Below are 56711 nucleotides of genomic sequence, written 5' to 3' on the forward strand. Positions count from 1 at the left end.
GCAGCCGTTTCAGGCGTCTCGCGCGCAAGGTCATCAGCGTTGGCACGGATTGCCTGAGCCAAATTCGCGGACATCAAGGCGAAACGGCCCTCGCCGTAGACTAGAGCGTCCTGTGACGTTGTCTCGAGCCACCGGGCGAAATCGATAATGATTTCTTCCCTTTCGGAAACGCTCGCGTTTTTCATGATCTCGATATTCTTTTCCATGCGGTCTCGACTCCATACAGACGTGGAAAGCGGCCAAGCTCATCAAGCCTCGGCCGCCGCTCAGCTAGGAGAGCGAGAAATCAAATTCAAGAGGTCAATGAAGCTTGAACTCACCGTCGACGCGGCTCCATTCATTCGGACCTATGAGCCGTTGGTGGCTGTAGCGCACGGAGTGGAGAGGCCCGTCGAGCTTCGCCTGCCAGAAGTCTAGGAACTTGCGCATTTCCGGAAAATCAGGGGCGAGATCATAGTCCTGCCAAACGTAGCTTTGCAGGACGGACTCGAAATCCGGAATGCGGTAGAGGATATGCGCGGTGGTCAGCCCATAGCCATTGAGTTGACGCTCCAAGTCCGATGAGAACTGCATGCTTCATCTCCGTTTCGTGACGCAGCCATGGTGGCGGAAAAAGCCGGCGCCATCAACACACTTCCTATTATGGGGACTATTTTCTCTCTCCTTTACAGTATGTTAGCAGCCATTTCCCACGAGTGCTGATTTTTGTGAATAACCCTCTTGAAATCGAAAAACCTCGAAAATAAATCTTCGCCCGCGAACGCTTAAAGAGGTTCGCATCCGCCGGACCGGTCACCCGGTCCGGTAGGAAAATTGCGTCATCTTTTTTGTCCAATGGAGGAAAACATGTCGTTCCGACCGCTTCATGATCGCATTCTCGTCCGCCGCGTCGAATCCCAGGAGAAGACCAAAGGCGGCATCATCATTCCCGATACCGCGAAAGAAAAGCCATCAGAGGGCGAAGTCATCGCCGTCGGCACTGGCACGCGTAACGAGGCTGGCCAGAACCAGGCACTCGACGTCAAAGCTGGCGACCGTATTCTGTTCGGTAAATGGTCCGGCACCGAGATCAAGATCAACGGCGAAGACCTGTTGATCATGAAGGAAAGTGACGTACTAGGCATTATCGGCGCTCAGGCTGCGCAGAAGATCGCCGCCTGAGGCGCTCTCCTTACAAATCAACCCATCAGTCAAAATAGCTGCCTATTGAGGAGTTAGACAAATGGCTGCCAAAGAAGTCAAATTCAACACCGATGCCCGTGAGCGCATGCTGCGTGGGGTCGACGTGCTTGCCAATGCAGTAAAGGTCACGCTTGGCCCGAAGGGCCGTAACGTCGTCATCGACAAGTCCTTCGGCGCGCCGCGCATTACCAAGGACGGCGTTTCGGTCGCCAAGGAAATCGAACTGGAAGACAAGTTCGAGAACATGGGCGCCCAGATGCTGCGCGAAGTCGCTTCGAAGACCAACGACTTGGCTGGCGACGGCACCACGACTGCGACCGTTCTCGCCCAGGCGATCGTCAAGGAAGGCGCCAAGGCGGTTGCTTCCGGCATGAACCCGATGGACCTCAAGCGCGGCATCGATCTTGCCGTTGACGCTGTCGTCAAGGAACTGAAGACCAACGCTCGCAAGATCACCAGCAACTCGGAGATCGCACAGGTTGGCACCATCTCTGCGAACGGCGATGAAGAGATCGGCCGTTACCTCGCCGAGGCGATGGAGAAAGTCGGCAACGAAGGCGTCATCACCGTCGAGGAAGCCAAGACGGCAGAGACGGAGCTCGAAGTCGTCGAAGGCATGCAGTTCGACCGTGGTTACCTTAGCCCCTACTTCGTTACCAACCAAGACAAGATGCGGGTCGAGCTCGAAGAGCCGTATATCCTCATCCATGAGAAGAAGCTCTCCAATCTCCAGGCGCTGCTGCCGGTGCTGGAAGCTGCGGTCAAGACTGGCAAGCCACTGCTCATCATCGCCGAGGACGTCGAAGGCGAAGCCCTTGCAACGCTTGTCGTCAACAAGCTGCGCGGCGGCCTGAAGATCGCCGCCGTCAAGGCGCCTGGCTTCGGCGACCGTCGCAAGGCCATGCTGGAAGATATTGCTATCTTGACGGGCGGCACTGTCATCTCTGAAGACGTGGGCATCAAGCTTGAAAACGTCACGCTTGAAATGCTCGGTCGCGCCAAGAAGGTGGCGATCGAGAAAGAAAACACCACGATTATCGATGGCGTTGGCTCCAAGGCTGAGATCGACGGACGTGTGGCCCAGATCCGCGCCCAGATCGAAGAAACCACCTCCGATTATGACCGTGAAAAACTGCAGGAACGACTTGCCAAGCTCGCGGGCGGCGTTGCCGTCATCCGCGTCGGCGGCTCGACCGAAGTCGAGGTGAAGGAGAAGAAGGACCGCGTGGACGACGCACTCCATGCTACCCGCGCAGCCGTCGAGGAAGGCGTCCTTCCGGGTGGTGGCGTCGCCCTGCTTCGCGCCGTCAAGGCACTAGACATTCTTCAGACGGCGAACCAGGATCAGAAGGTCGGCATCGAGATCGTCCGGCGCGCCATCGAAGCCCCGGTTCGCCAGATCGCCGAGAACGCAGGCGCTGAGGGTTCGGTGATCGTCGGCAAACTGCGCGAGAAAGCCGACTTCTCATATGGCTGGAACGCGCAGACCGGCGAGTATGGTGATCTCTACGCGCATGGCGTCATCGACCCCGCCAAGGTCGTACGCACCGCGCTCCAGGACGCCGCCTCGGTTGCCGGCCTCCTGGTGACGACCGAAGCGATGATCGCTGAAAAGCCAAAGAAAGATATTACCCAAGCCGTACCGGCTGGCGCGGGAATGGACTTCTAAGCAGCTATGGGCCCGCTCCTCTTGGGAGCGGGCCTATCGGAGCGATTAATGATAGCACCTATTTCGAAGGAAGACGCACGCCTATGTGCTGGCGTCGTCAGGGAAGTTGCGGCTGCAAAGGGTTTAACCCGTGATCCTTCCGCTATCGGGAGACCGACGGTGACCTTAGCAAGACTTTTTAACAGAGGACTGCGTGACCGTGACCAACTACTTGTGGCGGCGATGGACCAAGAGTGAGCCGCCTGAACTTCCGATCGGGCACCGGCCGTCCCACCTTCAGATCAAGCTTTCTCCTCACTTGCCCTTGAGTGAGCCGCGCTCGGTAGAGCGGAAACGAAGTTTCGGCTTCCCGTTCCGAAATCAAGCTTCGGAAGCCTGATTTGTGATGAAGCTGGTCGCGTGCGGTACCATGGATACTCCGAGGCCGAAGCGTTAGCACCTGATCCGTTGACCGGGGTATTCAACCGTAAAGCTTTTGAGGAAGAGGCTGGCACGAGTGGACAAGCAGATTTCCAACGATCGCTGAAGCGTCAAACCGTATTGTTGTTCATAGCGCTATCCTCGATGGCGAGGCCGTGGTCCTGGAGGATTTCGGCCGGTCGGATTTCGGGGCACTGAGTCGCTCGGAGGACGTCGCGGCAGGGAGGCGTCAGCCAATTCGATCTTCTACGCTTTCGATCTCACGTATTTCGAAGGGCATAGCCTAACGGGGACGGAGCTCTCGGTGCGCCGACACCTGCTCAGCGACCTTTTCCATAACATCGATGGCGGCATCCAGTGTGCTGAAGCCGTCTTGGTGAACCGGACGAGCTTCTCGCGAACGCCTGCAGCTTGGGTCTTAAATGCATCATTGCCAGGGAACCCGATCGCCCCTACCACCCCGGCTGAACCGGCGACTGGTTGAAGATCAAATGCATTCAGAGCGAAAGCTTCATGATCGGCGGTTACGAACAGTAGAGCGTTGCGCACGACGGACTTGCCAGCCGGTCGTTCTGCTCAAGTTCAAAACCTCGCCTTCATGCAGCCGACCTTTTTTCGGGTCAAGACGGATTAGTGCACTATTCGCCATGCATCCTACAAAGGTTGCGCGAGGTTCAGGACAATGCCGCGTTGTCTATTTCGACATCGAGGAAGTGTCCTGAAACGAAATGCCTGCCACGGTAGCATAACCGGAGCTTATGTGATTTAAGACGGAAAAAAGCGGCATCTCTGCCGCCTCTCTCTCATTTTGTTCTTTCTTAGTAAGGCGATCGGCACTGCGCCCGGACGCCGGCGCGGGGCACATAAGTGTTGTCCGAAGCTCGATAGGTGCGATAGCGGTTCGCACACCACTGAGTATGGCTGCTGCCGTATGAGCGACTGCCCGAGTTGGCGATCGCGCCACCGATGATGGCGCCCGCAGCCAAACCGCCGATAATAGCCCCAGCATTGGAGCGGCTGCGCCTGTGATGGTGACGGTCGTATCGACGATAGTGGCGGCCGTAGTGCCGATCTCCGCGATGATGACGATAGTAGCGTCGTCGATCATGGTGACGATATTGAACCTGCTCGACGTTGCTAGCCTGCGGCGGGGCCACAGTTGGCAGAGGCATCGCTGACGAGGGACCAAAAGAGGTGAGCGTAATGATCGTGGAAAGTGAGATGGCTGAGAAAATCTTTGAAATCGTTTGCATATCGGGCTCCTAATCTTCCCGCATAATGCGCGAGATGAAGAAGAAGTTCCGAATGCGCACGAAGGATGGTCGCAGATCGAAAAAAGGCCGGGCGATTTCTCGCACCGACCTTCGTCTCGAACTTAGCCAAGCGCCATTACATCCGTTGTCGCCGGCAAAGCGCGATAATTACTTCTTCAGCTTGTCGTAATCGAACTTCGGAGCCTTGGAGAGATCGTCTTTGTTGGTGTCGACATAGGCCTTCCAGGTGCCGTTGTCGTCGGCAAGCGCCATGGAAGCCGGATCGATCACGACGTAGCTGGCGCCCATGCCGAGGAAGCCGCCGACGCTCGCGATTACGCCGATGACCGACTTTCCATTGCCAATAACGACGTCGGAAATCTCGCCGACTTCCTCGTTTTCCTTGTTGTAGATGTTCAGACCGACGAGCTTCGAGGTGACGAGGTCAGTATCCTTGATCTCTACCGTCTTGAGCGGCATCGTTGCTGCCGTACCCATGGTGATACCTGGACCGACCATCGTCGCGTCGGCGCCGGAGGCAGCAGTTGCTGCAGGCGCGGTCGCTGCAGGGGCAACCGGCTGCTGAGCGAAAGCAGCGGTGCTCATGGTGCCAAGAGCAAGAGCGGCGGCGATAATCGTCTTCATGAGTTTTTCCTCGTATGCAATTGATCCCACGAGTTTTTCGTGGCGGTCAGAAACGACCGCACTCTGACTTGGTTCCCGCGGAATGAGAAAAATTATCACAAAATAAAAACCCCGCCGAAGCGGGGTCAATCTAACTACCAGGTCTGCCGGCCGTACCAGTCGTCGACATCCTTCTTGCTGCGGTCCTTTTCATAACCATAGCGTTCTTGGATCTTGCCTTCGAGCTGATCGCGCTTGCCATTGATGACGTCGAGGTCGTCGTCGGTGAGCTTGCCCCACTGCTCCTTGACCTTGCCCTTCATCTGCTTCCAGTTACCTTCGACGCGGTTCCAATCCATAGCTTTTTCTCCTGTTGTACGCCTGCATAATAAATGCGTTGCGTAGAGAAACGTTCCGTGTCACGACCTCTGGCACCGGCGCATGAACTTGTCGATCAGTCGCCGGTCACCTCCGAACTTCTCAAGGATCTGCACGGCACGAGGGATGCTAAGCTCGTAGGCCTCCTGCAGCTGCTCAAGTGTGTATTTGGGAACTGATGGTGCGATATTCATGTGTGTCTCCTTACCCACCGGGAATGCGACATGCCGTCAGATGTTCCTTACGCTGGCGGCTCTATGCTGCGCATGCCAGTAAGGAACGATCCACGGCGATGCTCGTTTCTGTGCTGATCGAATGGAGGCTCACCCAAATGTTCAGGAAGTTATCTACTTTCGCCGCAGCAGTAATGGCGTGCCTCACGCTCGCCGGTTGCGTCAGCGAGAGCGGCTACTCAAGTTACGATAGAGGCTATAGCCGCTATGACGGACCTTCGTATGTCTACCGCGCTGACCGGCCCCGTAGGGATTGGGATCGGCGACATCATGACAGGCGTGACTGGAATCGCCACTGGGGAGCGCGACGGGATGATCACCGAGACCACCTTGATTGGGATCGCAACGACCGTCGTCGGTCGGAAACTCGTGAGTACCGCAACTATCGCAACAACAACCGCGATGGTAACGAACCCGTCATTCTGCCACCGCGCCGGCCTTGATCCTTATACGACGATTTGCGAGCCATCGTGGTCTTGGGTGTCCGAGCTTTATGATGATGGGACGTCACAGATCTTCGACATGTATGCTTTGACCACACACATATCACGCGCGCCCTTTTCGTAAGAAATCTTTGCCTGCCCCCTTAGCAGGTCCAGGTCGTTATTGATGCGCCCGAAATTCTGCCGGCTGCGCGCGCCGATGTCGGGATATGCTGACGTCGACGGTATTGCGCCTGATCTTCCAAGACTGACGAAGCCGTTTAAAGTCGAAGAGCTGAGGGAAGCGTTGGCCGCGACCGGATTTGGAGTGGGTTCAGTCCCGCCTTAACGGATCCAGCGCCTTGAACCGATCTGAACCCGCAACTCGTTAATTTCTAAGCTGCGAGGCTCTGATTTTCTGAGATTCCTTGGACAAGCAGAAGGCCGCGCTCTCTGACCTGCCCCCGTCGCTACAAAAAGCGGAGGTCTTAGTAGGTACCAGCTGCAGCCCTGACAGCGTAGCGTGGGCGAAACGATCCTAGTCAGGGTCAGTCGGCATCGTAAATGTGAATGTCGTCTCCTCGCTTGAGGACTCAACAGTCAAACTGCCGTTATGAGCTTTCGCGATCTCTCTGGCGATAAACAGCCCCAAGCCCAGCCCCTCCTCGTAACCTTGCAGTCCGGAACATGGCGGTCTTCCCGCCGGCGCTCGTTTCCTTTCGAAGCCGATCCTGGAGAGCGCGCTCCACCGCACGCTCAATGATCTCGACATTCGACCCTGAAGCCTAACGTCTTGGGTGTGAACTTGTCTGAAGTCGGTCAACACCGGCGCACTCAGTTGCCCATCTATTACGAACAGGCACGGGGCGGGCAGCTGAAACCTGCTCGAAAGAATTACGAATATTTAACATCACCCATTGCTAAATCAGAAATTGAACCTACATGTCACTCATCGACCATTGCTTGTGATGTCGTTGCAGAGCTCAATGCTCCCGTCGGATTTCCTCTCAAAAAATCGATCAAATCCCGCAAAGAATCGCGGGGACCATCACGATTGCTTTCGAAAGGAAATCGTCATGAATACTGGTACTGTAAAGTGGTTCAACGCCACCAAGGGCTTCGGTTTCATCCAGCCCGAAAACGGCTCATCTGATGTCTTCGTCCATATTTCGGCTGTCGAACGGGCCGGGCTCCGGTCGCTCTCCGACGGCCAGAAGATCACCTACGACATTGTTCAGGACCACAAGTCCGGCAAGAATTCCGCTGACAATCTTCAGGCGGCTTGAATCTGTCACTCGCTCTCGCTGACCACGGATGTACTGGCAGCAGAGCCGATTGACTGTGAGGTCGGGTTAGCACCCGGCCTTTTGTTTTCCGATTGCGACAGCTAACATAACCGAAGTCGTCTCATCCTACGCCAACACTGTCTGGTGACTTCAGTGCAAACGCGTAGGAAATTGCGAGGCCTGTTGTACGGCGAAACAGGCGCTTTCCCGTGTCACAGTAGCCGTATCCCGGCATCGCCGTTCAAACGACGGCCTTACCCAACAAAAGGAGGACACGATGTCTTCCAACAAATATGCCCCATGCGTTTCACGAAACCTCGTTCGGACGAGCCTGTTCGGATATCATGAACAAGCAAGTCTTTGCGGACCTCGAGAAGGCTTTGCAAGTCCCGGACTGAAACGTCTTCCCTGGGCAATATTCAAGGCATTCCCAAACTTCAGTTCCGGCCGGGACGGCCGCAGACTGACGTGGCGGCAGGACACGGCGCTCCTGCCAATCTAGCAGATCCTTCGAATGCACAGACCCGATCGAAATCAGTCGGGCTGCTCCAACAATCACCATAAGGTGAGGAGAATTTCATGGCCAAAGGTCAAGTGCGCGGCAATCGAGAAGTCCGCAAGCCGAAGAAAGACAAGACCGCAGTCGTGCCACCCGCTTCCTCCGGCTCGCAGGTCAAGTCTCCCGTGAGCAATGCGCCGGGTTCCACCAAGAAATAACGATCAAGAAACTATCTGGCTGATTTCAAAACCCAAAACAGCGTCACAGCGCTGACTAGGACCCAAATATGAATTACACACCGCGCCGATCCGCAGACGAACTATTCCGGTCACCGAACGTCGTAGCCGGCTCGGATGCCGAAAAGCTCGCGAACCTGCGAAAAGTCATGCAGTTGCGGAAACGCGAACTGCGAGATACCGAACGCATCAGGGCAGCCGCCCGCGGACAAGTCCAATCCACTTTCGAGAACCGGAGACCAGCCAATTGAACCGGTTCAATTACGCGGGCAGTGCAGGACTTTACGCCGGCTATGCGACGGCGGAAAGAAGGGGACCCCGCTACAGGCGTTTCGAAACAGCGGCCGAGGCCCTGCGTTTCGCCGTCGAAGACATGCGCGATACACAGCAACGCGGTTCACTTCTTGAAATGGATGAAGCGCGGTTTGACCACAATCAAATCCGCGCGCTCTACGACGCGCCGGAGTATCCGCTTTTACGCCGGATTAGGTGATTGACCCGGAGGCGGCAAACTGTCCGCAGCGAAATGACCTTTCGAAACACATGCGGCGCATTTCCCGCAGCGGTCTTAAGAGCGTTAAGCTCATCGTATGCGGCGAGCAAGCAGCGCTTTGACAACTTTTAAAGATGCACGGCATCGCGGCTGAGGCAGCCGGTTGGACGAACGGCGCAAGTCTCGATGCGATCAAGCTTCACGGCACTGGCGGCATGGGACACGGCACGGCGGTCGACCCGTTGAGCGGATATGGCACGCAGAGCCCTTACACACTCGACCTCGGCATCCCATCGACGAAGCTTATCGCCCGCAACTGGGCCTGACGCCCTCATTTAAACGCGGTAGCAAATCGGACTGCGCGACTGGCACTCCCATTGATAGACCGAAACACGCACGGACGAGTACGAACAACATTCACCATGTCATCGAGAGTGCGCTGCGCTCCGGAGGCTTCACGGATATCTGAAAGGCGAGAGATATGGGCAACCTGCAAGAGTTTGCATCGAGTTCAAATGGAGACAAATGGTTCGTCGGACAGGACGGCACGACGGACCAACGTTTCGTCCTCCATCGCGGTAATCCGTCGTCGGGTGGCCACGAAACCCGTTCCTCGGTAGACGCGTTTTTGAACCAGAAGCCTTTTGGTCCTGAGCGTGACGCGCTCATCGCTTTCCTGAAGAAAGAGAACGCTGCCAAAGACGAGGTCATCATCGACGATGGTCAGACCCCGTCGTGACGACTGGCTGAGGAATATATGCGCCTTGGTGGTCGCCGCCGTGCCAAGGTCGACTACAATCTGGTCAGCACGCGTAATTGGGAAGATGAGCCGGCCCTGGCGGCCGCGTTCTGGAACGAGCGCATCGGACCGATGGACGAAAAGCAGCGACGTGAGGTTGAACTTCATCTGCCCTCGATCACCAATGAATAACCATTTCACTCGATGCGGGATGCAGCTCGACCAACGGTTTCAACTTGTCATGACAAGGAGCCGGCCGGATTGTCGGCCGGACCTCGTGACAACGACAAGCCATCAAGGGCTTCGCTATATCTGGACAGTCATTAAATAGCTTGGTCGCAGCGAGGAGCGAAAATGCCAGCACTCTCTATTTCGCATCGGACAACCTACAGCTACCGGTTTCCCGTTCAGCTTTCTCCATACCGGTTGCTCCTGCGACCCCGCGAGGAACCGCATCTCCTGCTTCAAAATTATCACATCACGGTTGCGCCGGAAGCCCGCATAGCCTGGACAACGGATGTGTTTGGAAACGCAGTCGCGACTGTTACCGTTTCGAAGCCGACGCAACGGCTCGAAATCATAAGTAAGGTGACGGTGGATCTGACTTCGGAGCCGTGGCCGGTATTCGACATCGCGGCCTCGGCGGCGTCATACCCATTCCCGTATGATGAACGAGAGTGGAAGGATCTCGGCGCACTCGCGGTTCCCCAGCACCCGGATCCCTCTGGCGAGTTCCAAAAATGGATCCGAGGCTTCGTTATGGGAAACCCGACCGACACACTGTCTCTTTTGAAGGATCTCAGTGCCGGCGTCGCGACCCACGTTACGTATCAGGCCCGGGAGGCAGAAGGAACGCAGTCTCCTCTCGAAACGCTCGCCTTGCGATCCGGCAGCTGTCGTGACATTGCGGCACTGTTCGTAGAAGGCGTCCGCGTTCTCGGCATCGGGGCACGGGCTGTATCCGGTTATCTTTACGACCCGGCTCGAAATCTCCTCGGTTCGACGGGTGCCGGGTCAACTCATGCCTGGGTCGATGTGTTCCTCCCCGGTGCAGGATGGATCGCTTTCGATCCGACGAATAGGACACTGGGCGGCGCCAACCTCATTCCCGTGGCAGTCGCGCGAGACATCACCCAGGCCATGCCAGTATCGGGAGGCTTCATCGGGCCCGCGGATGCTTTTGTGTCGATGGATGTTGCAGTCAATATTACCGAAGAATAGAGCCGCCTGCTGACGCGTTCACCTTGGGCGGGATCCAACCGGCGTATTGCAGACGGCAGAAGGGAACTATCCGTCACTCCTTCAGTTAATGACGCACAACGGACCGCGCTAGCCGCAGCTTAGAGAGACCGCCTATAGATCCGCGGATCCTCACAATCGCCATCAACATCACGAGAGCCACTGCTGCCACACTCCGATCTCAGGTCAACCCGATCTTAGCGGTGAGATCAAGGAGACTTCCATGACTTTTGACCGCGCCAGCTGGAGAACGACGCTCAAGCCATGGGGTTGTGGCAGTCTTGGGCTTTTGTCATCAATTACGCGCACGGACATCGCCTTCCGTCTATCGGGAGCTTCGCGATGACCCAGCTTAAGAATATTGCGTTCATCGGGAATTCCTTGCCGCGTCGTTGTGGTATCGCGACGTTTACGACAGATTTGCAGCAGGCCGTTACTAAAGCTCCGGTCCACGTCGCCACTGCAATCGTAGCCATGACAGATCATGGCCATGTATACGAATATCCGCCGGAGGTCCGCCTCTCGATAGCCGATGACAATCGCGACGATTACATTCAAGGCGCGGATGTCCTCAACGCCGGCAATTTCGACGTCGCCTGCCTTCAGCACGAATTCGGAATCTTTGGCGGCGAGGACGGGGATCATATCGTTGAGCTGCTGTCGCGGTTGAAGATGCCGATCGTAACCACGCTGCACACCGTCCTGGCGGAGCCAAGCCCCGGCCAGCGGCGTGTGCTGAACAAGATCGTCGATCGGTCCGCCAAAGTGATTGTCATGGCCGAAAAGGGCAGGACATTGTTGTCTGAGGTCTATCACGTGCCGGATGACAAGATTGAGGTCGTTGCCCACGGCATTCCCGATATGCCGTTTTCGGATCCTACCACCTCGAAAGCGGGCTTGGGATTCGACGGGCGCTCGGTGATCCTCACATTCGGCCTGCTCTCTCCCAACAAGGGCATCGAAGTGATGATCGATGCCATGCCCCTGATTTTGAAAAGCCGCCCCGATGCGGTCTACGTGATCCTCGGAGCAACCCATCCCAACCTCGTGCTCGACCAGGGGGAAACCTATCGCGAGAGCCTGATGAAGCGGGTGAAGGACCTGGGCATCGACGAGAGCGTGGTATTTCTCGACCGCTTCGTCGACAAGGCAACGCTGATGGACTTCATTTCCATGTGCGATGTCTATGCCACGCCCTATCTCAATGAGGCTCAGATGACATCGGGCACTCTGGCTTACAGCTTCGGCCTCGGCAAGGCAGTCGTCTCCACCCCTTACTGGCATGCGCGAGAACTGCTGGCCGATGGCCGCGGTGTCCTCGTTCCCTTCGGTGACTCGACAGCGATCGGTCGCGAGATCGCGTCGATTCTTACCGATGACAGACGACGCGACGCGATGCGACTGCGCGCATATCAAACCAGTCGGCCGATGACGTGGCAAAAGACTGCCGAGCGCTATCTCGCATTATTCTCCGAGGTGACCCTACGAAATCCTGTACGTCCACCCCCGCCGGCCAACGTCGTGGTAGGCACGCACCCCGCCCCCTCCGAGCCGCAGCTCGACCACTTCCTGTCGATGTGCGACGATACCGGGTTGTTCCAGCATGCCGTTTATTCGGTGCCGGATCGTTCGCATGGCTATTGTGTCGACGACAATGCCCGAGCGCTTCTTCTGTCAGTCGCTCTTAACGAACCCGGAGAAAGGCTTCTACCCGAGGCACTCACCTCGCGCTTCGCATCTTTCGTGCAGCACGCATGGAACCCGGATGAGAAGCATTTCCGGAATTTCATGGGCTTCGACCGACGTTGGCTAGAGACCAAGGGCTCCCAAGATAGCCACTGCCGAACACTCTGGGCTCTTGGGGAATGTGCGCGCAGCGACGCAAGCGCATCCCGGCGCGCATGGGCCACAGGCCTGTTTTCGCGGGCATTGCCGACAGTCCAAAGTTTCGGCTCGCCACGCGCCTGGGCCTTTGCGCTGCTGGGGTTGGATGGCTATTGCGCGGTCTCGCCTCACGACTTGCTCGCCCATCAGATCCGCTTAACCCTGGCCGACAGGCTTATGGATATCTTCCATCGTGTCGAGAAAAAGGGCTGGATCTGGTTCGAGGAAGGCCTGTCCTACGACAACGCCCGCCTGCCTCAGGCACTGATCCTGACTGGGCTGAGTGCTGAACGCCACGATTATGTGGCGGCCGGCCTAAAGTCCCTGCATTGGTTGACGACGGTGCAGACGAACCCTGAAGGTCAGTTCAGGCCTGTCGGTACGGATGGATTTACGGATCAGACAAGAGAGGTGAGGCATTTCGATCAGCAGCCTCTGGAGGCGACGGCGACGATCGCCGCCTGCTACGCCGCGTGGCGGGTCGGCCACGACATCACATGGGAAAATGAGGCCGCGAAGGCATTCGCCTGGTTCCTCGGCAGTAATGATCTTTCATTGCCGGTCGTAGATGTCGAAACAGGCAGTTGCCGCGACGGCCTGCATCCGACACGCCTCAATGAAAATCGAGGCGGCGAATCCGTGGTCACTTATCTCCTCGGCCTTGTGGAATTTCGCAAGCTTTTGCGTGCCAGTAGTCATGCCTTGACATTCGCCCCGCTTCGCGCGCTGACCGCGTGAACCGCAGTCTACTCACCCCGGCCGACAAAGGGCGCTTAGAGGATAGGAGGCATCCTCGCACCTTGCGTAGCATTCATCTCGGTGTGACGACTTGCTCTTGATGCGGTTCGAACCCGCGATCACCACACCGACTGCGGCGCTGAGAAGCTTTCGCTCTCTCCAAGAAAAACCCGCCGCGGTGAGCGACGGGTTTGGCATAGAAACTGACTTCTTATCTTTTCGACGGCGAGGGTTTCCGCCCCTGACTGTGCTGGCCAGTCGTCTTCGCATCGTAGCCTTGGCCATGGTTCGTGCCGCCAAGATGGCCGCCACCGCTGGTGTTGGCAATCTGTCGCTCTGCTTTCTTGAGAAGCAGCGCCGCATCGGTCTTTTTCATGATTATCTTTCAACGTCGCCGGAAAATGAAAAAAGCCAGGCCAAACCGCACCGACCTTCTTCATCGTCGCTATGATCACCGGTGCCAGCACATCCGTGGTCAACAGGTCTAAAGCGACAGCGGCAATTGCGAACTCCGAAAATCTCGGTGCTCATCAGCAATGCCGATAAACAAGACATAGGTATCCATTGTGTTCTTAACAAGTTAGGGCAGACGACTGACCGCACAACCTTCAAGAGTCGCGCCACGCGTACCAGCCTAGCCTCGAACATGCCGCCTGGTATTACCATCTGTTTCAGCAGGAATGAGGACGCGGATGCCTGTCTCTTCACCGCCACGAACTGTGTCGGATGCTCTGAAAGCAGTGGCCGCCCACCTAGGCGTTTGACGATGCGAGGTTTAATCGAACAGCCGCCGCCTTCGACAATCCAGACGTCGTTGATTTCGTCATCCATTCCTACCGCTTCGACGTTTGGAATGTTGAAGGGGACTTGGCGCTGGCTGACCTGTAAGCCATGCTACTTGCTGCTGGGTTGTGCAAGCAGGGCTTCCCGCTTGCTCCGGGGGGATTGTGAAGATGAGCTGGTGCTTGACTGGAAGGAGACAGGCGGGCCTCCTGTCGTCAATCCTGAACGAATAGGCTTAGGACGAAAGTAATTCGCATGGGCTGGTTGGAACATGCGAAGACGACGTTAGTTTCCTTCAATGAGGCTTTGAAGCCGAATACCACGCACCGCTCGCTCAGGTGCAAATGTCCTAGAGCGAACGGAGTGTCCCTTTGCCCCCACGTATCATTCTCGTCGTTGAAGACGAACCTCTTTTGCGCATGGCTGCCATCGACATGGTGGAATCCGCTGGATTCGAGGCAGTGGAAGCAGCTGACGCCACTCAGGCGGTCGAAATTCTGCAAAGCCGCATGGATATATGCATTGTCTTCACCGATATCGACATGCCGCGCGGTATCGACGGATTACGCCTCGCCGCCCTCATACGGGACCGTTGGCCGCCAATCCATGTAATCATCACATCCGGCCACACGAAGCCGCCACAGGGCAGCCTGCCGCCAGACATGGTGTTCTTCTCAAAGCCGTATCGCGAGACCGAGGTGATCGCAACGATGACGCGGATGGCTGCTTAGACTCTTGAATATTGGATGCCTAGCCTTCGACGCCTATGGCGTTCGATAGAGAGGGCTCCGTTCGACGGATTTTTCTGGCGGGCCGCCTCACCGCCCTGACATCTCCTGCCCACACAATGGGGGATTGAACAACGAGGGCTGCTAAGTTCGTACGACTTGTTATTGAACAGAGAAAGAAAATGCGCACTCGACACCGTTCATCCGGGCAATGCGGTTTGGGAAGAACGAAAGAGTGAAAGTCTCTCCATCCGTTGTCTTGAAAGCTCTCTCACTTGGAAAGCGATTCAATTTAGGAAGGTATCCTAACTGAGAGGTTGTCTGAATTTCAGCTCCGCAATTTTCATTGTTCCCGCGAAACTCAAACCGTATCGAGCCAGTATCTGACGCTTTGATTGCGTACGTCACTCGGTCACCCTTCAGGGACGATCCCCGGAGGGAATGCACAACCCCGTCGGTCTGCGTTACCTCTATGGCTGGATCTTTTGCTACCACAGGGGACGCGGTCGCCAAAATAGCAAGGAGTGCAGGAATGCGCATGGAAATCTCCATAAAAATGACCATTCGCACAGTCGTTGCGGGTTAGCTATCAGTTTGTGCAAAACTACCAACGCGTGGGCGCAGGTTGCAGTAGGCATGGTCGCCCCTTTCGCCCTGAGATCATTGGTTCTTGATAAGCCGAGCAACCGAAGATCCCCTTTACTTCGGCTGCCCGGCCGAGGAAGCGCGTCCGCCTATGCTCCCTCTGTTTCATGGCAAAGACCTAACTATCGTGCGTTTCTTCGGGGTCCGCTTGCTCAACCCAGGCATCGACGAAAGACTGGCGAGCAAAATCCTGGTGGATCGTCCCCAAAAGCGCGCTGTGGCACAGGGCGTGAGCACGCCAATAGCTGAACCCATGTTTGTGACTGAAATGGATCTGCATCAATCTTATCGCGTCAGCTGGACCATAGATCGTCGTATCGAGCTCGTCGCTTTGGCCGACATAGACGGGGCGTGTCCATCGCAGATTGAAGCCGACCGGGGTGACAGTACCCATTCAGGGTAGTGGGGCTTGTGATAAGACATTCGTGGCTGCACCGCCGACAACGATGGTCGCTGTGTTTGCTTGCCTCGCAGCGATAATCAGGTTTCGCGGTGTCGAGAAATGCAAACCTAAAGCCGAGCTGAGTGCCATGTCAGGCTCCCGCGCAAATGCAGGCGGGAGCAAGAGAGCACTCTCAGCCGTCAGCGCCTACGAATTCGGTTGCCGACGATAAGTTAGGCTACGCTCATTAACAGTAGGAGTCGATAGCCCGATTGGCGATACGCCGCTTTGGTGTCTAGCGTTCTTCCTGAGTGTCACGGCGCTCACTCAGCGATGCGCTGTCTGCGCCATACCTGGGGTCGGATGGTTTTGAAGGCTGAGACAGGGTGATGCCGGCTCCGGTTATCCCGCTTTGAAAGCGTAGGATCCTGGCTGCCGCGTGTCTTTCACGAGTCTGGTGTTCCTCGTACTGCATTACTTCCAGTGCAACTCTGTCTTGAAGCTTCGACGTCCCAACTCGGCGGCCGCTTGATGTTTACCTCGCGCCAGCACTATTTTGATCTGCGGATCAGGGGGATATTGCGTGTCCAGGCCGATCACCTCGAACGTCTGACTGCCATTTACTCCCGTGGCTGCATCAGAAATCAGCCCGCCAGACTGCCAGACTAAGAGCTTTAGAAACAACGCCCGCCCTGGCAGGCTTCCGCCAGCGCGCGTGACAACTGCGCCTGGCTGAACGGCTTTGAAAGCCGAACCACGCCACCGAGGTCGCCTGCGCCTTCCGGAATTTCTGCGTAGCCTGTAGCGAGCACAATTGGAAGCGTCGGATAACGCGCGTGAATTTCCTGACACAGGCGCGCTCCCGTCATGCTCGGCATAGCATGATCCGTAATGACTACGTCAGGAAGGACGCCTGTCCGGAGTGCGACCAGAGCTTCTTCGCCGGAGGATGCCTGGTGGGTCTCCATCCCCAAGTCTTCGAGCAGGAGAACAGTATTCATGAGAACCAGAGCGTCGTCGTCGACGACGAGAACGGTCAGCGCCGTCGGAGCGGGGTCGACAGGCTGTTCGGGTGTCGGCACGGCGGGCGTTACGTCTTTTTCGCCGGCGACGGGAAGCCACAGTTCCGCGGTCGTTCCTTCGCCCACCGCGGACTTCAGTACCAGGTCGCCGCCGGACTGAGCCATCAGGCCGTGCACCATCGGGAGCCTAGCCCAGTGCCCTTGCCGACGCCCTTCGTCGTGAAAAACGGAGTCGTCGCATTCGCCAGCGTTTCGGCGTCCATTCCTTCCCCCTGATCGCGGACTTAAAGACACACGTAGTCGCCGGGCGGCAGCGTGGGGCGTTGTCCTGTGGGAACGGTTTTCAGCTCGGCGGCGATACCGATCTCTCCGCAGCGTGGCATGGCGTCGCGGGCGTTGACGACGAGGTTGAGAAGCGCGCTTTCAAGTTGATTGGAGTCCGTTCGAACCTTTGGCAGGTCCGCCGCGAAGTGCGCGCTGATCAGGACCTCGGGGCCGATGGTGCGCCGCATCAGTTCCGTCATCCCACCGACAAGGTCGCCGACGTCCACGGGGACAATCTGTAGCTCTTGGCGGCGGGAGAAGGCGAGCAGTCGCTGCGTTAGCGTCGCACCGCGCTGCGCGCCTTGGATGGCGTTCTCTATGAGGTCTCTGACGTCGTCGCGGATCGCCCGCTTCTTGGCGATCTCAAGGCTTCCGAGGATCGCTGTCAGGAGGTTGTTGAAATCGTGGGCCAATCCGCCGGTCAGCTGACCTACCGCCTCCATCTTCTGCGCCTGGAAAATCGCCTCCTGCGCGGCGCGCTTTTCGCTGATGTCTCGCGTGATCTTCGCAAACCCGATAAGCACGCCCTCGGCATTCCGGATCGGGTCAATGATGACGTTCGCCCAAAAGCGTGTGCCGTCCTTTCTTATACGCCAACCTTCGCGTTCAAAGCGGCCTTCCTCTTCGGCCACCCGAAGAGCGAGCTGAGGAAGGCCATCGTTTCGGTCTTCGTCGGTGTAGAAGGTGGAGAAGTGTCGACCAACGATCTCCTCCTCCTTATAGCCCTTCAAACGCTCTGCTCCGGGGTTCCAGCTTGTGACGAAACCGCCGCGGTCAAGCATGTATATTGCGTAGTCGGTGATCGCCTCAACGAGCAGACGGTAGCGCTGCTCAACCCGAATGTCAGAATCGTTCATCGTGCTTCCCCGAGCTGCAATTCTTCCGGCTGCCGTAAGGCTACTTAACCAGATATCTCTTTGTTTAAGCCACCCCGGACCAAGGTCTGATACCACAGTTGAACGAGGGACTTACAACCAGTTGTCATGCAGAGGTAAAAACTCGCAGAAGCTGAAGAGAACGAACGTTGGCTCGGCTACAGAGTATCTAATTGCTTTACCATGGACACAAGCGTCAGCTCCCGACCTGTTCCGGAAGCGAAAGGGGATATGACTTTTAGCTCCTACCGACTCGCGAAAGGAATCAACAGTATCGGCCGGAGGCGCGTTGTCGAGATCGCCGCCCGGCATGCCTCATTCGGCGAAGTGAAGCAGGAGTGAGATTTTTAGCACTTTAACGAATGGATTCATTTTGGCTAACATTAGTGGCTTCTTCTATTGGGGAGGTCGAATTGGAACGCGCGAATGGAGGGTTGGAAGCTGAAATTAGTGATCTGACTGGCGAGGAGCGGCGTGTTGTGTTTCGAGACCTTAAAACAGAAGTCACTCGAGTGTTTTGCCAGCTAGATCCACCAACCAGATTTCACTGGGCAAGTTCGGCGCGCAAACTGCTAGAAATGCTTGGTTTTTTTGAGACAGATCCTCAGGACACTTTCGCCTTTTCAATGGAGCAAGCGGTGGAACTCGCTTGCGAATTTATAAAACAAGCTGGTTCGAGGGCGGCCCGCGACGGCGTAGGAATTACGTTACATTAGCGGAGCGACGAGACGGTTTTCTCCAGCCAAAAATAAGACCAAAGGCCCTAATGTGAGCTTTTGTCAGCTATGCTAAATTAGCGGACTTAGCAAGGTATCATCTCATTTGGAGCCGATAATGAGGAACCTCAGTTTCGATGTCACCGAGGCGGCCAATCTTTTGTCAGCTTTATCGAACCCTCGCCGTTTCCAGATCTTAGTGTTTGTCAGCGAAGGCGAGCGTGAGGTCAACGCGATCGCTGATTGGCTCGGTCTTAGCCAATCCGCAGTATCTCAGCATTTGCGGAGGCTACGCGAGGTTAAAGCTGTGCAGACGCGGCGCGAAGCCCAGCAAATCCTCTATTCGCTAGGATCGGCGGGAGCTGAGATAATTATCAGATCGGTAATGCAGCTTTCAGTCTCGCCCAGGGGAGCCCCTGCTTGAATAGACGTCCAGGCGACTTAATCGCAAAGTCCCGATCGTGGGTGGGGTTTCCATGCGCTCCCTGGGCTTTGGACTCCACGATTGCAGTTCCAACCCGTGGTCCGGCTTCAGTGAGATCAGTTGAGCGCCTGCTTGGCTGTTATCTCAGCTCCTGCAGCACGCAAACCAGAGAAAATCTTTTCCCGGTCCTCAGGCCGCGCGAGCCGCCCCTTCACCTGCGATACGATGGTCAGCATCAAGCTCGGCGCATGTGCCTGCAACCAATCAAGTTCATGTCGAGCTTGCGACGTTTTACCGGATGCACCAAGGATAGCAGCTAAAACGACGCGATGCATCGGATTGTACGAGAGGTCGGACATTCGTGACCAAAGCTCCGCAGCCTGGAGATCTCCCCGCATGAAAGCACAGAGCGCCATTCCCACTTCGTAGTAGCCTGTCGGTCCCCCGCCATCGTTGACAGCTTTACTGACAAGCTCGCACCCCGTTTCCCACCTGCCATTGAAAGCGAGACGAAGTCCATATTCTCCTGCGACTTCCGTGTCGTTCGGGTTGAGGGCGTAGGCGGCCGCTCCCGCATCCAAAGCAGCAGCCACGTTATTGTTAAAGAAATAGGACAGCATGAGTGCCTGCAGAACCCGAGCGTTTTGGGGATCGATCATCGCTGCGCGTTGCGCAAGCTCTGCCGCTTTAGCAAGCCCATCCGTCGGCGCTGGGCTCCCGAGTTTTTCAGCGAAGCGCACCTGGTCAATCTGGGTGAGCGAAAGCAATGCCATCGAAGTCGCGTCTTTTGGATTGCTTTGTCCTAAAGCGATGAGACACCCTTGCGCCGTCGTCAGTGCAGACGCCGTCATAGCCCTACGATAACTGTAGTAGGCCAGCGCACATTCATAGGCCTCCCAACCCGCCGACACACTCGTATCCGACGAAAAGATCACGCCAAATGGCCGGGCGACTGCTGTCGCTATTTTTTCGGCGACCTCACTCTCGGCTTCCAAGGCAGTTTGGATCGTCAGGTCCATGTCATAACTGGTAGCCCAAACCACCGCTCGGTCGGACTGACGGACCAATCGTATGCCCGAACGGACCTTGTCTTCGTGGTTTCGCAGAGTTCCTTCAAGGCTGTAACGTGCGTCGGATGGCTGCTGCCCATCAGATTGGTCGGCCGGAGCGATCACGAGGATCTCGTTGAATTTCACCAGATTTGCCACAACCTCGGCCGTTGTGCCTTGGGCAATTGACTGCAGCTTCTTGTCATCTGAAGGATAGCCGAATGTCTCGACAGCGATCGTTGCTCGGCCCTCGCCGAAATTGAGGGGTGCCGTCTCATGAAAAAATGATTGAACGACGGTAGCCAAAATGACGGTCGCAAAGAACAGTGACAGCCCCGCGGTGAACAGTGTCGGTGCGGACCAAAATGTGTCTGAAACGCGCTGCGCAGCGCTATGCACAGGAAGTATTTCTGCGGGGCTGATTGGTGCAAAAACCGCCTCTGCCTTAACTGAAGCAAATGGCTTTTTCATACCCCACTCGAAGGTAGGGACATAGCCGCCTTTCGGGATAGTGATCACGACCGGCTCACCGGGACCAGACACAAGGTAATAGTGCTCGAGACCGCGCCTGATCCGTCCCGCTTCTATGCGTACTGCCGGATCGGACTGCGCATCGAAGTTGCGCCTGCCGAAGACGGTGGTGCCAATGGTGTAGGCCTTGAGGTAGTGTGAGCGACCCTCGAGCGTCTCTGTTACAACATATCGAAGAAACCTTTTGGCGCGATCAGGAAGATTGAAACTTTCGCTCGTGAGTATTCGCTCTAGTTGCGCAATGACGTCATCGGTCCGGGGTAGATCAATCTCCTCGTAAAACGTCACACTCTCCATCGCACCCCCTTGCGTACTCTTCCAAGTACGGTGCCCCAGTTAGCGAGCGCTTAAATAAGCACAACCTGCAATTATTGACAATAAGTCATATTGAGGCGCCTGACGTGAGATCCCGCAGGCTGGGTGCGGGCATCGGAGCCACGGGACAGCGCTGAAAAGCCGCGACCTCTCGCGGTTGGCCGCTAAGCCGCGACAAGCGTTCGTATCGCGGTCACGACATGATCAATCTCATACGGCTTGGGAAGAAACGGGACGCCTGTAGGCAGCGCCGTGGCGTCGGGCGTGCCCCTGCCTGATGTAACAATTATCTGGATGGGCGGCCACCGATCCCGCACAAATGCGGCAAGCTTTAGCCCATCCATTGACCCTGGCATATCAATATCGGTGAAGATAAGTCTGATTTCGGGGTGGTGCTCGATCATGGCAATCGCTCTGTCAGCACAATCGGCCTCGAAGACCTCGAAGCCCGCAAAGTGTAACTCATCAGCGATGCCGAGCCGAATGAGAGCCTCGTCTTCGACGACGAGGACGGTGATTTTTTGAGAACGCATGTACCATGTCTTTGCGGTTGGAGCGGTTTGGCTCTGCTTCAAGCCCCCAATATTGGAACGTCCGATACCGTACCAAATGGCCTCGCAGAGCGTTCGTTCCAGTGTCCAGTGGACATTTTTGAAACTATTTTCCGACCCATCGCATCCGCGCGTGGTTTCATGCTTGGCGTCCGGCTCCTTTGCCGCGTCCTTGACGGCGGCAAGCCGCTGAATGGCTTCAGGCTTCCATACCGAACCCAGGAAGCGGTCGAGGTCGTTACCGTGCCAGGCGATCTACTGCGGACATGCGTACAGCAGGCGGATTTGCTTCTGATACTCTCGCAAAACGAGGCCCGCCACTGGAGGAGCGGAAAGTTATCTCATTGTGAGAGTTGTGTGTGGACTGTTGCTTTCCACGAGGAGTTGCGCCGAACAGTTCACCTGACGCTCAATCCTCAATAGAAATTATGCGCCTATTGTTGGAGCCGTTCCAATGGGCCGACGGCGTGGCATGTAAGTCCAGCTGGTGCAAACGTGATGGCAGGTGCTGCACCGAACAAGGACGCCAATGCGGAGCGCACATATTTCGTCCCGTAACCCTGCCGCGTCGGTTCAGCGACCGCTGGGCCACCTGTTTCTGTCCAGTTCAAGGAAAACACCGGCGACACTTCCGCTGAAATGGACCACGTGACATCGACAATGCCGTCCTTTTGCGACAGCGCGCCATACTTGATGGCGTTGGTCGTAAGTTCGTGGAGGCAAAGAGCGATGGTCGTCGCAGAGGTCCTTGAGATAAAGACGTCCGGACCGTTGAAGTTGATCCGGCTCAGCCCTCCGGTATTATAAGGCGCGACGGTCATGGCGATCACCGAAGACAGGGAAACCTCTTCTCCCCCCGCCTCGAATACTGCGGTGTGGACATTGGACAAGGCCTGAAGGCGGCCCGTAAAGTCTGCCGCAAGCTCTTCGGCGCTGGAGGCGCCCCTCCGTGTCATCTGGAAAATCGACGTTACGCTCGCGAGAATGTTCTTGATGCGATGATTGAGCTCTAGTCGCAGTTCGACCTCTCGCTCGATGGCATCCCGCACCTGCTTTTGGCGCAACCGCACAAGAAGGTTGGTCTGAACGCTGTTGACCAGTTCTAATCGCGCGATCGGCCGCGTGTGGAATAGAAGGCGAGCGCTCGGCCAAAACCGCTCTAGCTGGCCGCGGATCCGCGCTAGAGGTGCTGATTTTTCAAGAAGTATAATGATTGGAACTTCTGACCAGTCCGGCTGCGAAGCGAGATGACCTGCGATCGTTGCAACGACGGGTGGGTTCAACGCCTCGTGAGTGATGATGATGACGCCAGGTGACAGCGACAAACTATGAACAAAACCCTCCTCAGCCTGGCTGTGGCGGACGACCAAATTCTGTTCCCGTAAGGACGCAGCAATGTAGTCGGCATCCTTGCGGAAGGGCGCCAGAATGAGCACCCAATCCAGCTCGCTTTCACTCGGTGCCTCATTCATTTTGGATCAGGAAGGGGATTGTAGGAGACGACACTGACGCCACCGCTTTCGATCAGCAGCTCCTGGATGTTGAGGTCATGCGGCCCATGGCGTTTTTTAACGACGGTGATGTTGCGGCGCAGGCGACCTTCGTGCTCCATAATCCGCAGCAAAAGCACGGTATCGCCCAAGAAACTGACATCGACGTCGATGCCAATATTTTGGCCGATCAGGCCATGTTGGGCGACGATCAACATCGTCAGCACACCGGACCGCGCAAGGAATTTTAAGAGCGACTGGATATCACGGACCGCTTTTTCCCGATGGGGTAGCGAGTTCAGATAGCCAGTCAAGCTGTCAATCACGACAACCCGGGCATTGTTTTGTGTCACTGCGTCCTGGACGATCTGACCAAATTCGCCTGGCGAGATTTCGTTCGGATTAAAATCACGTAGAATGAGCTTGCCATCTTTGTGGAATTGCCTGAGCTGCATGCCCAACCCTTCGGAGCGGCGGAAGAATGTCTCAAGCCTCTCTTCGAACAAGAATAGCGCGACTGTCTCGCCGCGTTCGAGTGCCGCGGTCGCGTAAAGCGATGACATGGTCGACTTACCGGTACCAGATTGCCCGATGACCAACGTTGTGGTTCCAGCTTCCTGGCCACCGCCAAACATATCATCAAGCGCTGCAACGCCCGACTTGATCAATTCCGGCTTGGTCGCTTCGGCCGCGGTGCTTGGCATGATCCGAGGAAAGACGACGACACCCTTGCCTTCCCGGATGGCCATATCGTGGTAGCCGTCGGCAACCGGCACACCGCGCATTTTGGAAATTTCTACGCGACGACGCACACCGCCATATTCCTCTAGCGCCTTGTCGAGACGGATGACCCCATGGGCCAGTCCTTCAACCTCTTCTCCACTGCGGTCATAACCGGGCGTCTGCGTATCGAGGAGAAGTGCAACCACGTTGCGCTTCGCAAGGAAGGATTTGAAGCCGATCAGTTCACGACGGAACCTTGGAGAATCACCCGTTATCAGGCGGATTTCGAGAAGTGAATCGTAGACCAAGCGCCTCGGCTTGTGCTCTTCGATCGCGGCCTCGATCGCCTTGCGCGTCTCGTCGAGCCTCAGGTCGGCCGTCAGGAATATGCTCTGGTCATCAGCTTCGCCGACTGAGCCAGAGGTTGAGAGTTCCTCGACCCGGATGCCATCCAGAGTCCAACCGTGCGACACCGCGATTGCTTCAAGCTCTGCCGCAGTCTGGGAAAGTGTCACGTAGATGCAGCTCTCTCCTGCTTCGACCCCAGCACGGAGAAATTGCAGTGCTGCCGTCGTCTTGCCAGAGCCGGGCGCTCCTTGCAGCATATAGAGATTGGAGGCCGGAAGGCCGCCACGCAGGATCTCGTTCAGTCCAGTGATGCCAGTGCTGACAACCCCAGGCGCTTTTCGTTTTGGCATATCTCGTCTTCCAAAAATCGTTAGCGCGATCCTCGATGGAATGCGCGCATCCTCGTTCGAAAGATGCGTCTCTGTTATATGTGGGTTTGTCGAAACATCAATGACGGGCTCAGCGCATTCGAGCGGCTAAATTAGTCGGCCCGCGGTCGCATTCGCCATGGTGCCGTAACAGTCTTCCTCGGTCGATGCGGGCCGTCCGCAAGAGGCGCATGGGGGCTTCGTCGGATGAGCCAACCGGGTCTCTGGCGGCAGGACCTCAATCTCGGCGTCCGAGAAGAGGCGTAGGGTGTCGTCTTCCATCTCCATGCTCCAGGTCGGAAGCGGGACACAGCTACTACGTCGGCTTATGCCCGAAGACGGTGAGGCAGATCGAGCCGACAGTACCAGCCGCGACCGAGCCCATTAGAATGCCGATTTTCACGTGATCCTGAACAGCAGTATCGTTGAAGGCAAGTAGACCGATGAACAGGCTCATGGTGAAGCCGATGCCACAAAGGAGGGCAACACCTGTCATCTGCCCCCAACTGGCCTTAGCCGGCAGATCGGCAACTCCAAGTTTGACAAGGAGCAAAACCGTTCCAAGCACGCCGATCAGTTTGCCGAGGATCAGACCGACTGCCACACCCATAGTAAGCGGCTCTGAGAAAACACCCGCCGTTACCCCAGCAAACGAGACGCCTGCATTGGCGAAGCCGAAGATCGGCACAATAACGAACGCGACCGGCTTGTGCAGCACATGTTCGAGCTTGTGGAGCGGGGATTCCGCATGTGGGGCTTCCGGCGTTCCGGGCGTCAGCTTCAGCGGGATCGTCAAGGCCAGCATAACGCCCGCCAGCGTCGCATGAACGCCCGACGCGAAGACCAGAACCCAGAGGACAGCGCCGAGGACGAGATAAGGCCAGAGCGCCTTCACCTTCATGCGATTGAAGATGATGAGATTGCCGAGCACGATGGCAGATCCCGCAAGCGCCATCAGGTTGAGGTCCGCTGTGTAGAACAGAGCAATGACGATAACGGCGCCCAAATCGTCGATGATCGCGAGAGCGGCGAGAAAAATCTTCAGCGATGCTGGCACGCGCGATCCGAACAGCGAGATCACACCGAGCGCGAAGGCGATGTCGGTGGCTGTCGGGATAGCCCAGCCTCTCAGTGCCGAAGGATCATGCCGGTTGAAGAAAACGTAGAACAGTGCCGGAAACAACATGCCGCCGGCCGCGGCGGCTCCCGGAAGGATTCGCCGGCTCCAGGTCGAAAGCTGGCCGTCCAGCATCTCGCGCTTGATCTCGAGGCCGACAAGCAGGAAAAACACCGCCATCAGGGCGTCGTTAATCCAGTGCTGCAGACTGAGCGGGCCGACATAGACATGCAATACATGAAAATAGGCCTCTGCAAACGGCGAGTTGGCCGTAATGATCGCCAGCACGGCAACGATCATGAGGATAACGCCGCCCGAGGCCTCGTTGTTGAGGAAGTGGCGGAGAGTCGATTGGATGCGGCCCTTTGAAGGTGTCGAAGACATGGGTTCGCGCTCCCTTGGTTGGAAGGTTGATCAAAGTCTCCGTGGATTTCGGGGGAACCCGCAGCACCGCAGCACGCGCTGTTGTCATGAAGACTAGGGAATTCTTCGGAAATTTTCCAGCTTTTTCCAAAGCTTGACTTCGTAAATCGTACTCCATTTCTGTGCTGGAAAGATCTGCGATCCGATCCGCTAGCTGTAAGGGAGTTTCAGTCTTGTCCAATCCCAATTGGAGCAGGAAATTCCTGGACAATGGTCAATTGAAATGCGCGAGTTAGTTTCCGATGATGGATGATGCGAAACAACAGTTTGAAGTCTCGGCGCTTGTTGGCGGCGGGCAAGCCGGTGATGCCATCAGACAGATGGACTGGGGATCGACGCCGCTCGGGCCGATAGGCTCCTGGCCCGCTGAATTGAGGGCGAACGTCCAGACAATGCTGGCGTCGCCGGTGCCGATGGCGGTGCTCTGGGGCCCTGAGGGTATTCTCATCTATAACGACGGTTACGCTGGTATTTGCGGACCCCGCCACCCCGCCGCACTCGGCGGCAAGCTACTGGAAGTCTGGCCTGAGGCCGCAGACTTCAATGCCCGTGTGATTGCTGCTGGATTGCGCGGCGAACCGCTGAGCTTCCATGCTCAGGAACTGGAGCTCTGGCGGCATGGCAAGGCGGAGCAGGTCTGGATGGACCTGGAGTATCTACCAATACGAAACGGCTTGGGCCAGCCGATCGGCTCGCTTGCAATGGTCTTCGACATTACCCAACGCGTACTCGCCGAGCGGCGGCTGGCGCAAAGCGAAGAACTGTATCGTTTCCTCGACCATCTCGGTCAGGCTATCGCCGGGCTGCACGACGCCGACGAAGTCCTCGCCGTCACCACACGAATGGTCGCCGCGCATTTGAGCCTCTCAAACTGCGCCTATGCCGATATGGATCTTGATCAGGATGGCTTTACGATCCGCGGTAACTGGCACGCACCGGGGTCGCCTTCGATCGTCGGGCATTACAGCCTTGCCGATTTCGGCAAGCTCGCAGTGCAAGAACTGTCCGGCGGCCGCCCACTAATCATCAACGATAATCTGGCTGAGATCGCGCCCGAGGAGGCGAAAACCTTTCAGGATATCGGTATCGCCGCGACGATCTGCATGCCGCTCATTAAAAATGGGCGCCTAGCCGCGCTGATGGCCATTCATGACAACAAGCCGCATCGATGGTCCGACTATGATCTAAATGTGATTCGCGAAGTCACCGAACGATCATGGGCGCATGTCGAACGCGTCGGGGCAGAAGCCAACCTTCGCGCAAGCGAAGAGCAACTTCGCCTGGCCATCGATGCCGCCGAGATCGGCCTCTGGGACGTGGACGTGGTTGCCGACACTCTGTTCTGGCCGCCACGCGTCAAAGCGATGTTCGGGATTTCGCCCGACGTGCCTGTCTCGATGCGAGACTATTACAACGGCCTTCATCCGGACGAGCTCGAACGGACGTCAGTCGCCTACGCGGCTGCGGCAAACCCGGATGTTCGAGCCGTGTATGATGTCGAGTATCGAACGATCGGCAAAGAGGACGGTATCGTTCGCTGGGTAGCGGCAAAGGGCCGGGGCGTATTCGAGGGCGGCCGCTGCCTGCGGGTCATCGGAACCGCGATCGATATCACAGAACGTAAAACGACAGAACTCGCTTTGCGTGAACTGAACGAGACATTGGAATTACGCGTGGCCGAGGGCATAGCGGATCGCAAACTCTTGGCCGACGTCGTGGAGAACACGACAGCGATCATCTTCGTGGCGGATCATAATTACCGTTGGCTTGCGATGAACAAGGCCGCAACCAAGGCGTTCGAACAGCTCTACGGCGTGCGCCCGGTGATCGGAGCGTCCATGCTCGACGTCCTCGATCATCTCCCTGAGCATCGAGAGCATGTGCGTCGAACCTGGTCTCGCGCTCTTGCGGGTGAAGAATTTACGCTGCTGGACGAATTCGGCGACGGCAAATTCTCAGGGCGCTGGTTGGAACTGAACTTCAATGTTCTGAGAGATGCCGCTGGTCACCAGATCGGCGCTTACCAGATCGCCTACGATGTCACCGAGCGTCTGACGGAACAACGCCGTTTGGCGGAGGCGGAGGAACAGCTTCGACAGGCGCAGAAGGTCGAGGCGCTCGGTCAATTGACGGGCGGCGTTGCGCATGACTTCAATAACTTGCTAACCCCTATCATCGGCTCGCTGGACATGCTGGTGCGCAGACAGATTGGAAACGACCGGGAGCGCAAGCTGATCGATGGCGCGTTACAGTCTGCCGAGCGCGCCCGTATTCTCGTGCAGCGCCTTTTGGCGTTTGCGCGCAGACAGCCGCTTCAGCCCACCGCAATCGACGTGAAGACGCTGATAACCGGCATGGGCGAATTGATCAGAAGCACGACTGGTCCGCAGGTCCAGGTCGTTATTGATGCGCCGGAAATTCTGCCGTCTGCGCGCGCCGATCATAACCAGGTCGAGATGGCGCTCCTTAACCTGAGCGTCAATGCGAGGGACGCAATGCCCACTGGCGGCACATTGCGCATCAGCGCGAATTCCGGGGAAATTTCTGTGGGCGACCAGAGCGATCTGAAGCCCGGCCGCTACGTGATGATTTCGGTTGCCGATACCGGAGAGGGCATGAGCGAAGCGACCATGGCCCGCGCAATCGAGCCGTTCTTCTCGACGAAGGGGTTAGGACAAGGGACCGGGCTTGGCCTTTCGATGGTGCACGGTCTTGCTCAGCAACTTGGCGGCGGCATCCGAATATTCAGCCGACTAGGAGTCGGCACGAATGTTGAGCTCTGGTTGCCGGAGGCAGATGATGCCCCCATCCCTCTTCCAAAGAATGTGGACGGAAGCGCGGCGTCTCTGGGCCATCGGGGAACGGTGCTGCTCGTCGACGACGAGGATGTCGTTCGCATAAGCGCCGCCCACATGCTGGACGAGATCGGATTCGAAGTGGTGGAGGCGTCCAGCGGAGAGGCCGCGCTGGCTGCGGTCGACCGTGTGCCGGACCTGAAGCTAATCGTCACGGACCACCTGATGCCGGGCATGGATGGGGTCGAGTTGGTGCGGCGTGTAAAGCTTCATCGTCCTACCCTGCCCTGTCTTATAATCTCGGGATATGCTGACGTCGACGGTATTGCGCCTGATCTTCCAAGACTGACGAAGCCGTTCAAAGTCGAAGAGCTGAGGGAAGCGTTGGCCGCGACAGGGTTCGGAGTAGATTCAGTCTCGACCTAGCGTTTTTAGCGCCTTGATGGGATCTGAACCGACAACCCAGCGACCACTAGGCAACTCCAAAAGAGAAAGGTGCCTGTTCATCAGCGACTTAAGACGAACCCAGCTACGTCCGACACAGCCTTCAGCGCATGCCAGTATCAGTGGCGGCCGCCGATCGCGTTCCGGCGGCCGGCCGATCGTCGAAAGTTCATGAGCTGCGATTACGGACGGCGTATCTGCTTGATAAAGAGCGTCGTTGATAACCTACTCTATCAGTCGGGCGCCGCCGCCCTTATCGCTTGGCACTCCTTCTGCTCGGCCGACCACGTTCGCCCGGCGTTCAAATTCGCCCCGGCCCATCAAGCATTGGCATTTCAAAATCGATGGTGATTTGTGCTCGGTTTCGAGCACTTCCAACAATCTTATCGGCCCGATACGCGCATAGCACCTATCTCGCCCAAGCTGCGTTGGATTGCGGCCAGTTGGTTTGCAGCGATGTCTGCCGATACTTCAATCTCACCGGCAAGTGGAGCATCATTACGCGCATCCCCGGTCGACGACACGTCACCTCCAGACGGAGTCGATCCTGCGGTGTTTTCATCATGCGCCGCCTGGATAATAATATCTGGACGGGGGATGCCGTGTTTCTGGACCAGATGTTCGACAGCAAGATCGGCTGCCTCTCGGGTTTCGAAGATTGCACGGACTGTCGTGGTGCTGTTGTCTGACATTGTTTCGCTCCATCGGTAATAAGGGATGAACCGCGGGCGGCAGTATTGGTTTCATCAGGACTGGTGAAACTCGTCGACCGCTCACTCCCGGAGTATCCCGGCACTTCTTGCGGCGACTCTGTAAGCAGCAGCGGCACTGTCGCCGGCGACCACGCCCGAGACGGCTCGCAGGCAGATCTTTCTTGCCTTGCCGGCTTCCGACCCACCTTTGGGGAAATCAATAGTCAGAGACGCGACTGCTTCTCGGCTGTTCCTGATGCATTTCAATCCGCCAGCGGCACCTTCAATCTCTACCGGGTATTCCCAAAGTTCAGTCATCGGTCGTCCAATCTGAAGAAGAGTTTCTCCACCCAACGATCGCTCGACCGCCGGCATGTGCGTTTACGGAACCCGAGCGTTCATCAGATTGTTCCAATCCGACCTCGCCTTCTATGAGCGAACCAATCACCTCCCCCCAACTGCTGGCGGGGACGATCTTCCAAGCGGAACGGCTCGGCAGATCGTCGCTATATACATTCGCGGATTCTCTTCGGCGCCCCCCATTAAACCGGCATCTGTGGCGCACGCGTAAATCAGTTTCAGGGGCAAGAGTGGGCGCGATGTCGGCGCCCATGGTACGCTGCCGTACGGGAACCGTTCGCTGAGGGGCGCCATTTCACAACGTCACCGGTGTGGCCGACGGCCCGCCCCTCTCGCATTCTCTTAAAACCGAAGGAAGACAAAGATGGCCACCGCCAAAACACTCGACGATCTGTTTTTGGATACGCTGAAGGACATTTACTTCGCCGAAAAGCAGATCCTGAAAGCGCTGCCGAAGATGGCACGTGCGGCGCAGTCCGAAGACGGCAAGCAAGGCTTCCTCCAGCATAGAGAAGAGACGCAGGGCCAGATCGATCGCCTTGAGCAGGTGTTCGAGCTTCTCGGCAAGTCCGCGCGCGGCAAAACCTGCGAAGCCATCCAGGGCATCATCGCAGAGGGCGAAGAAATCATCGAGGAATTCAAAGGCTCGCCGGCGCTTGATGCCGGCCTGATCTCATCGGCCCAAGCTGTCGAACACTACGAAATCGCTCGCTACGGCACGCTGATCGAGTGGGCCAAGCAGCTCGGTCTGAAGGATGCAGTGCCGCTCTTGGAGCAGAACCTGTCGGAAGAGGTCGCAACCGACAAGAAGCTCACCGCGCTCGCGAAAACCTCCGCAAACGACAAGGGCAGAAAGGCAGCCTGACGACCAAGACAACAAGAGGCCGCCAGCGAGGCGGCCTTTTTCTGTTTCACAAACTCGAGGACGGGCAGATGGCCAAGACGGCAAAACCAGCGACGGATCAAGTCGCGATCCACGATCAGACGCTATCCCGCGGCCAAGGCGGCGAACTTCATCAAACGGCCGAAGATGGCTACGACGTGCTGACCACATCGCAGGGCACACCGGTCGCTGACGATCAGAACACCTTGCGCGTCGGCGCGCGCGGTCCAGCGTCGATGGAGGATTTTCACTTTCGCGAAAAAATCTTCCACTTCGATCACGAGCGAATCCCCGAGCGTGTCGTCCATGCTCGCGGCTATGGCGCGCACGGTTATTTCGAGACCTATGAATCTCTTGCGAAATACACCCGCGCCGACGTATTCCAACGTCCTGGCGAGAAGACGTCGGTGTTTGTGCGTTTCTCCACTGTCGCTGGGAATAAAGGCTCCGCAGATCTCGCGCGCGATGTTCGCGGCTTTGCGGTCAAGATGTATACGAAGGAGGGCAATTGGGATCTGGTCGGCAACAACATTCCGGTCTTCTTCATCCAAGACGCGATCAAGTTTCCCGATCTCATCCATGCGGCAAAGCAGGAGCCCGACCGTGCCTTCCCGCAGGCCCAGACGGCGCATGACAATTTCTGGGACTTCATCAGTCTGACGCCAGAGAGCATGCACATGGTCATGTGGATCATGTCGGACCGAACAATCCCGAGATCGCTGCGCTTCATGGAAGGTTTTGGTGTCCATACCTTTCGTTTCATCAACGACAAGGACCAGTCCACGTTCGTTAAGTTCCACTGGAAACCAAAGCTTGGCCTCCAATCCGTTGCATGGAACGAGGCCGTGAAGATCAATGGCGCGGATCCCGACTATCATCGTCGCGATCTATGGCAATCGATCCAGTCGGGCGACTTCCCGGAATGGGAACTTGGGGTCCAGCTGTTTGACCAGGAATTTGCCGACAGCTTCGATTTCGATATTCTCGATCCGACCAAGATCATTCCGGAAGAAGTGTTGCCCGTGAAGCCGATTGGGCGGTTGGTCCTCGACCGGATGCCGGATAATTTCTTCGCAGAGACTGAACAGGTAGCGTTCATGACCCAGAACGTGCCGCCGGGTATCGGCTTCAGCAACGACCCTCTCCTCCAGGGCCGCAACTTCTCCTATCTCGACACGCAGCTCAAGCGCTTGGGCGGGCCCAATTTTACCCATCTGCCGATCAATGCGCCAAAGTGTCCCTTCGCGCATTTCCAGCAGGACGGTCATATGGCGATGCGCAATCCCGTCGGACGAGTGAACTACGAGCCGAACTCGTTCGGAGAAGGTCCACGCGAAAGCAAAACCCGCGGCTATCGCCATTTTCCTGCCGAGGAAGCCGGCGCCAAGGTTCAACTTCGTCCTGAAAGCTTTGCCGACCACTATAGCCAGGCACGGCAGTTCTTCATCAGCCAGACGCCGCCGGAACAGCGCCATATCATTATGGCGCTTACTTTCGAGCTCAGCAAAGTCGAAACGATCGCGATCCGGGAACGGATGGTCTCACATCTGCTCAACATCGACGAGACACTCGCGTCCGAGGTCGCTCATCGGTTGGGAATAAAGTCTTTACCGAAGGCCGCGCCCGCCGCTGTCGCAACCAGACAGGATCTCGAGCCCTCCCCCGCCCTCAGCATAGTCGAGCGTGGACCAAAGCGGTTCGAGGGGCGCAAGCTCGGCGTTCTCGTCACGGACGGAGTGGACGCAAAACTTCTCAAAAGCCTGACGAGCGCTGTCTTGAAGGAAAAGGGGCTCGTAGAGCTCGTCGCACCGAAGGTTGCCGGCGTAACGGCCTCCGACGGCAGCTTCATCGAAGCCCAGCATATGATCGACGGTGGTCCCTCCGTCCTCTTCGACGCCGTGGCACTGCTTCCCTCTGAGGCGGGCGTGGAGGACCTTCTGAAGGAAGCGACAGCGCGCGATTTCGTCGCCGACGCCTTCCAGCATTGCAAGTTCATCGGCTACAGCGGCGTCGCCCTACCCCTCCTTGATAAAGCTGGTGTCGAGAAAGACATGGATGAAGGTGTCTTGGAGATCTCCAGCGCGACCTCGGCAACAACATTCGTCGAAGAGCTCGGCAAACTTCGCGTCTGGGGACGTGAGCCATCGGTAAAACTTAGTTCGGCGTCTCCACCCGTCGCGTGACTGCAATCAATGGGCACGGGTTTTCCGCCCGTGCCCATGCGCGCTGCTTTGTACGGCATCGTACCCTTGGGCCACTACTTCGCTTTGATGGGAACCGGAAAACGGACCTGCCGTTTCCTGCTCGCTGAACTAGACGAGCTGTCTGACACTTGAGGACGATGCGCCGTGGAAAAAGAAATGCGCACGCATCGCAATTTGGGAGGATGAAATGGAGAATGATCGCGAGGAATGGATTGCGCGTCGTGCTTACGAGCTGTGGGAACAGGCGGGGCAACCAGAAAGCCAGGAACATGAACACTGGGCCCAGGCGAGCGCAGAATGGGAGAGCCGCCCCAATGCCAGTGAGCCTGAGCGCCCGTCGTGGGACGAGGATGAATAGTTTGGTGGTTTAACGCGAAGGCGGGTGATTAACTCACCCGCTTTTTTGTGCTCGATCGCCTCGCCCGTTCATCGCCAATCACTCTTCGTGCAGACGAAGCACGTCACGGAACCGGACGGTATCGACGACGGCTCCGTCTTCACTGGTCAATTCGAATGCCTGTCCATCGATCTCCTCACCGTTCAAAACCCGCTGGGACAGAAGTTCGCGCGCGGATCGAACCGCTTCCGCACGTGCCGTCTCGAGGTCGTTGAATTCCGCGCCTTCCGGATCTTTGGAAAGACGGTCTCCCTGGCGGATATGGAAATAAAGTCGGATCATGTGTCACTCCCTTATCGTCCCTGAATAACTTGAGAAAAGCTCATAAGTTTCCCACGAACCTATTGATTTGATGGATAACTCAATCCGGTGCGCTAGGTAGCTCGAAAGAGAAACATAAGCGCCTCCCCGCTGGAGCAGATCTCATGAGCTGGACCAAGAACAGAATTCTGTCGATGCTTCCCGGAGATATCGTCACGCAGCTACGACCGCAGTTGGAGCCGGTGGAATTGCAACAAGGCGAGCGCCTGTTCGAATCCAACCAGCCGCTACGGCATGTGTTCTTTTTTGAGGGCGGTCTGTCATCGGAAATTGCTGGCGCTAACGGCGCCAAAATGATCGAGGTGGGCTGCATTGGTCTTGAGGGTTTTTCAAGTGTCCCGGCGATCCTTGGCGCCGATAGCACACCGCATTTTGCATTCATGCAGTGCGGCGGACCTGCATTAAGGATAGAGGTCGACGCGCTGCGCACGGCCATGGATGAAAGCCGACCGCTCCGAGAGCTTATGATGCGATACGCGCATGTCTTCCTGATCCAGGTTGCGACCACAGCTTTGGCTGATGGCCGGTATGGTGTCGAAAGAAGACTCGCCCGCTGGGTGCTGATGGGGCGCGATCGCATTGGCAACGAATTGCCGCTAACCCACGACTTTCTGGCGCTGATGCTCGGTGTGCGGCGTCCCAGCGTTACAGATGCGCTCCACCGTCTTGAAGGCGAGCATGCGATCAAAGCCGAGCGTGGTCTCATTGTCGTGAAGGATGTCGAAAAACTGCTGGAGCTTGCCGCTCCGATCTACGGCATCGCTGAGAAAGAATACGAACAGCACATCAGGCGTGACTGGCGCCACTAGCTCGGCCCCAGACAGGAGGCCAAGCCTGTTTCACGATTGACTAGCCGTTGGGACGGATGACAACCTTCACGCACCCATCTGCTTTGTCGCGAAACGTCTTGTAGGCTTCCGGCCCTTCCTCGAGACCGATGCGGTGCGTGATGAGGAATGAGGGGTCGATCCTGCCTTCGACGATCAGATTCAGGAGCGGCTGCAGATATTTCTGGACATGGGTCTGTCCCGTCTTGAGCGTCAGGCCTTTTCCGACAATCGCGCCAAAAGGAGCAGCAACGGCTGGACCAATGAAGACGCCCGGAAGCGACACCGTGCCTCCGGGACGGCACGCGAGGATAGCCTGGCTCAACGCGTAGGGGCGTTCCGTCGCGGACAGTTTGGCCTGCATGGTCTCCATCAGTCCGCCAACCCCATGACTTTCCAATCCGACGGCCTCGATGACAGCATCCGGTCCCTGCCCACCAGTCATTTCAATGATACGCTGCTGCAGGTCTTCATCGGTGTAGTCGAGCGTTTCCGCTCCGGCCGCCTGCGCGAGCGCCAGACGCTCGGGGACCGTGTCGATCGCGATAACCCGCTCGGCGCCGAGCAGAAAAGCCGACTTGATCGCAAACAGACCGACAGGGCCACAGCCAAAAACGGCGATCGTCTGGCCCGGCTGGATGTTGCAGTTCTCGGCCGCCATGTAACCGGTAGGGAAAATGTCGGAAAGAAACAGAACCTGTTCGTCGCTCAAGCCATCCGGCACTTTGATCGGACCGACATCCGCATAGGGTACGCGCAGATATTCTGCCTGCCCGCCGGGGAAGCGACCATACATTTCTGAATAACCAAACAAGCCAGCAGTGGGATAGCCGATCTGCTCTGCCTGCATCGAGCCGTTCGGATTGGATCGCTCGCAAAGCGAGAACTGTCCCCATTGGCATTGGCGGCACTCGCCGCATGAGATGGTGAAGGGAACGACGACGCGGTCACCAACTCTCAGTTTTGAATTCCCGCGGCCGACTTCAACGACCTCTCCCATGGTTTCGTGGCCCATGACGTCACCATGATGCATGCCTGGGACAAAGCCGCCATACAGATGGAGATCCGAACCGCAGATGGCGCAGCTCGTTACCCTGATGATCGCATCACGATCATCCTGAATGGTCGGATCATCCACCTGCTCGCAGCGAATGTCACCGCTTCCATGCCAGGTCAGCGCTTTCATGATATATGTCCTTCCGGTGGTGAGAGGGGCGGCCAATCGGGGTCGGCAGCTCGAAAAGAAAACGGCCGCTCGGAAGCGGCCGTCACCGGCTTACTTGTCGAGATCCTGCGCCATCTTGTAATGATGCTCGAGAGCCGGCAGCGTCTTTGCCGCCCATGCCTTGAGGTCGGCGTTCTCGCCTTCTTCGGCATAACGCTTGAACAGATCTACCGCATCCTCATGCGCTTCGACCTGGTCGTCGATATATTCGTCGCTGAACTCGTCACCCTCGAGCTTTGCAAGCTCATCGACCTCTTCCTTGAAATCTTCGGTGAGCGCGGTGACTGGATTGCCCTGCACCTTGCCGGAAACGATCAGAGCCTTGAGCTCTGCGGTGGTTTTCTCGTGATCGGTGACCATCTGCTGCGCATAAGCCTTTGTCGCGTCATTTCCCTTTTGCAAAGCGAGTTTGCTCGACTCGATCTCGAAGACGTCGCTGGCGGAGGCTTCCATGATGAAATCCTCGGTCTTGGGCGCGACGCCGAGAGCGGAGTTGACGCCGGTGGACTCAGTCGCGGATTGCGCGAAGGCGCCGCCAGCGGACAAAACAAGGCTCGCTGTGAGAAGAATATGTTTCATATAAGTCATCCTTGGGACCAGCCTTCCTGATTGAAGACGCTGGACGGAAACGAAGGCTCCACATGACAGTTCCGCTGGAAACGAGTGATGATCACCTTCGTACGGCAACGTACCAATCGTCAGAAGCACCCACCCTTTTATCATCGCGCCGATTGCAGCAGCGGTGTCACCACATTGCGATAGGCTTCGAATGCGAGAGAGGTCTTGAGAAAATCGTCGAGCTCGAACCATCCGAGCTCAGAATGCTCGTTCCCTAACAGGCGTGCTGAGCCTCCGTCCGATAACGGCACCCGGAAGATGTGAAAGGGTGAGTTGCGCTTCGTATCGGCGTCCTCGTAGAGCGTCGCGACGTGATCGAAAGCCCGAGGTGTTAGGCCGACCTCTTCCTGGCATTCTCGAACCAGCGCAACGTCCAGGCCCTCGCCCTTCTCGACATGTCCACCGACGAGATCCCATTTGTTCGCCGACCATTTCCGATGCGCGGCCCTTTTGACGAGCAAAACCCGGTCGAGATCTATAAAAGCTGCACATACAATTTCCGCCACGGGCATTACTCCTCGCTGGCCATATCTCAATGGGAACCCGAAGCCCGCGAGCGGGGTTCCACATCCGAGCAAAAACGCGAGGATGGCAATGGGTGAGACAGTCGGCACAATCGAGGAGATCTGGCGCTACCCTGTCTGTTCGATAGGTGGCGAACGTCTCGACAAAGCCTCTGTGACCGTTAACGGGATTCATGGCGACCGCACCCACCTGTTGGTCGATCTGGATACAGGCGAGGTTGCTTCGCCAGAAAAGACGCCTCGTTGGCGCCCTGCCCTTATACTGTCGTCATGGCACAACGGAAGTGAGGTCCTGGTTTCGTCGAGTACATGGGAGAAGATGGCGATCGGCCCGGACCTTGATGCGGCGCTGAGCGATTTCATGGGCTTTCGTTGCGGGATCCGGCCGATAGGCGCAGCTCCCGGTACCGACATATCCCGAACCAGCTCGCTGAAGCCACGTTATGAAATCGCGCCACTCCATTTGCTGACCGTCAAAAGCGTGTCGGATCTGGCGTCTCTGTTGCCTGAGAGCGTCATCGACCGTCAGCGTTTTCGGCCCAACCTCGTCCTGGCAACGGGCAGTAGTGAGGACGGCTGGCTAGCCCGCAACTGGGCAAGCGGTACAGTGGGGGGGACAATAACCGAAAAGACCAAGCGCTGCGGCATGACAATGGTTGCACAACCGGACTTGCCGGAAGATCCGGATATCCTGCGAACGATCGTCAGGCAGCGCGCGCGATGTATTGGAGTCTATTCCGGTGTCACCGACGAAGGAACGCTATCGGTCGGCGACACATTCTCGCTCCTCTGATCCAAGGTATCGAGCAAGAGACCGTCCGCTCGCTCCGTAAAACGGATGATCGCGGTTGAGACGATCTCTCCCATGTCACGGGCATTGGTAATCCCTTGAATGAATGGGAGCTTGTGCAACAGGAACGGAACGGAGACACAGTAAAGGTTTCTTGAGACAGGCTGATCGATGATCGGCCGGAACGTCTTGTCGACATCGATCCCCCCCGTGCGTTTTGACCCTGCCGACATCTCGCTTGATGTTTCGGTGGCGGATTCCTTTACCAGGCCTGGACGTTTCAGGCTCGGGAATGGAAGGTCGGAGGCGGAAGCGGCGTGCTGCCCGGTCGCGTCGATAAACGCCGCGAAATGTCTTTGCCGTCCATGGGCAGTGATCGTCACGCCCGGTTGCTGCTTAGACCGTTCGATCTCGTATTCCTGCCCGAGCGCCATGACATCGAGCACGCCTGCGGCATGAAGGGCAAGCAGTCGTTCCACGGATTCGTGCGGAACCGTTGCATAGTCATCGACGAAAACCGTTTTGAAATGCTTATGGAAGCGTTTCAGGTCCTCGGCATCCAGATGCGGAACGGCGCGGGCGATCACCTCGTGCATGCGCAGGATCGTGTAGCGCCACTGGACTGTGATCTTTTCTGCCTTGTTTTTCTTTGCCTCGGCAAGATTTCGGGCCGCCGCGACAAACTGATCGAGTGCCTCACGTTTACGGAAATATCGGTCGGCAATGTCTTCGATCGTAGAAAGTCCCAGCCCGATCGATGCGGCGCAGTCCGGATCCGCGGCGCCGAGTTCAGCTTTAAAGAGGTCGAACACATTGTCCAGTAGCCCCGCCGATCCTTGCGAGATGAGGGTGTCGATGGCCTTCCGCGTGCAGAACCTGAGCGGCTCATAGGGTATCGGGCAATAAAAGTCGGATTCCGGCAAGAGCCCCTTGCGGGACATCATTGTCATGTGAAGGCCTTCCGCCGTGCGCTGATACCCTAGTCGTCCCTGTTCGTCGCGCAGGAAAATCCCATGGGACGTGGCGACAGTCACGGCGGCGTCGATACCGCTCAGTGATGTGCCAAGGATACCGATCTCGACAGGCTCAATGCGTTTGATCGCACTGGCTGGCCACGGTGAAACGAAATAACCGGGCGAAACCTCGGTGTTCTCCGGCCAGTCATGGCCGGTTGCCATGACGACATGGTCGAAGGATTCCGTGGTTTCCGATCCATCACCCTGTCTTGCAACGAGCGCGACGGTATCTTTTTCAAGGCGAACATCGGTGATTTTGGTAGCTGCCCTGATGGTCACCGTATGACCGCACCTCTCTGCCTGTTCGGCCAGCTTCCAGAACTGCGCCGCCAGAAACTCACCGATGACCACGCGGGCATAGAACTCTCGCTCGCCGATCCTTGCCCGCTCAAGCCCGAGAGCTGAAAGTTCCGGATCCGAATGTCCATTCAACCACTCGACGAGGGTGTCGACTATGCGAGGGATCTCGATACTGGCGATATTGGCGAGCATCGCGCGATCATTCACAGCCGGGTGGTAGGGCGTGCCCTTCCCTGGATCCGGCAACTCTTCAAAGATCGAAATCGTCAGAGGTTGAGGGCAGGCAACGAGGCCTCTGAGGGTGTAGATGCCTGTAGGGCCGGATCCGATGATGGCGATACGTGTCATGCGGCTCTGCTGGTTGTTTCCTTGGGAAGGCAGGTTGAAACGGCTTGCCGTTGAAGAGGTTCCTAAACCGAAGAGCGACTGTGCGGTATCGTACACGCGGTCGGATCAGAAATGCGTTCAGCGCCCTGCATGGCTTCTATAGCTACGATAACATTGAGGCCAAAACGGCGCGACGCCCTACACATGGGTAAGGAACTTTCACCCGATGTGACGGTTCAACTAAGGACATAAGTGCCAACACGACACCTTCGTCCAGACACGGCGGGCCAACTCGTCGCACGCGTGACTTCTGGTGCGCATCAACCAACCGTCCGCCCCCATCGTACACTACAACCGGAGACAAGTATGACCCTTGAAGGAAAGAAGATCGCTATCCTGCTCGCACCCCGCGGCACCGAAGAGCCGGAATTCGTCGAACCGAAACACGCCGTCGAGGCGGCTGGTGCATCGGTTGTCGTCGTAGGCGTTGAAGCGCGCGAGGTTGAGACCGTCAACAACGATCTTGATCCAGGTTCGAGCTTCACGATCGACATGGCCATCGAGGAGGTCTCCGCGTCTGACTTTGATGGGCTGATCATCCCAGGCGGCAGCGTTGGAGCAGATACACTGCGCGGCAACGAGAAGATCGTATCCTTCGTGCATGACTTTTTTGCCCAGCAGAAGCCGGTCGGCGTCATCTGTCACGGCCCTTGGATTCTTGTGGAGGCGGACGTCGTCAAGGGCCGTACACTCACCTCATATCCCACTGTCTCCACCGACATTCGTAATGCCGGTGGGACTTGGCTCAATCAGGAAGTGGTGACCGACAAAGGTTTGGTCAGCAGCCGCACGCCGGATGATCTCCTGGCATTCTGCGCGAAGATTATCGAGGAATTTGCAGAAGGCCGCCACCCCGCACAGGCGCGAAGCGCGTAACGCCTACGGAGGTTATCTGCTGCCCCCTCTCTCTGCAATTGTCATTAGGACATAAATACATGACCAGCTATCCGAAGCCGCCATTCGACACACCAAGGCAGGACATGCCGGGAAGAACCCAAGCGATGTCGCCTCAGCCCGACCATGGCGAGGAAAGTTATAAAGGCTCCGGCGGCCGCTTGTCGGGGAAAAAGGCAGTGATCACTGGCGGCGATAGTGGCATCGGCCGGGCTGTCGCGATCGCTTTTGCTCGCGAAGGCGCGGACGTGCTGATCTCGTGTCTTGATGAGGACGAAGACGCCGAAGAAACCAAAGCTTTGGTCGAAAAGGCTGGGCGAAAGGCGGTCCTCGTACCCGGCGACATCCAGTATGCTCCGCATTGCAAGGAAATCGTCGATATGGCCGTGTCGCAGCTCGGGGGGATAGACATCCTCGTCAACAACGCCGCACACCAGGCAAGCTTCAGCGACATTTCCGAAATCTCGGATGAGGAGTGGGAAGTGACTTTCCGCACCAACATCCATGCAATGTTTTACCTGACGAAGGCCGCAGTTCCGCACATGAGGCCCGGCAGTTCGATTATCAACACAACGTCGATCAATGCCGATAGTCCAAGCCCTCATCTTCTCGCCTACGCTACGACGAAAGGTGCGATCCAGAATTTTACGGCGGGGCTGGCGCAGATGCTGGCTGACAAGGGCATTCGCGCAAACTCTGTCGCGCCCGGCCCGATCTGGACGCCGCTCATTCCATCGACAATGCCCGATGAAAACGTCAAGCATTTCGGCAAACAGGTGCCGATGCAGCGGCCCGGCCAGCCCGCCGAACTTGCAACCGCCTACGTCATGTTCGCCGACCCATTATCGAGCTACGTGTCCGGAGCGACGATTGCGGTCACCGGCGGCAAGCCGATCATCTGATGTTCTGGAAAAATTAAAGGAGAACCGAGATGGCCAAGCCACAAGATGATGCCAAAGGTCAGTATGCTCCGTCGCAGGCGGACCGCCACGCGAGCGGTGTTCATAGTGCCAAGCCGACGGTCGTGACGGGTTCAGAGGACGCGACGGTTAACCGGACACCGCCCGGCCAAAAGAGCGAGAAGGATTTCAACCTGAATTACGACCCTGCTGAAGACAGCGGGAAAGCTTCAGAGTAAATTCTTGAAGGGGATCCTCCCATGAAAAGGAAGGATCTCCGACATCACACTGTCTTGGTGTTTCAGGCAGGACGCCTGCCGGCATTCGCGTCGTCGGCCAAAACCAGACTTGCCGGAGGCGAGCCGCTCTCATCCCCCTGTATGATCGCCGACACATAGGCTAGCGCATTTTTCATCCCCCTCATGGTGTAGGGCTTTTCGATTGCGCCAAGTGCACCGGCAAAGTCATCGGGAATCTTCTTAATATTGCCGCTGACGAACACGTAGGGGATCCCAGATGCGGCAAGCTCACGACCGACATCGATACCCGTCGGTCCATCCATAAGATGAATATCGACGAATGCAAAATCCGGTTTTGAGCTGCCGATCTGCTGGCGCGCCTGAGTGCTGCTCATCGCAAGCCCTGTGACGATATGGCCTGCCATCTCCACCTCGCTCTCAAGCTCCATGGCGAGCAGCATCTCGTCTTCGACAATCATGACTTTCAATGCGTATTCTCCTAGTGGTCGCCGACAAGAAGGACGACATCGACAATCGTTTTCCTGCCATCACGCTTCCGTTCGATTTCTGCGCCGAGCTGAAGGGCTGATGCTTCGAGCAGCATCCGTCCGAGTTCAACGCTTTCACTATCCGGCTCTACTGGCTCCGAGGTATCCTCGACACGGATAAGGAAGTGCCCGTTCAGCCGTTTGACAACGACATGGATGTCACCCCCGCCATCATTCAGGCCTCGACGGACTGCATCCCCGACAAGCTCGTTGACGATCAGAGAGAGCGGTGTCGCTTTCACCGCCGGCACAAGTAGAGGAGCAAGGTCGAGCGAAAGGCGAATATCCTTGCGGCCTGTCGCATCGACGAGGTCCGTGACAAGCTCGCGCGTGAACTCCGACATGTCGAATTTCGAGACGTCGTCGAGCGTGAAGAGCTTGCGCTGGACTGTGCTGAGAGCTTCGATCCGGTTGAGCACCGACATGAGCGTCTGCTTTTGCCGCTCATCCTTGGTGACGCGTGCCTGCATTTTGACGATTGAAGCCATCGTCAGAAGATTGTTCTTCACCCGATGATCGACTTCATGGACGAGCAGCGAGCGTGCATCCAGCGCCGCGCGAAGATTGGCGGTATGCTTGGCGACTTCCGCCTCTGCCTGATGACGCGCCGACGCCAGGTCCGCTTCGCGGCTTTTGACGGTCGTGAAATCGAGCTGGGAGGCGAAAAAGTATATGATCTTGTCTGTCTCGTCACGCACGGGGCTGATAAAGACCGCGTTCCAGAACGTGCTGCCGTCCTTGCGATAGTTGAGAATATCCACCGCCACATCCTGGCCCGCTGCGATATTGTCGCGGATTTTCGCCACAGTATTTCGGTCTGTGTCAGGACCCTGGAGAAACCGGCAATTGCGGCCGATGACCTCATCGTCGCTATAGCCTGTCAGCCTTAAGAAAGCCGCGTTGCAGAAGATGATCGGATTGTCGGCCTGGCTCGGATCGGTTACGATCATCGGCATACGCGTGGCCTTGAATGCCGCCGCGAACGGGTCCTCGCTCACATGCCCGGCAACAAGACGATCTCCGGCGCTGCGGGCATCCTGTCGATTTTGATCCTGTTCTTGCATGGACGTCCTGATTGTTGCCTGGTGAGAGAAGTCGCAGCCGATAGATTCGTTCGTGGCAGTTATGTCTTGGTGTGCGGCGGTAACATCGCCTCGATCTCACATTGAACGCCCGAAGGGTCATACGCGATCGTTGAAGAACCATTCAGCTCGGCAGCAAGCAGACGTTCGATCAGCCGAGATCCAAAGCCTCTGCTGGTCGGCGGGGTGACAGGCGGCCCACCGGTCTCTTTCCAGCGCAGGCTGAAACTTCCGGTCTCGGGGTCGTGTTTCCAGGTGATCGCTAATCGTCCGGATGGAGTTGAGAGCGCCCCGTATTTGGCAGCATTCGTACCGAGCTCATGAAGCGCAAGAGAAAGCGTCGCCACAGCCTTTTGCGGCAGCAGGACGGATGGGCCGGATAGATCGAAGCGCTCTGGTGGATAAGGTGCCACAGCCTGCTCCACCACGGCTGCGAGATTGGCAACTTGCCAGTCACCATCCGCCAGCAGATCATGGGCGTGTGCCAGCGCCGAAAGCCGAGCTTCGAACGCCGCCACTGCAGTCTGTGCGTCGGATGCTCTCGCCAAGGTTTGACGGGCTATCGCGATGACCGTCGCGAAGACATTCTTGACGCGATGGTGGAGTTCGCCGATCAAAACCTCTTGGAGGCGATCAGCCTCCTTTTTCGCGGAAATATCATGCGCGATCTTTGACGCTCCGATGATCCTTCCCGTGGTGTCATGGATGGGTGAGACGCTCAGCAAAATATCGACCAGATGCCCGTCTTTCCGTTGGCGTTTCGTCTCATAGGCTTCGACCAGAGAACCGGCTTTGACCTGCTCCAGCAACGCTGGCTCTTCATCGAGCCGGTCCTCTGGCACCAGCATCAGGACGGATTGGCCGATAATCTCTTCAGCGCTGTAACCGTAGAGGCGTTCAGCGCCGCCATTCCAAGACGTGACGGTCATTGCCAGATCGATGCCAAGGATCGCGTCATTGGAGGATGCGATGATCGAAGCCAATCGACGCTCCGCCTCCTGTCCTCTCTTGCGCTCGCTGATGTCGACGGAAACGACGGCAACCTGCCGGATCTGTCCCTCCTCGTCGCGCAAAGCGGAAACGGTGTTGTTCACCCAGACGAGGGAACCATCCCGCCTGACGTACCGCTTCTCCATGTCGAAACTTTCGCCGGTCTGCGCAAGCCGGTTGAACAGGCGTTTCTGCTCGGGCATGTCTTCAATGTACGTGATGTCGGCGATGTTCATGCCGAGAAGGTCTTTTTCGGCATAACCAACGATCTCGCAGAAACGGCTGTTGACGTGCAGGATCTCGCCTTCGAGGCTGCCTTGGCCGATACCCGCCGCTGATTGCGAGACGACTGCGCGTAGCCGCTCTTCACTCTCCTGCAACGCCAGATCGGCCCGCACCCGGTCGGTTGTTTCGTTGACGATGCAGAAAACGCCACGGACTATGCCGTCCTCGTTATGGATGGCTGAGTACGAGATATCGAAGTAGACCGTCTCCGGATAGCCATGCCGCTCAATATAGAAGGGTCGATCCTTGGCGGCCACCGTCTCGCCCGTTTCCATCACACGGCGCAGGAGCGGCTCAAGATCATCCCAGAGCTCGCTCCAGTTCTCGCGTGCCGGGCGGCCGAACGCTTGGGGATGACGCAAACCGATCGTCGGGGCGTAAGGCTCGTTGTAGAGAGCAATAAGATCAGGACCCCAGAACATCACGATCTGGGCCATCGACGGAACCATGATATCGACTGCCGATCTCAGGCAGGACGGCCAGGTCGATGGCGGCCCGAGAAAGGAAACGTCCCACTCTCCACTCTCGATCAGCCGGGATATCTCGTCGGTTCCCTTAAATAGTCTACTCGTTTTGCCCTGCATCGTGTCCGCTCTACAATACCACCGCGATGCGACGCATCTATGCTCGATTGCCAGGGGGCAGATTTATGGCACGACCTGATCGCTACAAGGGCTTTCGGCATTGAAATCAGCGTGAAAACACCGAGACTACCTCTGATTATGAGCTTGGCCGATGTCGAAGAAGCTCGGTCTTGACGACCGCGTGCGGCCTTCCCATATCGGCGCGCGAAAGAGGGAAGCTATGCGCGCATTTCTGGAGACGGCATTCGGGCCAAGCGAATTACAGATCGTCGATCGAGCGTTCGATGATTGGCTCGGTCAGCACCATGTTCCCAAGAACAGCCCGGATGCGGAGCTTGCGGCCGCAATCATCATGACCCTTTATAGAGAGGGCCATAGAACCCAGCCGGCATTGGAAACCGCAATGGCGAAGCATCGTGGCCTCATAGATCTGAGCAATTTTGCGTCAGGCTCTTGATGGGATCGGGATCGACTCCCATCTGATTTCTGCGTGCTTTCGTTGAGAAACCACAAAAATGGCAGGCACTTAGCCTCACCAATCCGAAAAAAGTATCAAAAATAGTTGTCGATCGAATCGCCAGCTTTTAGTGGTTCATCGCCCTCGTGACATAGGGGATCCGGCTCGGTTTGATATCCACGTTTATCGGCTCGCAAACCAACGATCGCGAAAATTGCAGTCCGATGCCTTGCACTCTTCAAAGAGCCTATTGGCCGACCATTTCGCATGCAAATAGTTAATAGCCATAATAGCCCGTGCGCAGTGTATCCGCGGCTCGCTCTCACAATCGTTTAAAAGGAAAACCCTACAATTATAGGGGTTATTGGCGCGATTTTTAGGAAAAATTGATGCTTTTGAAAGATGGTCGCCGCACGTGAATCGCACACTGCGGAGGGGACCCCAAAATGACTGCTCAGATCGCCAGAAAACCATTGTGGATCAAGATTACAGGCTACGGCTTTGCCGCGGTCTTGTTCGCCAGCGCCGCGATCGGCGGATTGGCCTGGCATCGTCAAAACGCCACGAATGCCGAGGTGCTTGAGAGTAAAGCGGCGAGCGATCTCAATGTGATCCAGACCGATATGGCGGCAATTCAGCGATCTGCGTCTGCCCTTGCGCTCGGATTTGCGGGCGAGCCGGAGATTGCCGGTTACATTAGATCGAACGATCGCCAGAAGCTGCTCGACAAATTTTCAACCAACATCAAAGATGTCGCACAGTTAGGTGGATTGCAAAATATCACTGTTGCGGATGCGCAAGGAAATGTCATCGCCCGCGCCCACGCAGCTGAAAAGTTTGGCGACAATTACCTCTCCCGCCGCAAGACAGTCGCCTCCGCTATTGCAACCGGAAAAGTCGCAGCGGGCGTCGAACCAGGGCGTACCGGTATAGGCATCTATGCTGTGGCACCGGTCTTCGAAAACGGCAAGGTTGTCGGCGTTGTGGATGTCGGCACGGAACTTTCCAATGCCTATTTCGCGCCGATTGCGCAGAGGCTCGGTGCAGAGATAACAGTAAACGTCATATCTGATGGCAAGCTGGTAAATCAGTCATCCACCGAAAATGGTTCGACGCTTCTTCCGATGGATAGGATCCAGGAAGCGTTCGGCGGACAGCCAATTTTCCAGGAAGTCGAGCTCGACGGCCGCAATATGCTGATTAAAGCGGTGTCGTTCACCTCGTTTTCCGGTGACAGAATAGGTGTTTTCGAAATCGGGACCGATGCTTCCGAGATCGTCGCAAAGGCAAAGTCCGAGCTTTGGACGATGGTCGGCGTGACCTTTTTGACATCACTCATCGCGTTAACGTTCTTTTTCACGTTTGCGAAGTCGCTCGGCAATGCGATTGGTCGCTTGACGGGCACAATGGGTCTCCTTGCTTCCGGTGATCTTACCGTTGATGTTCAGGGTGAAAATCGCCCGGATGAAATCGGCTCCATGGCAAGCGCGGTGCAGGTGTTCAAGGACAACGCGCTGAAGACCCAGGCACTGGAACGCGAGGCGGAGGCGCAGCGCAGCCTCACCGAAGAACAGCGCCAGCGCAATGCCGAAGACGCCCGCATCCGTGCCGAAGCGATGGCTGCGGCGACGAACGGGCTTGCCACCGGCCTCAAGCATCTTTCCGCGGGCGACCTGACATTCCAGCTTAACCAGGCCTTCGCCCAGGAATTCGAAGGCCTGCGCGCCGACTTCAACGCGACGGTCAGCCAGTTGCGCGGCACGCTCGGCTCGGTTGCCCAGGCAACAAGCTCGATCGATTCCGGTTCGCGCGAAGTCAGCCAGAGCGCCGACGATCTTTCCAAGCGCACCGAACAGCAGGCCGCTTCGCTGGAAGAGACCGCCGCCGCTCTCGACCAGATCACCGCAAACGTGTCGAATTCCTCCAAGCGCGCGGAAGAAGCCCGCACCGTTGCCATCCAGGCAAATGAAAGCGCCCGCCATTCGGGTGCGGTGGTTGCCAATGCCGTCGACGCAATGGGCCGTATCGAGGAATCGTCCGGCCAGATCGGCAATATCATCGGCGTGATCGACGATATCGCTTTCCAGACCAACCTTCTGGCGCTCAACGCCGGCGTCGAAGCCGCACGTGCGGGTGAAGCCGGCAAGGGCTTTGCCGTCGTTGCACAGGAAGTCCGCGAACTGGCGCAACGTTCCGCCCAGGCTGCGAAAGAGATCAAGGACCTCATCGGCAAGTCGTCTGTCGAGGTCGAGACCGGTGTCAAGCTGGTCAGCGAGACCGGCACGGCGCTGAAGACGATCGAAAACTACATCGTCACCATCAACCAGCACATGGATTCGATCGCCACCTCTTCGCGCGAACAGTCGGTCGGCCTTGCGGAAGTCAACACGGCCGTCAACCAGATGGACCAGGTAACGCAGCAGAACGCGGCCATGGTTGAAGAAGCTAATGCAGCCGGCGCCACGCTTGCCACCGAAGCCGGCCGGTTGCGCGAACTCGTCTCGCAGTTCCAGCTGGGCCAGTTCCAACAGGCTCAGAGTGGAGCCGCAAGCTTCTCGCAGCAGAGCTCGGCGCTGCGCCAGACCGTATCGGCAATGGCCGGACCGGTTAAGACCGCATCGCGTAGCTCCGCCCCCGTCGCCTCCCCTGCCCGCGGCATGGTCGGCAAGCTCGCCCAGGCCTTCGGAAGCCGCGGCAGCGCGGCCGCGGCATCAGCTGCGGATAACTGGGAAGAGTTTTAAGGACATGTCTCTCTAATGAATGGTGCGCGCTGGACAATTCCAGCGCGCACTGCACCCTGCTTGTTTTCTCGCACATCGCCGGTGCTGGCACCACACGACGGACTGCCACGTTTACGATTGATCATATCATCCTAGCGTCATCCGTCGGAGCGCGTTCGTTTTCCAGTAAAACTGATGAGCCAGCGCGCCTCCTACATGAGCGGCAATCAATAACCAGAGGAGCACTTTGAGAATGTCCGCGTGAAGATCGCCTGCAACGCCTACTCCGAAATAATAAGCGGCGATCCCACTCAGCGGCATTGCAATCAAAAGCCCATAGAGGGCGACGTGAGCCGCCTTCGCGATCACCCTGAACACGGCCGGCTTTGCATCAGACGGATCCGGCACGCCATGCAGAGACCGCAGGGCGAGACGAGCGATCACCGCGATGAGGATTGCGAAGCCCATATAGGTATGAATGTTAGCGGCGCCGATCTGCTCCAGGGTCGCCGTTCCGGTTCGTCTTACCGCCCTGTGCCAATCGTTCATGCCATCGGGCAACAGAAGGTTGAAGAAAACGAAAACCACGGTCAACCAGTGCAGACCACGCTGGCTGACGGAAAAAGATGCGGGATGAGAGATTGCCGACTATGCCATAGGCCTTCCTCATTTCTTCTCAGTTACGATTATTTGGTCACGGTCAGCTTCGCATGCATGCCGGCCTCGTAATGGCCCTTGATGTTACAAAGGAGCAGATAAGCGCCAGGATCGAGCGTTGCCGTAAGTTGCCCATCTTTCCCGGGTTTCAGGTCAGACACTTCACCCAGGCTCTTCAGCTGTTTCTCGTCAATCCGATGTTTTGCAGCAATGACTGGGACAGATTGTTCGGCAGATTTCAGCTTCACGAGAAGCATCTCATGGTTTTCGGTCACGGCATCGTTATGGACCATGAAAGTGACTTCGCCGGATTTGATCGTGGAATGATCGAGGGTCAAGGTGATCGGGCCACCACCTTCGCCGCCTTCGAAAATGGGATTTTCGCACCGCTACAACCGCAGTAACTTTAAATTTTAAGCGCTTTTAAGCTCTTGATGGCGTACGAACTGAGGACCCGCATTGAAAGGCGGATGCGCTTTGTTTGGTAGCAGCAAGGCCAAAATTGTTGAGCCGCAGAATATCAGGAAATTCGAAAGAACTTAGCATCGGTGCTTTTCCAATCTGACCGTTGCAAAGCAATGGCTGCGCAAGCGAATGAGCTTGTCACTGATCTCCGCGCCCCCAAATCCCTCAATTCTTGTCTAACGGCCTTGCGCATTGCGATGAAAGCGGTACTTGCCGTGCGTGGCAGGAGTTTCGCATTGGAAAGCAACCAAGATCGCATGCAGGTGCATCAGCTCGTCGCCGGGCTCAAGGAAGGCGTGATCCTCCTAGACCTGAATCGAAAGTTCCTCTGGGCGAACGACGCCGCGCTGGCCATGCACGGTCTCGACGACTGTAAGCTACTCGGGGAAACGCTTGCCGACTACCGCGCACGGTTCGAGCTGAAATACCGAAACAACCACAAAGTCGGTGATGGAGACCATCCGGTCGATCGCGTGATCGCCACTGGAACGGCTTCCGACGTAACCATGGAAGTGCGGCCGACCAACGACGAAGATCGAAGCTGGATGCATGATGCGCGTTGCTTCATGGTGTCCGAACGCGACGAGCCCGCATATGTCGCATGGATCATTCAGGACGAAACTCGGCGCTATGAAGCCGAGGACCGTTTCGAGGCTGCGTTCAACGCCAACCCCGCCCCCGCGGTTATCTGTAGACTCTCAGACCTTCGCTACGTGCGTGTCAATCCTGGCTTCCTTGAAATGACCGGATACAGCCGGAGTGATCTGGTTGGAAAGTCGACGTATGAGATCGACGTGCTGGCCTTCGCCGAGCGCCGAGAGCTAGCGCTGACGAAGTTGAAAGAAGGCCGCACCATCCCGCAGATGGAAGCAATCGTCCCACTTCCGGACCGCGGGGCGAAGCCCGTCATCGTCGCAGGCGAACCGATCGACGTTGGGGGCGAGCCATGCATGTTGTTCACGTTCGCAGATGTCGAACCGCTGAAGAAAGCGCAGCAGGTGCTGAAGCACAGCGAGGAGCGTTTTTCGGCGGCCTTCGGTCTTTCCCCTGTCCCGACCGTGATCGTCAGGACAGACAACTTCGAAGTGATGGAGGCCAATGCAGCTTTCCTGAAACTCGTGCGGTCACCGGAAGAACTGGTAATGGGCAAAAGCCAGGCGGACCTCGACATGTGGCTCGACAAGGATGTTCAAAGAGCCGTGGAAACCGCCATGCTCAAGGATGGTAGGCTACGAAACATCGACTTCCGCCTAAAAGCACGCGATGGAGCGCTGACGGATTGTCTTCTGTCTTCCGAAGAAATCACGATCGATGACATCCCGTGCGTGATGATGGTAATCCAGGACATTACTGACCGGAAACGATCTGAGGACGAACTCATGTCGGCTATTGAGTCCGTCATGGCCGACACGTCCTGGTTCAGCCGCGGGATCGTGGAAAAGCTCGCCGCCTTGCGGCAGAAATCCAGCCTTTCCCCTCCCCTAGCCGACGTTCGCGTCGCGGACCTCACGGAACGCGAGCAGGACATCCTGACCCTCATCTGCCAGGGGATGAACGACCAGCAGATGAGCAAGCATCTGGGACTTTCGAGCAACACGGTGCGAAACCATGTCTCCTCCCTCTACCGTAAAATTGGTGTGAACCGTCGTGGGGCGGCGATCCTCTGGGCCAGAGAACGAGGAATTGGCAACGGAGACCGTAACCGCGGAAAATCTGACTAAGTGGTATAAAAATACCAATGCTGATGGTATTTTAATCTCTTGCCCGCGTCTCCTTCCGACGATATGCCTCTAACTGCTTTACGCCGCCCATACGACCATATTCGTCGGCAGCCGACGAGCGTGATGTTCGTCGGCTGGAGCACTGCCAACGGCGCGACCGAGACCCACTGTTTTGCGGAAAGTCTGGCGACAGGGCGTGACTGAACTAGATGTCTGTCGACCTCGCCTAACTAGCATGGTGCTCCGGTAAGGAAAAATCCGGCCAATGGCCGATCCTCGGGATGAAAGCGGGAAGCGGACGTTGGTATACGACAGGTCGAAAGTTGATCTTACAAACTGTGATCGCGAGCCGATCCATATTCCGGGCAGCATACAGCCTCATGGAGCCATGATAGTTCTATCGGACAATGGCCTCGTCTCGTTTGTCTCGGAAAATATCTCGCAGTTTCTCGGCGAGACGAACAGGGACTACCTTGGAGCGGAACTATCCGACGTCGTCGGCAACACGGTCGCGCACGATATCGGTAACGCCATTGCCGGAGCTGGGTCCGGGCATACTGCTGGAGTCATCCTCAAGGCCAAGGTCGGCGAAAGCGACAAGCTCGCTGATATCACCGTTCACCGCTATGCAGAACGCACCTTCCTCGAGTTCGAGCCGCCCGCGTCGGTCGAGGATACTGAAGTCGCGCTCCACCTGACGCAGTCGCTCGTGAGACGTGTCGATAGCTACTCCCAGTTCGATCCGTTGTTCAAAGCCGTAGCCCGCCTCGTCCGCGCCATGCTCGGTTACGATCGCGTTATGGTCTACCGTTTCCTCCATAACGGAGCCGGGCGGGTCGTCGCGGAAGCGAAGGACCCGTCTCTCGGCAGCTTCCTCGGGCAGCACTTCCCGGTCTCCGACATTCCGGTGCAGGCAAGGAAACTCTACGTAGAGAACTGGGTCCGCGTCATCGGCGACGCATCTTTCGTTCCCGTCCCGCTAGTCCCGGGCATCAAGGACGGTGAGAGGGAAGTCGATTTGTCGTTTTCGCATCTGCGGAGCGTGTCGCCGATCCATTGCGAATATCTTCGCAACATGGGTGTCGCCGCATCCATGTCGATTTCCATCGTCGTCGATGGCGAGCTTTGGGGTCTGATCGCCTGTCATCACAACACACCCAAAAACCTGTCAATCCCGCTTAGGGTCGCGACGGAACTGTTCGCCCAGTATTTTTCCCTCCATGTCGGTACGATCGAGCACCGGACGCAGAAAGCTGCCGCGGCTGCTACGCGCGGGCGGCTCGATGCCATCATCGAAGACGTCAATCCGCACGTTCCCGTGGAAATCACGCTGCGGGAGAAACTCGGTGAGTTCTCGTCCCTAGTCGACAGCGACGGCGCAGGCCTGTGGTCACGCGGGCAATGGTCAGCATATGGCGTTACGCCCCCGGATGACGACGTTGCCGATCTGATGGCACTGGTTTCTGAGAACGCCGGGCGCAACATCTGGGACACGCAGTCGATGAGGGACGAGTTCGGCGAGCGATATGGCACGCGGGTCGCGGGCCTGATGGCAATCCCGATCTCCGTGTCGTCGCCCGACTACCTGGTGATGTTCCGCAGCGAGGAGGCCCACCAGATCGAATGGGCAGGCGAACCCCGCAAACACGAAGTCCTCAACGAGAACGAACGCAGGCTCAGCCCGCGCGGCAGCTTCGACACCTGGCGTGAAGACGTGCGCCATAAATCTCTGCCCTGGACGAGCGCCGACATTGTCATCGCGGATTCCATCCGCAGCTATGTCCGTGATGTGATGCTATCGCATAACGACGCGACGGAAGAGCAGCGTATAAAGACAGAGAGCCAGAGGGTCCTGCTGAATTCTGAGCTCAACCATCGGGTCAAAAACATCCTGGCACTCGTAAAATCCATTGCCACTCAGACGGGTGCCAATGCCGCCTCGGTGGAAGACTACGCCAAGTCGTTCGAAGGCCGCCTCCGCGCGCTCTCATTCGCCCACGACCAGTCGTTTTCCGGCACTGGCGGCGGCGAATTGCACGATCTCGTCGAAGCCGAAGCGGGCATGCATCGGTTTGCCCAGATGCCCGACCGCATCAGAATTGAAGGCGAACCTCTCGGGCTGACTGAACGTGCGTTCGGGGTGTTCGCCCTGCTCCTTCACGAGATGATGACGAACGCGGCTAAATACGGAGGCCTATCGGTGCCATCGGGCAGCCTGAAGATCTCCTGGAAGCTTGCCGACAGCGGGGACTGCGAGCTGCACTGGATCGAGAGCGGAGGCCCCGAAGTCGTCGCGCCGAAGCGCCGTGGCTTCGGATCCAAGCTGATCGAGAAGACGATATCGCACGACCTCGAGGGAACGGTGGATATCGATTTCGCAAAAGAAGGACTCGAAGCGAGGATTGTGCTGCCGAAGGCGCATTTGAGGGAAGTCGCGGCCCGCTCGGAAGATTTCAACATTAAAGCCGCTGTACCACCGCAGCCTATCAATGAACTGAACGTCCTCTTGGTTGAAGATCAATCGTTGATCGCGATGGATACCGAGGAACTCCTGCGCGAGATGGGAGCGTCCACCGTTTGGATCGCGCCGACCGTCCCGACCGCTCTAGGCTCTATCGACAAGCACAAGCCCGATTGCGCGGTCCTCGATCTGAACCTCGGCCACACGACATCTGAAGAAGTCGCCATCAGGTTGGAGGAGCTGGCAATTCCTTATGTCTTTGCCACTGGATACCGCGACAGCGTCACCATTCCAGACGGCTTGGCCCATGTCCCAGTTGTGCGCAAGCCCGTCGCGTACGAAACCCTGGCCTTTGCGTTGAACAAAGCGATCCGGACTGAACGTGTCAGATGAATCTGAATGTTCAAGGACCCCGCATGCCTTGTCTCGGACCTTCCTCGCCTTATCTGACGATCCTCAATCCCGAGATCGAGCAACCAATGCCCTCAGCATCCGATGCCTCCCCCTTCCGCTTTCTAGGTCATAACGGCGAAGCGGCCGGGATCATCGATGATTACCACGAGCTCCGTATCCCCAAGGTTCAGCGCTCTCGCAGTTGATTGATTGTAATAGCTGCTTCTCCGGAGATCGATCATCTTGCACCCCCTCCTGATAGAACAGGCCAGGGGCCGGTGATGATCAAGGAGTTCCCGTTGTCCCCGACGATCGGCTGACGCGGAGTTTTTTTTACCAGGTCCAGCTCCATTGTGAGCTGGCCGACCTTGCGTTCCAGCGCCGCAATTTGGAAAGGATGCGGACAGATCCAACGTTTCAACGGCCTCTTTTTTACGCTTTACTGGCGGCTATACCGATATGTCGAGGCTCCGATCGCAGTGAAATGACGATAGCGTAGACCGCGACGTTCCCGATCCGACGCCTCGCAGGAGCCGGCCAGGGTTGGTTAAGGAGCCATACAGCGCAACTGCTGTGCCAGTCGTTGAATATCGTATGGCTTTGCAAAGAACACTCCACGCGCCGGAAGCTCATGCGCTTGCGGGTTATTCATCCCGGACACCACGATTATTTCGATGGGCGGCCAACGGTCTCGTACCGCCGCAGCAAGTTTCAACCCATCCATGCTGCCGGGCATATCGATGTCCGTGAGAAGGATTCTGATGTCTGAATTTGTTTCAAGAATGGTTATGGCCTCATCAGCATTTGATGCCTCGATAGCGATGAAACCGGCTTCCTCGACGAGATCCATCGCGAGAAGCCGCAAAAGCGGTTCATCTTCAACGATCAATACTGATTTACGCATTCCCACCCTCGTCGCATCGACCGCTAGTAACGCCGAGGTCGACTTCTTGTTCCGCCACCTGAAAACTGAGCTCGAAACGTAAACCGTCTGCTCGAAAATCAGAGGCCGTCTCGGCTTTTGCTCCGCTGGGAAATGCTCTTTCTATCAGTATACTTCCGAAACCTTTTCGAGTGGGTTTAACCACGGCAGGGCCTCCAATTTCCTGCCATGTGAGATCGATCCGGCCATCATTTTCACTCCACCTGATATCCACCTTTCCTGTGTCGACGCTCAGGCTCCCGTACTTCGTTGCGTTGGTCGCCAGCTCGTGAAGAATGAGCGACAAGGGGAGCGCCAAGTCAGGGGACAGCATAAGGTTCGGCCCAGAAATCGAAACTCGGTCCTGGTCTGAAGAATGAGCGAGAAGGGCGGCTTCTATAACTTGACGAATATGCGATGCCGAGCCCTCTTTCGACAGAATGAGATCATAGGTGCTCGCCAGTGCCGTCAGCCGTTCGGAAAAGGAACCATATCGGTCCGGGTCGGCGCGAGCGAAGGTCTGACGCGCGATCGCCTGTACCAAAGCGAAGCCGTTCTTAACCCGATGGGCCAGCTCTCGGACAAGGAGTGTCCGCTCTTCCTCCGTCTTTTCGTTCAGCACACGCCGACGGTCCAGCTCGTCCAAGAGGTCATCTAGTGCTGCGCCAACGGCGTGCAGCTCGTCCGTCGGTCTCATTCCTGTTCGAGCATCGACACTTCCAGCTTTCCACCGCGTCATTACAACCGCGATCTCGGTGATCGGCACAAGGATAAATCGATGACCGATAAACACCGCTAGCACCATCGAAACTAAGCCTCCAGCGACGATCCCAAGCAGGTTGATAATGGTCGCGCGATCGATGGGCGAAAAGGCCTCATCTTTCGAGAAACCTGCGCTGACATAGAGGGGACTGGAAGGTGGTGTGATGGGGCGATACCCAAGGACGCGCTCGGTACCGTCTTGGCTGGTAACCTCGATCGTCCCAGGTTGATTAGCGTGGATGAGCGGCTGGAACTCGTCGGGAATAACAGTTCCGACAAATTTCTCAGGAAAAGGAACGCGCGCCACGATCACCCCTGCTGCATCGGCGATGGTCACAGCGTTGCCTCGCGGCACTCCACGTTCGGTGATTCTGGCTTGTAGCCAATCCGCCCGAATCCCGCTGATCACGATTGCTGTGACATTAACACCATCGATTACAGGCATCGCGAACGGAATGACGGCACTGTCAGATACCCTGCTCCTTGTATAGTTCCCTGCTGCAAACTGTTTGTCAGCGAGAGCCTTGCGAACGTAGTCACGGTCAGCAAAGGACGCGTCTGCCGGAATAGGCACGCTGCCGCAAACAGGACTTCCGTCAGTACGAATAACGAAGATCGCACCAATGTTTGAGACTTTTGCGGATAAGGAAGCGAGAGCGTCGTCGCAGGCGACAGCATCGAGATGGCGCACAGACGGGATCGATGTCACGGCGATAAGGAGAGATCGAAGGCCTTCAACA

At 57.0% G+C, this 56711-nt stretch carries 55 protein-coding genes and 3 pseudogenes (1 of these 58 running past the window's edge); 30 read left to right on the forward strand and 28 right to left on the reverse strand.

Translation table 11 applies throughout. From position 1 onward, the window contains the following. Both HNQ72_RS29435 and HNQ72_RS29440 read right to left on the reverse strand, forming a co-directional pair. The coding region (locus tag HNQ72_RS29435) for a hypothetical protein (protein ID WP_183998102.1) at window positions 1-206 on the reverse strand (206 nt) is incomplete at its 3' end. A 94-nt stretch (window positions 207-300) separates the two neighbouring features. Continuing rightward, window positions 301-573 carry an usg protein gene (locus tag HNQ72_RS29440; RefSeq protein ID WP_183998103.1) on the reverse strand — a complete coding sequence of 91 codons (273 nt, stop codon included), beginning with the start codon at window positions 571-573 and terminating at the stop codon, window positions 301-303. A 273-nt stretch (window positions 574-846) separates the two neighbouring features. On the opposite strand from HNQ72_RS29440, the gene groES reads away from it, so the two are divergent. From groES to HNQ72_RS29455, 3 genes and pseudogenes are all read left to right on the forward strand, one after another. After that, on the forward strand, window positions 847-1161 hold the full coding sequence (gene groES, locus HNQ72_RS29445; protein WP_183998105.1) for a co-chaperone GroES: 315 nt from the start codon (window positions 847-849) through the stop codon (window positions 1159-1161). A gap of 61 nt (window positions 1162-1222) precedes the next feature. Next, complete coding sequence (groL, locus tag HNQ72_RS29450; protein ID WP_183998108.1) at window positions 1223-2851, forward strand: chaperonin GroEL; 1629 nt, start codon at window positions 1223-1225, stop codon at window positions 2849-2851. A gap of 482 nt (window positions 2852-3333) precedes the next feature. Continuing rightward, a pseudogene (locus HNQ72_RS29455) lies at window positions 3334-3805 on the forward strand (ATP-dependent DNA ligase); the annotation flags it as partial. 284 nt (window positions 3806-4089) lie between these two features. On the opposite strand, the gene HNQ72_RS29460 reads toward HNQ72_RS29455, so the two are convergent. The 4 genes from HNQ72_RS29460 to HNQ72_RS29475 form a co-directional block, all read right to left on the reverse strand. Then, window positions 4090-4524 carry a BA14K family protein gene (locus tag HNQ72_RS29460; protein ID WP_183998110.1) on the reverse strand — a complete coding sequence of 145 codons (435 nt, stop codon included), beginning with the start codon at window positions 4522-4524 and terminating at the stop codon, window positions 4090-4092. A gap of 168 nt (window positions 4525-4692) precedes the next feature. Then, window positions 4693-5169 carry a PRC-barrel domain-containing protein gene (locus HNQ72_RS29465; protein ID WP_183998112.1) on the reverse strand — a complete coding sequence of 159 codons (477 nt, stop codon included), beginning with the start codon at window positions 5167-5169 and terminating at the stop codon, window positions 4693-4695. 134 nt (window positions 5170-5303) lie between these two features. Next, on the reverse strand, window positions 5304-5507 hold the full coding sequence (locus HNQ72_RS29470) for a CsbD family protein (protein ID WP_183998114.1): 204 nt from the start codon (window positions 5505-5507) through the stop codon (window positions 5304-5306). A 60-nt stretch (window positions 5508-5567) separates the two neighbouring features. Beyond that, on the reverse strand, window positions 5568-5720 hold the full coding sequence (locus HNQ72_RS29475) for a hypothetical protein (protein ID WP_183998116.1): 153 nt from the start codon (window positions 5718-5720) through the stop codon (window positions 5568-5570). Between the two features lie 261 nt (window positions 5721-5981). Between HNQ72_RS29475 and HNQ72_RS29480 the strand changes: the two genes are divergently transcribed. Beyond that, the gene (locus HNQ72_RS29480) at window positions 5982-6326 is read left to right on the forward strand and encodes a hypothetical protein (RefSeq protein WP_183998118.1); all 345 of its coding nucleotides are present in this window, start codon (window positions 5982-5984) and stop codon (window positions 6324-6326) included. Between the two features lie 393 nt (window positions 6327-6719). Here HNQ72_RS29480 and HNQ72_RS31410 read toward each other — a convergent pair whose 3' ends face one another. Beyond that, window positions 6720-6953: an ATP-binding protein gene (locus tag HNQ72_RS31410; protein WP_373289527.1), complete on the reverse strand. Its 234-nt coding sequence runs from the start codon at window positions 6951-6953 to the stop codon at window positions 6720-6722. Between the two features lie 304 nt (window positions 6954-7257). On the opposite strand from HNQ72_RS31410, the gene HNQ72_RS29485 reads away from it, so the two are divergent. From HNQ72_RS29485 to HNQ72_RS29525, 9 genes are all read left to right on the forward strand, one after another. Continuing rightward, window positions 7258-7467, forward strand: a complete 210-nt coding sequence (locus HNQ72_RS29485; protein ID WP_183998120.1) for a cold-shock protein — start codon at window positions 7258-7260, stop codon at window positions 7465-7467. Window positions 7468-8046: 579 nt separating this feature from the next. Next, window positions 8047-8184: a hypothetical protein gene (locus HNQ72_RS29490; protein WP_183998122.1), complete on the forward strand. Its 138-nt coding sequence runs from the start codon at window positions 8047-8049 to the stop codon at window positions 8182-8184. 265 nt (window positions 8185-8449) lie between these two features. Further along, entirely contained in the window at window positions 8450-8695 is a 246-nt protein-coding gene (locus HNQ72_RS29495) for a hypothetical protein (RefSeq protein ID WP_183998124.1), read from the forward strand. 134 nt (window positions 8696-8829) lie between these two features. Further along, entirely contained in the window at window positions 8830-9021 is a 192-nt protein-coding gene (locus HNQ72_RS29500; protein WP_183998126.1) for a hypothetical protein, read from the forward strand. A gap of 155 nt (window positions 9022-9176) precedes the next feature. Continuing rightward, window positions 9177-9434 carry a hypothetical protein gene (locus tag HNQ72_RS29505; RefSeq protein ID WP_183998128.1) on the forward strand — a complete coding sequence of 86 codons (258 nt, stop codon included), beginning with the start codon at window positions 9177-9179 and terminating at the stop codon, window positions 9432-9434. 18 nt (window positions 9435-9452) lie between these two features. Continuing rightward, window positions 9453-9626 carry a hypothetical protein gene (locus tag HNQ72_RS29510; RefSeq protein ID WP_183998130.1) on the forward strand — a complete coding sequence of 58 codons (174 nt, stop codon included), beginning with the start codon at window positions 9453-9455 and terminating at the stop codon, window positions 9624-9626. Between the two features lie 162 nt (window positions 9627-9788). Further along, complete coding sequence (locus tag HNQ72_RS29515) at window positions 9789-10655, forward strand: transglutaminase family protein (protein WP_183998132.1); 867 nt, start codon at window positions 9789-9791, stop codon at window positions 10653-10655. A gap of 360 nt (window positions 10656-11015) precedes the next feature. Next, window positions 11016-13295, forward strand: a complete 2280-nt coding sequence (locus HNQ72_RS29520; protein WP_183998135.1) for a glycosyltransferase family 4 protein — start codon at window positions 11016-11018, stop codon at window positions 13293-13295. A 97-nt stretch (window positions 13296-13392) separates the two neighbouring features. Further along, window positions 13393-13746 carry a hypothetical protein gene (locus tag HNQ72_RS29525; RefSeq protein ID WP_183998137.1) on the forward strand — a complete coding sequence of 118 codons (354 nt, stop codon included), beginning with the start codon at window positions 13393-13395 and terminating at the stop codon, window positions 13744-13746. Here the strand turns inward: HNQ72_RS29525 and HNQ72_RS31040 are convergent. Next, window positions 13674-14126 carry a hypothetical protein gene (locus HNQ72_RS31040; protein WP_280518302.1) on the reverse strand — a complete coding sequence of 151 codons (453 nt, stop codon included), beginning with the start codon at window positions 14124-14126 and terminating at the stop codon, window positions 13674-13676. The genes HNQ72_RS29525 and HNQ72_RS31040 overlap by 73 nt on opposite strands. Before the next feature lie 323 nt (window positions 14127-14449). Here HNQ72_RS31040 and HNQ72_RS29530 point away from each other — a divergent pair, with 323 nt between their 5' ends. Both HNQ72_RS29530 and HNQ72_RS30845 read left to right on the forward strand, forming a co-directional pair. Then, complete coding sequence (locus HNQ72_RS29530; RefSeq protein WP_280518301.1) at window positions 14450-14809, forward strand: response regulator; 360 nt, start codon at window positions 14450-14452, stop codon at window positions 14807-14809. A gap of 733 nt (window positions 14810-15542) precedes the next feature. Next, window positions 15543-15854, forward strand: a complete 312-nt coding sequence (locus HNQ72_RS30845; RefSeq protein ID WP_246450659.1) for a hypothetical protein — start codon at window positions 15543-15545, stop codon at window positions 15852-15854. Window positions 15855-16507: 653 nt separating this feature from the next. Here HNQ72_RS30845 and HNQ72_RS29540 read toward each other — a convergent pair. After that, a pseudogene (locus tag HNQ72_RS29540) lies at window positions 16508-18036 on the reverse strand (PAS domain S-box protein). 431 nt (window positions 18037-18467) lie between these two features. Between HNQ72_RS29540 and HNQ72_RS29545 the strand changes: the two are divergent. Further along, window positions 18468-18770: a hypothetical protein gene (locus HNQ72_RS29545; protein ID WP_183998140.1), complete on the forward strand. Its 303-nt coding sequence runs from the start codon at window positions 18468-18470 to the stop codon at window positions 18768-18770. 118 nt (window positions 18771-18888) lie between these two features. Then, window positions 18889-19194, forward strand: coding sequence for an ArsR/SmtB family transcription factor (locus HNQ72_RS29550; RefSeq protein WP_183998142.1), 306 nt, complete (start codon window positions 18889-18891; stop codon window positions 19192-19194). A 116-nt stretch (window positions 19195-19310) separates the two neighbouring features. Here the strand turns inward: HNQ72_RS29550 and HNQ72_RS29555 are convergent, their stop codons facing one another. The 5 genes from HNQ72_RS29555 to nhaA form a co-directional block, all read right to left on the reverse strand. Next, window positions 19311-21071, reverse strand: coding sequence for a hypothetical protein (locus tag HNQ72_RS29555; RefSeq protein WP_183998143.1), 1761 nt, complete (start codon window positions 21069-21071; stop codon window positions 19311-19313). Between the two features lie 182 nt (window positions 21072-21253). Next, window positions 21254-21622 (reverse strand): response regulator, encoded by a 369-nt coding sequence (locus tag HNQ72_RS29560; protein WP_183998144.1) that lies wholly within the window; start codon window positions 21620-21622, stop codon window positions 21254-21256. Between the two features lie 452 nt (window positions 21623-22074). Next, a complete protein-coding gene (locus tag HNQ72_RS29565; protein ID WP_183998145.1) occupies window positions 22075-23112 on the reverse strand; it encodes a sensor histidine kinase in 1038 nt (345 codons plus the stop codon). After that, window positions 23109-24551, reverse strand: a complete 1443-nt coding sequence (locus tag HNQ72_RS29570) for a DUF7125 family protein (protein WP_183998146.1) — start codon at window positions 24549-24551, stop codon at window positions 23109-23111. The genes HNQ72_RS29565 and HNQ72_RS29570 overlap by 4 nt, the downstream gene beginning before the upstream one ends. A 334-nt stretch (window positions 24552-24885) precedes the next feature. Beyond that, window positions 24886-26070 (reverse strand): Na+/H+ antiporter NhaA, encoded by a 1185-nt coding sequence (gene nhaA, locus HNQ72_RS29575; protein ID WP_183998147.1) that lies wholly within the window; start codon window positions 26068-26070, stop codon window positions 24886-24888. Window positions 26071-26351: 281 nt separating this feature from the next. On the opposite strand from nhaA, the gene HNQ72_RS29580 reads away from it, so the two are divergent. Then, complete coding sequence (locus HNQ72_RS29580) at window positions 26352-29330, forward strand: PAS domain-containing protein (RefSeq protein WP_183998152.1); 2979 nt, start codon at window positions 26352-26354, stop codon at window positions 29328-29330. Window positions 29331-29731: 401 nt separating this feature from the next. Here HNQ72_RS29580 and HNQ72_RS29585 read toward each other — a convergent pair whose 3' ends face one another. Both HNQ72_RS29585 and HNQ72_RS29590 read right to left on the reverse strand, forming a co-directional pair. Next, window positions 29732-30040: a hypothetical protein gene (locus HNQ72_RS29585; RefSeq protein WP_183998154.1), complete on the reverse strand. Its 309-nt coding sequence runs from the start codon at window positions 30038-30040 to the stop codon at window positions 29732-29734. An 81-nt stretch (window positions 30041-30121) separates the two neighbouring features. Then, entirely contained in the window at window positions 30122-30415 is a 294-nt protein-coding gene (locus HNQ72_RS29590; protein WP_343061668.1) for a DUF982 domain-containing protein, read from the reverse strand. Between the two features lie 349 nt (window positions 30416-30764). Here HNQ72_RS29590 and HNQ72_RS29595 point away from each other — a divergent pair, with 349 nt between their 5' ends. The 3 genes from HNQ72_RS29595 to HNQ72_RS29605 all read left to right on the forward strand — a co-directional run bounded on the left by HNQ72_RS29595 (window position 30765) and on the right by HNQ72_RS29605 (window position 33845). Beyond that, a complete protein-coding gene (locus tag HNQ72_RS29595) occupies window positions 30765-31265 on the forward strand; it encodes a YciE/YciF ferroxidase family protein (RefSeq protein ID WP_183998156.1) in 501 nt (166 codons plus the stop codon). Between the two features lie 68 nt (window positions 31266-31333). Then, window positions 31334-33466 (forward strand): catalase, encoded by a 2133-nt coding sequence (gene katE, locus HNQ72_RS29600; protein WP_183998157.1) that lies wholly within the window; start codon window positions 31334-31336, stop codon window positions 33464-33466. A 208-nt stretch (window positions 33467-33674) separates the two neighbouring features. Beyond that, on the forward strand, window positions 33675-33845 hold the full coding sequence (locus HNQ72_RS29605) for a DUF2934 domain-containing protein (RefSeq protein WP_183998158.1): 171 nt from the start codon (window positions 33675-33677) through the stop codon (window positions 33843-33845). 78 nt (window positions 33846-33923) lie between these two features. On the opposite strand, the gene HNQ72_RS29610 is transcribed toward HNQ72_RS29605, so the two are convergent. After that, complete coding sequence (locus HNQ72_RS29610) at window positions 33924-34166, reverse strand: DUF6894 family protein (RefSeq protein ID WP_210319761.1); 243 nt, start codon at window positions 34164-34166, stop codon at window positions 33924-33926. 143 nt (window positions 34167-34309) lie between these two features. On the opposite strand from HNQ72_RS29610, the gene HNQ72_RS29615 reads away from it, so the two are divergent. Further along, window positions 34310-35014 carry a Crp/Fnr family transcriptional regulator gene (locus tag HNQ72_RS29615; protein ID WP_183998159.1) on the forward strand — a complete coding sequence of 235 codons (705 nt, stop codon included), beginning with the start codon at window positions 34310-34312 and terminating at the stop codon, window positions 35012-35014. Between the two features lie 40 nt (window positions 35015-35054). Here the strand turns inward: HNQ72_RS29615 and HNQ72_RS29620 are convergent, their stop codons facing one another. From HNQ72_RS29620 to HNQ72_RS29630, 3 genes are all read right to left on the reverse strand, one after another. Then, entirely contained in the window at window positions 35055-36218 is a 1164-nt protein-coding gene (locus tag HNQ72_RS29620) for a zinc-dependent alcohol dehydrogenase (protein WP_183998160.1), read from the reverse strand. Between the two features lie 90 nt (window positions 36219-36308). After that, window positions 36309-36836, reverse strand: a complete 528-nt coding sequence (locus tag HNQ72_RS29625; RefSeq protein ID WP_183998161.1) for a DUF4142 domain-containing protein — start codon at window positions 36834-36836, stop codon at window positions 36309-36311. Window positions 36837-36976: 140 nt separating this feature from the next. Further along, on the reverse strand, window positions 36977-37387 hold the full coding sequence (locus HNQ72_RS29630) for an NUDIX hydrolase (protein WP_183998163.1): 411 nt from the start codon (window positions 37385-37387) through the stop codon (window positions 36977-36979). Between the two features lie 82 nt (window positions 37388-37469). On the opposite strand from HNQ72_RS29630, the gene HNQ72_RS29635 reads away from it, so the two are divergent. Next, on the forward strand, window positions 37470-38192 hold the full coding sequence (locus HNQ72_RS29635) for an MOSC domain-containing protein (protein ID WP_183998164.1): 723 nt from the start codon (window positions 37470-37472) through the stop codon (window positions 38190-38192). Here the strand turns inward: HNQ72_RS29635 and HNQ72_RS29640 are convergent. Next, window positions 38132-39853, reverse strand: a complete 1722-nt coding sequence (locus HNQ72_RS29640) for an FAD/NAD(P)-binding protein (RefSeq protein ID WP_183998166.1) — start codon at window positions 39851-39853, stop codon at window positions 38132-38134. The genes HNQ72_RS29635 and HNQ72_RS29640 overlap by 61 nt on opposite strands. 345 nt (window positions 39854-40198) lie before the next feature. On the opposite strand from HNQ72_RS29640, the gene HNQ72_RS29645 reads away from it, so the two are divergent. The 3 genes from HNQ72_RS29645 to HNQ72_RS29655 are packed head-to-tail and all read left to right on the forward strand — an operon-like array spanning window position 40199 to window position 41924. Beyond that, a complete protein-coding gene (locus tag HNQ72_RS29645) occupies window positions 40199-40768 on the forward strand; it encodes a type 1 glutamine amidotransferase domain-containing protein (protein WP_183998168.1) in 570 nt (189 codons plus the stop codon). Window positions 40769-40827: 59 nt separating this feature from the next. Further along, a complete protein-coding gene (locus tag HNQ72_RS29650; RefSeq protein ID WP_183998170.1) occupies window positions 40828-41688 on the forward strand; it encodes an SDR family oxidoreductase in 861 nt (286 codons plus the stop codon). Window positions 41689-41717: 29 nt separating this feature from the next. Then, window positions 41718-41924, forward strand: a complete 207-nt coding sequence (locus HNQ72_RS29655) for a hypothetical protein (RefSeq protein WP_183998172.1) — start codon at window positions 41718-41720, stop codon at window positions 41922-41924. 62 nt (window positions 41925-41986) lie between these two features. On the opposite strand, the gene HNQ72_RS29660 is transcribed toward HNQ72_RS29655, so the two are convergent. From HNQ72_RS29660 to HNQ72_RS29670, 3 genes are read right to left on the reverse strand one after another with little or no spacing between them, the layout of a single operon-like run. Continuing rightward, entirely contained in the window at window positions 41987-42412 is a 426-nt protein-coding gene (locus tag HNQ72_RS29660) for a response regulator (protein ID WP_183998174.1), read from the reverse strand. Window positions 42413-42423: 11 nt separating this feature from the next. After that, window positions 42424-43536, reverse strand: coding sequence for a PAS domain-containing protein (locus HNQ72_RS29665; RefSeq protein WP_183998176.1), 1113 nt, complete (start codon window positions 43534-43536; stop codon window positions 42424-42426). A gap of 59 nt (window positions 43537-43595) precedes the next feature. Continuing rightward, window positions 43596-45413 (reverse strand): PAS domain-containing sensor histidine kinase, encoded by a 1818-nt coding sequence (locus tag HNQ72_RS29670; RefSeq protein WP_183998178.1) that lies wholly within the window; start codon window positions 45411-45413, stop codon window positions 43596-43598. 151 nt (window positions 45414-45564) lie between these two features. Between HNQ72_RS29670 and HNQ72_RS29675 the strand changes: the two genes are divergently transcribed. After that, entirely contained in the window at window positions 45565-45870 is a 306-nt protein-coding gene (locus HNQ72_RS29675; RefSeq protein WP_183998180.1) for a hypothetical protein, read from the forward strand. Window positions 45871-46316: 446 nt separating this feature from the next. Next, window positions 46317-48611, forward strand: coding sequence for a methyl-accepting chemotaxis protein (locus HNQ72_RS29680; RefSeq protein ID WP_183998182.1), 2295 nt, complete (start codon window positions 46317-46319; stop codon window positions 48609-48611). 126 nt (window positions 48612-48737) lie between these two features. Here HNQ72_RS29680 and HNQ72_RS29685 read toward each other — a convergent pair whose 3' ends face one another. Continuing rightward, on the reverse strand, window positions 48738-49232 hold the full coding sequence (locus HNQ72_RS29685) for a cytochrome b (RefSeq protein ID WP_183998208.1): 495 nt from the start codon (window positions 49230-49232) through the stop codon (window positions 48738-48740). Window positions 49233-49276: 44 nt separating this feature from the next. Beyond that, window positions 49277-49621, reverse strand: a pseudogene (locus HNQ72_RS29690) (sulfocyanin-like copper-binding protein); the annotation flags it as partial. A gap of 327 nt (window positions 49622-49948) precedes the next feature. Between HNQ72_RS29690 and HNQ72_RS29695 the strand changes: the two are divergent. After that, complete coding sequence (locus HNQ72_RS29695; RefSeq protein ID WP_244654638.1) at window positions 49949-51433, forward strand: PAS domain S-box protein; 1485 nt, start codon at window positions 49949-49951, stop codon at window positions 51431-51433. Window positions 51434-51698: 265 nt separating this feature from the next. Beyond that, window positions 51699-54287 carry an HWE histidine kinase domain-containing protein gene (locus HNQ72_RS29700; protein WP_183998186.1) on the forward strand — a complete coding sequence of 863 codons (2589 nt, stop codon included), beginning with the start codon at window positions 51699-51701 and terminating at the stop codon, window positions 54285-54287. Between the two features lie 547 nt (window positions 54288-54834). Here HNQ72_RS29700 and HNQ72_RS29705 read toward each other — a convergent pair. Together HNQ72_RS29705 and HNQ72_RS29710 are read right to left on the reverse strand one after the other, a co-directional pair. Beyond that, entirely contained in the window at window positions 54835-55191 is a 357-nt protein-coding gene (locus HNQ72_RS29705) for a response regulator (protein WP_183998188.1), read from the reverse strand. Continuing rightward, window positions 55184-56711: the 3' portion of a sensor histidine kinase gene (locus tag HNQ72_RS29710; RefSeq protein WP_183998190.1), read on the reverse strand. Its footprint extends 158 nt past the window's final position; only the last 1528 of its 1686 coding nucleotides appear in the window; its start codon lies beyond the right edge, outside the window — the gene reads right to left on this strand; the stop codon is at window positions 55184-55186. The genes HNQ72_RS29705 and HNQ72_RS29710 overlap by 8 nt, the downstream gene beginning before the upstream one ends.

The sequence above is a fragment of the Aliirhizobium wenxiniae genome (assembly GCF_014201355.1).
GTDB lineage: Bacteria > Pseudomonadota > Alphaproteobacteria > Rhizobiales > Rhizobiaceae > Neorhizobium > Neorhizobium wenxiniae.

What these genes read in the sequence shown, in the direction of transcription:
- HNQ72_RS29440 (WP_183998103.1), bottom strand. Translation starts at nt 573, where the DNA reads ATGCAGTTCTCATCGGACTTGGAGCGTCAACTCAATGGCTATGGGCTG.
- groES (WP_183998105.1), top strand. Translation starts at nt 847, where the DNA reads ATGTCGTTCCGACCGCTTCATGATCGCATTCTCGTCCGCCGCGTCGAA.
- groL (WP_183998108.1), top strand. Translation starts at nt 1,223, where the DNA reads ATGGCTGCCAAAGAAGTCAAATTCAACACCGATGCCCGTGAGCGCATG.
- HNQ72_RS29460 (WP_183998110.1), bottom strand. Translation starts at nt 4,524, where the DNA reads ATGCAAACGATTTCAAAGATTTTCTCAGCCATCTCACTTTCCACGATC.
- HNQ72_RS29465 (WP_183998112.1), bottom strand. Translation starts at nt 5,169, where the DNA reads ATGAAGACGATTATCGCCGCCGCTCTTGCTCTTGGCACCATGAGCACC.
- HNQ72_RS29470 (WP_183998114.1), bottom strand. Translation starts at nt 5,507, where the DNA reads ATGGATTGGAACCGCGTCGAAGGTAACTGGAAGCAGATGAAGGGCAAG.
- HNQ72_RS29475 (WP_183998116.1), bottom strand. Translation starts at nt 5,720, where the DNA reads ATGAATATCGCACCATCAGTTCCCAAATACACACTTGAGCAGCTGCAG.
- HNQ72_RS29480 (WP_183998118.1), top strand. Translation starts at nt 5,982, where the DNA reads ATGTCTACCGCGCTGACCGGCCCCGTAGGGATTGGGATCGGCGACATC.
- HNQ72_RS31410 (WP_373289527.1), bottom strand. Translation starts at nt 6,953, where the DNA reads ATGTCGAGATCATTGAGCGTGCGGTGGAGCGCGCTCTCCAGGATCGGC.
- HNQ72_RS29485 (WP_183998120.1), top strand. Translation starts at nt 7,258, where the DNA reads ATGAATACTGGTACTGTAAAGTGGTTCAACGCCACCAAGGGCTTCGGT.
- HNQ72_RS29490 (WP_183998122.1), top strand. Translation starts at nt 8,047, where the DNA reads ATGGCCAAAGGTCAAGTGCGCGGCAATCGAGAAGTCCGCAAGCCGAAG.
- HNQ72_RS29500 (WP_183998126.1), top strand. Translation starts at nt 8,830, where the DNA reads ATGCACGGCATCGCGGCTGAGGCAGCCGGTTGGACGAACGGCGCAAGT.
- HNQ72_RS29505 (WP_183998128.1), top strand. Translation starts at nt 9,177, where the DNA reads ATGGGCAACCTGCAAGAGTTTGCATCGAGTTCAAATGGAGACAAATGG.
- HNQ72_RS29510 (WP_183998130.1), top strand. Translation starts at nt 9,453, where the DNA reads ATGCGCCTTGGTGGTCGCCGCCGTGCCAAGGTCGACTACAATCTGGTC.
- HNQ72_RS29515 (WP_183998132.1), top strand. Translation starts at nt 9,789, where the DNA reads ATGCCAGCACTCTCTATTTCGCATCGGACAACCTACAGCTACCGGTTT.
- HNQ72_RS29520 (WP_183998135.1), top strand. Translation starts at nt 11,016, where the DNA reads ATGACCCAGCTTAAGAATATTGCGTTCATCGGGAATTCCTTGCCGCGT.
- HNQ72_RS31040 (WP_280518302.1), bottom strand. Translation starts at nt 14,126, where the DNA reads ATGGATGACGAAATCAACGACGTCTGGATTGTCGAAGGCGGCGGCTGT.
- HNQ72_RS30845 (WP_246450659.1), top strand. Translation starts at nt 15,543, where the DNA reads ATGCTCCCTCTGTTTCATGGCAAAGACCTAACTATCGTGCGTTTCTTC.
- HNQ72_RS29550 (WP_183998142.1), top strand. Translation starts at nt 18,889, where the DNA reads ATGAGGAACCTCAGTTTCGATGTCACCGAGGCGGCCAATCTTTTGTCA.
- HNQ72_RS29555 (WP_183998143.1), bottom strand. Translation starts at nt 21,071, where the DNA reads ATGGAGAGTGTGACGTTTTACGAGGAGATTGATCTACCCCGGACCGAT.
- HNQ72_RS29560 (WP_183998144.1), bottom strand. Translation starts at nt 21,622, where the DNA reads ATGCGTTCTCAAAAAATCACCGTCCTCGTCGTCGAAGACGAGGCTCTC.
- HNQ72_RS29565 (WP_183998145.1), bottom strand. Translation starts at nt 23,112, where the DNA reads ATGAATGAGGCACCGAGTGAAAGCGAGCTGGATTGGGTGCTCATTCTG.
- HNQ72_RS29570 (WP_183998146.1), bottom strand. Translation starts at nt 24,551, where the DNA reads ATGCCAAAACGAAAAGCGCCTGGGGTTGTCAGCACTGGCATCACTGGA.
- nhaA (WP_183998147.1), bottom strand. Translation starts at nt 26,070, where the DNA reads ATGTCTTCGACACCTTCAAAGGGCCGCATCCAATCGACTCTCCGCCAC.
- HNQ72_RS29580 (WP_183998152.1), top strand. Translation starts at nt 26,352, where the DNA reads ATGATGGATGATGCGAAACAACAGTTTGAAGTCTCGGCGCTTGTTGGC.
- HNQ72_RS29585 (WP_183998154.1), bottom strand. Translation starts at nt 30,040, where the DNA reads ATGTCAGACAACAGCACCACGACAGTCCGTGCAATCTTCGAAACCCGA.
- HNQ72_RS29590 (WP_343061668.1), bottom strand. Translation starts at nt 30,415, where the DNA reads ATGCCGGCGGTCGAGCGATCGTTGGGTGGAGAAACTCTTCTTCAGATT.
- HNQ72_RS29595 (WP_183998156.1), top strand. Translation starts at nt 30,765, where the DNA reads ATGGCCACCGCCAAAACACTCGACGATCTGTTTTTGGATACGCTGAAG.
- katE (WP_183998157.1), top strand. Translation starts at nt 31,334, where the DNA reads ATGGCCAAGACGGCAAAACCAGCGACGGATCAAGTCGCGATCCACGAT.
- HNQ72_RS29605 (WP_183998158.1), top strand. Translation starts at nt 33,675, where the DNA reads ATGGAGAATGATCGCGAGGAATGGATTGCGCGTCGTGCTTACGAGCTG.
- HNQ72_RS29610 (WP_210319761.1), bottom strand. Translation starts at nt 34,166, where the DNA reads ATGATCCGACTTTATTTCCATATCCGCCAGGGAGACCGTCTTTCCAAA.
- HNQ72_RS29615 (WP_183998159.1), top strand. Translation starts at nt 34,310, where the DNA reads ATGAGCTGGACCAAGAACAGAATTCTGTCGATGCTTCCCGGAGATATC.
- HNQ72_RS29620 (WP_183998160.1), bottom strand. Translation starts at nt 36,218, where the DNA reads ATGAAAGCGCTGACCTGGCATGGAAGCGGTGACATTCGCTGCGAGCAG.
- HNQ72_RS29625 (WP_183998161.1), bottom strand. Translation starts at nt 36,836, where the DNA reads ATGAAACATATTCTTCTCACAGCGAGCCTTGTTTTGTCCGCTGGCGGC.
- HNQ72_RS29630 (WP_183998163.1), bottom strand. Translation starts at nt 37,387, where the DNA reads ATGCCCGTGGCGGAAATTGTATGTGCAGCTTTTATAGATCTCGACCGG.
- HNQ72_RS29635 (WP_183998164.1), top strand. Translation starts at nt 37,470, where the DNA reads ATGGGTGAGACAGTCGGCACAATCGAGGAGATCTGGCGCTACCCTGTC.
- HNQ72_RS29640 (WP_183998166.1), bottom strand. Translation starts at nt 39,853, where the DNA reads ATGACACGTATCGCCATCATCGGATCCGGCCCTACAGGCATCTACACC.
- HNQ72_RS29645 (WP_183998168.1), top strand. Translation starts at nt 40,199, where the DNA reads ATGACCCTTGAAGGAAAGAAGATCGCTATCCTGCTCGCACCCCGCGGC.
- HNQ72_RS29650 (WP_183998170.1), top strand. Translation starts at nt 40,828, where the DNA reads ATGACCAGCTATCCGAAGCCGCCATTCGACACACCAAGGCAGGACATG.
- HNQ72_RS29655 (WP_183998172.1), top strand. Translation starts at nt 41,718, where the DNA reads ATGGCCAAGCCACAAGATGATGCCAAAGGTCAGTATGCTCCGTCGCAG.
- HNQ72_RS29665 (WP_183998176.1), bottom strand. Translation starts at nt 43,536, where the DNA reads ATGCAAGAACAGGATCAAAATCGACAGGATGCCCGCAGCGCCGGAGAT.
- HNQ72_RS29670 (WP_183998178.1), bottom strand. Translation starts at nt 45,413, where the DNA reads ATGCAGGGCAAAACGAGTAGACTATTTAAGGGAACCGACGAGATATCC.
- HNQ72_RS29675 (WP_183998180.1), top strand. Translation starts at nt 45,565, where the DNA reads ATGTCGAAGAAGCTCGGTCTTGACGACCGCGTGCGGCCTTCCCATATC.
- HNQ72_RS29680 (WP_183998182.1), top strand. Translation starts at nt 46,317, where the DNA reads ATGACTGCTCAGATCGCCAGAAAACCATTGTGGATCAAGATTACAGGC.
- HNQ72_RS29700 (WP_183998186.1), top strand. Translation starts at nt 51,699, where the DNA reads ATGGCCGATCCTCGGGATGAAAGCGGGAAGCGGACGTTGGTATACGAC.
- HNQ72_RS29705 (WP_183998188.1), bottom strand. Translation starts at nt 55,191, where the DNA reads ATGCGTAAATCAGTATTGATCGTTGAAGATGAACCGCTTTTGCGGCTT.